General features: G+C 67.0%; 55 protein-coding genes and 1 pseudogene (2 of these 56 only partly in view). 41 read left to right on the forward strand and 15 right to left on the reverse strand.

Features of this window, described 5'->3' with window-relative positions; genetic code table 11:
* Window positions 1-1,182, reverse strand: partial view of an acyltransferase family protein gene (locus CEX87_RS08205; RefSeq protein WP_198957179.1) — the 5' portion only. Its footprint begins 996 nt before the window's first position; only the first 1,182 of its 2,178 coding nucleotides appear in the window; its start codon is at window positions 1,180-1,182; its stop codon lies off the left edge, out of view.
* 32 nt (window positions 1,183-1,214) lie between these two features.
* On the opposite strand from CEX87_RS08205, the gene CEX87_RS08210 reads away from it, so the two are divergent.
* The 4 genes from CEX87_RS08210 (at window position 1,215) to CEX87_RS08225 (ending at window position 4,956) form a co-directional block, all read left to right on the forward strand.
* A complete protein-coding gene (locus CEX87_RS08210; RefSeq protein WP_198957180.1) occupies window positions 1,215-2,501 on the forward strand; it encodes an adenosylmethionine--8-amino-7-oxononanoate transaminase in 1,287 nt (428 codons plus the stop codon).
* Window positions 2,502-2,621: 120 nt separating this feature from the next.
* Window positions 2,622-3,770, forward strand: coding sequence for an 8-amino-7-oxononanoate synthase (locus CEX87_RS08215; RefSeq protein WP_064426671.1), 1,149 nt, complete (start codon window positions 2,622-2,624; stop codon window positions 3,768-3,770).
* On the forward strand, window positions 3,767-4,432 hold the full coding sequence (gene bioD / locus CEX87_RS08220) for a dethiobiotin synthase (protein ID WP_094286670.1): 666 nt from the start codon (window positions 3,767-3,769) through the stop codon (window positions 4,430-4,432). Before CEX87_RS08215 ends, bioD begins: the two co-directional genes overlap by 4 nt.
* A gap of 2 nt (window positions 4,433-4,434) precedes the next feature.
* Window positions 4,435-4,956, forward strand: a complete 522-nt coding sequence (locus CEX87_RS08225) for a 2'-5' RNA ligase family protein (RefSeq protein WP_094286671.1) — start codon at window positions 4,435-4,437, stop codon at window positions 4,954-4,956.
* Here the strand turns inward: CEX87_RS08225 and CEX87_RS08230 are convergent.
* Window positions 4,949-5,284, reverse strand: coding sequence for an MmcQ/YjbR family DNA-binding protein (locus CEX87_RS08230; RefSeq protein WP_064419798.1), 336 nt, complete (start codon window positions 5,282-5,284; stop codon window positions 4,949-4,951). The genes CEX87_RS08225 and CEX87_RS08230 overlap by 8 nt on opposite strands.
* Window positions 5,285-5,307: 23 nt before the next feature.
* Here CEX87_RS08230 and CEX87_RS08235 point away from each other — a divergent pair, with 23 nt between their 5' ends.
* Entirely contained in the window at window positions 5,308-6,138 is an 831-nt protein-coding gene (locus CEX87_RS08235) for a hypothetical protein (RefSeq protein ID WP_066808977.1), read from the forward strand.
* Here the strand turns inward: CEX87_RS08235 and CEX87_RS08240 are convergent.
* Window positions 6,135-6,713 (reverse strand): TetR/AcrR family transcriptional regulator C-terminal domain-containing protein, encoded by a 579-nt coding sequence (locus CEX87_RS08240; RefSeq protein ID WP_064419796.1) that lies wholly within the window; start codon window positions 6,711-6,713, stop codon window positions 6,135-6,137. The two genes, CEX87_RS08235 and CEX87_RS08240, sit on opposite strands and share 4 nt — an antisense overlap.
* Before the next feature lie 47 nt (window positions 6,714-6,760).
* Between CEX87_RS08240 and bioB the strand changes: the two genes are divergently transcribed.
* From bioB to CEX87_RS08255, 3 genes are read left to right on the forward strand one after another with little or no spacing between them, the layout of a single operon-like run.
* The gene (gene bioB, locus CEX87_RS08245; protein WP_064395548.1) at window positions 6,761-7,756 is read left to right on the forward strand and encodes a biotin synthase BioB; all 996 of its coding nucleotides are present in this window, start codon (window positions 6,761-6,763) and stop codon (window positions 7,754-7,756) included.
* Between the two features lie 24 nt (window positions 7,757-7,780).
* A complete protein-coding gene (gene bsaP, locus CEX87_RS08250) occupies window positions 7,781-7,972 on the forward strand; it encodes a biotin synthase auxiliary protein BsaP (RefSeq protein WP_064395549.1) in 192 nt (63 codons plus the stop codon).
* Complete coding sequence (locus tag CEX87_RS08255) at window positions 7,969-8,625, forward strand: DUF2567 domain-containing protein (RefSeq protein ID WP_064419795.1); 657 nt, start codon at window positions 7,969-7,971, stop codon at window positions 8,623-8,625. The genes bsaP and CEX87_RS08255 overlap by 4 nt, the downstream gene beginning before the upstream one ends.
* On the opposite strand, the gene CEX87_RS08260 is transcribed toward CEX87_RS08255, so the two are convergent.
* On the reverse strand, window positions 8,582-9,919 hold the full coding sequence (locus CEX87_RS08260) for a lipase family protein (protein ID WP_094286672.1): 1,338 nt from the start codon (window positions 9,917-9,919) through the stop codon (window positions 8,582-8,584). The genes CEX87_RS08255 and CEX87_RS08260 overlap by 44 nt on opposite strands.
* A gap of 42 nt (window positions 9,920-9,961) precedes the next feature.
* Window positions 9,962-10,666, reverse strand: coding sequence for an NUDIX hydrolase (locus tag CEX87_RS08265; RefSeq protein WP_064395552.1), 705 nt, complete (start codon window positions 10,664-10,666; stop codon window positions 9,962-9,964).
* Window positions 10,667-10,713: 47 nt separating this feature from the next.
* Between CEX87_RS08265 and nadA the strand changes: the two genes are divergently transcribed.
* From nadA to CEX87_RS08285, 4 genes are read left to right on the forward strand one after another with little or no spacing between them, the layout of a single operon-like run.
* Entirely contained in the window at window positions 10,714-11,757 is a 1,044-nt protein-coding gene (nadA, locus tag CEX87_RS08270) for a quinolinate synthase NadA (RefSeq protein ID WP_094286673.1), read from the forward strand.
* A complete protein-coding gene (locus CEX87_RS08275) occupies window positions 11,754-13,319 on the forward strand; it encodes an L-aspartate oxidase (RefSeq protein ID WP_094286674.1) in 1,566 nt (521 codons plus the stop codon). Before nadA ends, CEX87_RS08275 begins: the two co-directional genes overlap by 4 nt.
* Window positions 13,319-14,176, forward strand: a complete 858-nt coding sequence (gene nadC, locus CEX87_RS08280; RefSeq protein ID WP_094286770.1) for a carboxylating nicotinate-nucleotide diphosphorylase — start codon at window positions 13,319-13,321, stop codon at window positions 14,174-14,176. Before CEX87_RS08275 ends, nadC begins: the two co-directional genes overlap by 1 nt.
* 22 nt (window positions 14,177-14,198) lie before the next feature.
* A complete protein-coding gene (locus CEX87_RS08285; RefSeq protein WP_233151315.1) occupies window positions 14,199-14,681 on the forward strand; it encodes a hypothetical protein in 483 nt (160 codons plus the stop codon).
* 1 nt (window position 14,682) lies between these two features.
* Here the strand turns inward: CEX87_RS08285 and CEX87_RS08290 are convergent, their stop codons facing one another.
* The gene (locus tag CEX87_RS08290; protein ID WP_094286675.1) at window positions 14,683-15,249 is read right to left on the reverse strand and encodes a TetR/AcrR family transcriptional regulator; all 567 of its coding nucleotides are present in this window, start codon (window positions 15,247-15,249) and stop codon (window positions 14,683-14,685) included.
* A 64-nt stretch (window positions 15,250-15,313) separates the two neighbouring features.
* On the opposite strand from CEX87_RS08290, the gene CEX87_RS08295 reads away from it, so the two are divergent.
* Entirely contained in the window at window positions 15,314-16,339 is a 1,026-nt protein-coding gene (locus CEX87_RS08295; protein WP_094286676.1) for a zinc-dependent alcohol dehydrogenase, read from the forward strand.
* 1 nt (window position 16,340) lies between these two features.
* On the opposite strand, the gene CEX87_RS08300 is transcribed toward CEX87_RS08295, so the two are convergent.
* Both CEX87_RS08300 and CEX87_RS27825 read right to left on the reverse strand, forming a co-directional pair.
* Window positions 16,341-16,751: a nitroreductase family deazaflavin-dependent oxidoreductase gene (locus tag CEX87_RS08300; RefSeq protein WP_094286774.1), complete on the reverse strand. Its 411-nt coding sequence runs from the start codon at window positions 16,749-16,751 to the stop codon at window positions 16,341-16,343.
* Window positions 16,752-16,836: 85 nt separating this feature from the next.
* Complete coding sequence (locus CEX87_RS27825) at window positions 16,837-18,039, reverse strand: PGRS repeat-containing protein (RefSeq protein ID WP_269845532.1); 1,203 nt, start codon at window positions 18,037-18,039, stop codon at window positions 16,837-16,839.
* 752 nt (window positions 18,040-18,791) lie between these two features.
* On the opposite strand from CEX87_RS27825, the gene CEX87_RS08310 reads away from it, so the two are divergent.
* From CEX87_RS08310 to hisI, 9 genes are all read left to right on the forward strand, one after another.
* A complete protein-coding gene (locus CEX87_RS08310; protein WP_094286776.1) occupies window positions 18,792-19,307 on the forward strand; it encodes a hypothetical protein in 516 nt (171 codons plus the stop codon).
* A gap of 99 nt (window positions 19,308-19,406) precedes the next feature.
* The gene (hisD, locus tag CEX87_RS08315; RefSeq protein ID WP_198957184.1) at window positions 19,407-20,720 is read left to right on the forward strand and encodes a histidinol dehydrogenase; all 1,314 of its coding nucleotides are present in this window, start codon (window positions 19,407-19,409) and stop codon (window positions 20,718-20,720) included.
* Window positions 20,717-21,847, forward strand: a complete 1,131-nt coding sequence (locus tag CEX87_RS08320; RefSeq protein ID WP_094286681.1) for a histidinol-phosphate transaminase — start codon at window positions 20,717-20,719, stop codon at window positions 21,845-21,847. Before hisD ends, CEX87_RS08320 begins: the two co-directional genes overlap by 4 nt.
* Window positions 21,826-22,458, forward strand: a complete 633-nt coding sequence (gene hisB, locus CEX87_RS08325; RefSeq protein ID WP_197506185.1) for an imidazoleglycerol-phosphate dehydratase HisB — start codon at window positions 21,826-21,828, stop codon at window positions 22,456-22,458. Before CEX87_RS08320 ends, hisB begins: the two co-directional genes overlap by 22 nt.
* Entirely contained in the window at window positions 22,455-23,075 is a 621-nt protein-coding gene (hisH, locus tag CEX87_RS08330) for an imidazole glycerol phosphate synthase subunit HisH (RefSeq protein WP_064428504.1), read from the forward strand. The genes hisB and hisH overlap by 4 nt, the downstream gene beginning before the upstream one ends.
* A gap of 50 nt (window positions 23,076-23,125) precedes the next feature.
* A complete protein-coding gene (gene priA / locus CEX87_RS08335; protein ID WP_197506187.1) occupies window positions 23,126-23,854 on the forward strand; it encodes a bifunctional 1-(5-phosphoribosyl)-5-((5-phosphoribosylamino)methylideneamino)imidazole-4-carboxamide isomerase/phosphoribosylanthranilate isomerase PriA in 729 nt (242 codons plus the stop codon).
* A complete protein-coding gene (locus tag CEX87_RS08340) occupies window positions 23,854-24,669 on the forward strand; it encodes an inositol monophosphatase family protein (protein ID WP_068201618.1) in 816 nt (271 codons plus the stop codon). The genes priA and CEX87_RS08340 overlap by 1 nt, the downstream gene beginning before the upstream one ends.
* The gene (gene hisF, locus CEX87_RS08345; RefSeq protein WP_068201620.1) at window positions 24,669-25,451 is read left to right on the forward strand and encodes an imidazole glycerol phosphate synthase subunit HisF; all 783 of its coding nucleotides are present in this window, start codon (window positions 24,669-24,671) and stop codon (window positions 25,449-25,451) included. The genes CEX87_RS08340 and hisF overlap by 1 nt, the downstream gene beginning before the upstream one ends.
* Window positions 25,448-25,798, forward strand: coding sequence for a phosphoribosyl-AMP cyclohydrolase (gene hisI / locus CEX87_RS08350; RefSeq protein WP_068201622.1), 351 nt, complete (start codon window positions 25,448-25,450; stop codon window positions 25,796-25,798). The genes hisF and hisI overlap by 4 nt, the downstream gene beginning before the upstream one ends.
* Window positions 25,799-25,816: 18 nt before the next feature.
* Here the strand turns inward: hisI and CEX87_RS08355 are convergent, their stop codons facing one another.
* Window positions 25,817-26,281, reverse strand: coding sequence for a peroxiredoxin (locus tag CEX87_RS08355; RefSeq protein WP_064426731.1), 465 nt, complete (start codon window positions 26,279-26,281; stop codon window positions 25,817-25,819).
* 158 nt (window positions 26,282-26,439) lie between these two features.
* Here CEX87_RS08355 and CEX87_RS08360 point away from each other — a divergent pair.
* The 15 genes and pseudogenes from CEX87_RS08360 to CEX87_RS08430 all read left to right on the forward strand — a co-directional run bounded on the left by CEX87_RS08360 (window position 26,440) and on the right by CEX87_RS08430 (window position 47,419).
* Window positions 26,440-27,159: pseudogene (locus tag CEX87_RS08360) on the forward strand (phytanoyl-CoA dioxygenase family protein).
* A gap of 3 nt (window positions 27,160-27,162) precedes the next feature.
* Entirely contained in the window at window positions 27,163-28,689 is a 1,527-nt protein-coding gene (locus CEX87_RS08365; protein WP_068201627.1) for an anthranilate synthase component I, read from the forward strand.
* Window positions 28,686-29,276: a TIGR02234 family membrane protein gene (locus CEX87_RS08370; protein ID WP_068201628.1), complete on the forward strand. Its 591-nt coding sequence runs from the start codon at window positions 28,686-28,688 to the stop codon at window positions 29,274-29,276. Before CEX87_RS08365 ends, CEX87_RS08370 begins: the two co-directional genes overlap by 4 nt.
* A gap of 77 nt (window positions 29,277-29,353) precedes the next feature.
* The gene (gene trpC, locus CEX87_RS08375) at window positions 29,354-30,172 is read left to right on the forward strand and encodes an indole-3-glycerol phosphate synthase TrpC (protein ID WP_064395570.1); all 819 of its coding nucleotides are present in this window, start codon (window positions 29,354-29,356) and stop codon (window positions 30,170-30,172) included.
* Window positions 30,173-30,175: 3 nt separating this feature from the next.
* Entirely contained in the window at window positions 30,176-31,435 is a 1,260-nt protein-coding gene (trpB, locus tag CEX87_RS08380; RefSeq protein WP_064395571.1) for a tryptophan synthase subunit beta, read from the forward strand.
* On the forward strand, window positions 31,432-32,220 hold the full coding sequence (gene trpA / locus CEX87_RS08385) for a tryptophan synthase subunit alpha (protein ID WP_064428507.1): 789 nt from the start codon (window positions 31,432-31,434) through the stop codon (window positions 32,218-32,220). The genes trpB and trpA overlap by 4 nt, the downstream gene beginning before the upstream one ends.
* Complete coding sequence (gene lgt, locus CEX87_RS08390; protein ID WP_094286683.1) at window positions 32,217-35,084, forward strand: prolipoprotein diacylglyceryl transferase; 2,868 nt, start codon at window positions 32,217-32,219, stop codon at window positions 35,082-35,084. Before trpA ends, lgt begins: the two co-directional genes overlap by 4 nt.
* Window positions 35,085-35,319: 235 nt before the next feature.
* Window positions 35,320-36,543, forward strand: coding sequence for an ISL3 family transposase (locus CEX87_RS08395; RefSeq protein ID WP_120301812.1), 1,224 nt, complete (start codon window positions 35,320-35,322; stop codon window positions 36,541-36,543).
* 12 nt (window positions 36,544-36,555) lie between these two features.
* Window positions 36,556-37,980, forward strand: coding sequence for an HNH endonuclease signature motif containing protein (locus CEX87_RS08400; RefSeq protein WP_094286685.1), 1,425 nt, complete (start codon window positions 36,556-36,558; stop codon window positions 37,978-37,980).
* Between the two features lie 196 nt (window positions 37,981-38,176).
* Window positions 38,177-38,590 (forward strand): NINE protein, encoded by a 414-nt coding sequence (locus CEX87_RS08405; protein WP_064395648.1) that lies wholly within the window; start codon window positions 38,177-38,179, stop codon window positions 38,588-38,590.
* Window positions 38,580-38,990: a DUF2752 domain-containing protein gene (locus CEX87_RS08410; RefSeq protein ID WP_064395575.1), complete on the forward strand. Its 411-nt coding sequence runs from the start codon at window positions 38,580-38,582 to the stop codon at window positions 38,988-38,990. Before CEX87_RS08405 ends, CEX87_RS08410 begins: the two co-directional genes overlap by 11 nt.
* Before the next feature lie 84 nt (window positions 38,991-39,074).
* A complete protein-coding gene (gene gltB, locus CEX87_RS08415; protein WP_094286687.1) occupies window positions 39,075-43,616 on the forward strand; it encodes a glutamate synthase large subunit in 4,542 nt (1,513 codons plus the stop codon).
* Window positions 43,609-45,117, forward strand: a complete 1,509-nt coding sequence (locus CEX87_RS08420) for a glutamate synthase subunit beta (RefSeq protein ID WP_094286689.1) — start codon at window positions 43,609-43,611, stop codon at window positions 45,115-45,117. Before gltB ends, CEX87_RS08420 begins: the two co-directional genes overlap by 8 nt.
* A gap of 26 nt (window positions 45,118-45,143) precedes the next feature.
* Window positions 45,144-46,562, forward strand: a complete 1,419-nt coding sequence (pyk, locus tag CEX87_RS08425; RefSeq protein ID WP_064395578.1) for a pyruvate kinase — start codon at window positions 45,144-45,146, stop codon at window positions 46,560-46,562.
* Entirely contained in the window at window positions 46,559-47,419 is an 861-nt protein-coding gene (locus CEX87_RS08430; RefSeq protein WP_094286691.1) for an acyl-CoA thioesterase II, read from the forward strand. The genes pyk and CEX87_RS08430 overlap by 4 nt, the downstream gene beginning before the upstream one ends.
* On the opposite strand, the gene CEX87_RS08435 is transcribed toward CEX87_RS08430, so the two are convergent.
* From CEX87_RS08435 to CEX87_RS08460, 6 genes are all read right to left on the reverse strand, one after another.
* On the reverse strand, window positions 47,420-47,977 hold the full coding sequence (locus tag CEX87_RS08435) for a DUF4190 domain-containing protein (RefSeq protein WP_064395580.1): 558 nt from the start codon (window positions 47,975-47,977) through the stop codon (window positions 47,420-47,422).
* The gene (locus CEX87_RS08440; RefSeq protein WP_068192426.1) at window positions 47,974-49,464 is read right to left on the reverse strand and encodes an ATP-binding cassette domain-containing protein; all 1,491 of its coding nucleotides are present in this window, start codon (window positions 49,462-49,464) and stop codon (window positions 47,974-47,976) included. The genes CEX87_RS08435 and CEX87_RS08440 overlap by 4 nt, the downstream gene beginning before the upstream one ends.
* Window positions 49,457-51,007, reverse strand: a complete 1,551-nt coding sequence (cydD, locus tag CEX87_RS08445) for a thiol reductant ABC exporter subunit CydD (protein WP_197505910.1) — start codon at window positions 51,005-51,007, stop codon at window positions 49,457-49,459. Before cydD ends, CEX87_RS08440 begins: the two co-directional genes overlap by 8 nt.
* 23 nt (window positions 51,008-51,030) lie before the next feature.
* Entirely contained in the window at window positions 51,031-52,071 is a 1,041-nt protein-coding gene (gene cydB / locus CEX87_RS08450; protein ID WP_068192419.1) for a cytochrome d ubiquinol oxidase subunit II, read from the reverse strand.
* A 14-nt stretch (window positions 52,072-52,085) separates the two neighbouring features.
* Window positions 52,086-53,540: a cytochrome ubiquinol oxidase subunit I gene (locus tag CEX87_RS08455; protein WP_064419769.1), complete on the reverse strand. Its 1,455-nt coding sequence runs from the start codon at window positions 53,538-53,540 to the stop codon at window positions 52,086-52,088.
* Between the two features lie 62 nt (window positions 53,541-53,602).
* On the reverse strand, window positions 53,603-54,205 hold the full coding sequence (locus CEX87_RS08460) for an HdeD family acid-resistance protein (RefSeq protein WP_068192417.1): 603 nt from the start codon (window positions 54,203-54,205) through the stop codon (window positions 53,603-53,605).
* Window positions 54,206-54,461: 256 nt separating this feature from the next.
* Here CEX87_RS08460 and CEX87_RS08465 point away from each other — a divergent pair, with 256 nt between their 5' ends.
* The 4 genes in view from CEX87_RS08465 to macS are tightly spaced (at most 11 nt apart) and all read left to right on the forward strand, a layout consistent with a single transcriptional unit that may run on beyond the window.
* Entirely contained in the window at window positions 54,462-55,307 is an 846-nt protein-coding gene (locus CEX87_RS08465) for an ABC transporter substrate-binding protein (RefSeq protein WP_066808949.1), read from the forward strand.
* A gap of 11 nt (window positions 55,308-55,318) precedes the next feature.
* Complete coding sequence (locus CEX87_RS08470) at window positions 55,319-56,251, forward strand: amino acid ABC transporter permease (RefSeq protein ID WP_066850227.1); 933 nt, start codon at window positions 55,319-55,321, stop codon at window positions 56,249-56,251.
* A gap of 5 nt (window positions 56,252-56,256) precedes the next feature.
* Entirely contained in the window at window positions 56,257-57,009 is a 753-nt protein-coding gene (locus CEX87_RS08475) for an amino acid ABC transporter ATP-binding protein (protein ID WP_064395649.1), read from the forward strand.
* A gap of 4 nt (window positions 57,010-57,013) precedes the next feature.
* Window positions 57,014-57,671, forward strand: partial view of a MacS family sensor histidine kinase gene (macS, locus tag CEX87_RS08480; protein ID WP_197505905.1) — the 5' portion only. The gene runs 470 nt beyond the window's last position; 658 of the gene's 1,128 nt are visible here — the first part of the coding sequence; the start codon lies at window positions 57,014-57,016; the stop codon falls past the right edge of the window.

The following is a 57,671-nucleotide window of genomic DNA, read 5'->3' on the forward strand; positions in this document are numbered from 1 at the left end:
GGCGGTGCGCTGGGCCGAGGAACTTCGGTAGCGCAGCGGGTTCTCGACGTACTTGGTGGTCAGCCACGCCAGCACCCCGGACAACAGCAGAACCACCGCCCCTTCGAGGAAGGTGGCGCGACTGTGCCCGGTGTAGGACAGCCAGAAGATCAGCAGCGGCCAGTGCCAGAGATACAGCGAGTACGCCATCGCGCCCAGCGATACGAAGGGCGCCGTGGCCAGCAGCCGGTTGGGCAGCGGCATCCGTCCTGCGGTGTGCGGGTCGGCGACCCGGTTCGCCGCGGACAGGATGAACAGGACGGTGGCGCCGACGGGGACCAGCGCCCACGGCCCGGGGAACTCCTTGACGCCGTCGATCAGTGCGCCGCACGACAGGATCGCCGCCAGCGCCACCACCGCGGCCGTCGTCCGCAGCCACATCGGCATCCGCAGATGTGTCACGAGCGCACCGACCAGCGCACCGAGCAGCAGCTCCCACGCCCTGGCGAAGCTGTTGTAGTACGCGGTGGCTTGGTCGGCGTTGTGGGCGTGGACGGCGTAGACGAACGACGCGATGGTCAGCGCGCTGAGCAGCACGACGAACGCCACCCGGGTGTATCGGCCGAAGACCCGGCGAAACAGCAAGGCGGACAGGAAGATTATGGCCAGGAATGCGATATAGAACTGGCCCTGCACCGACATCGACCAGATGTGCTGCAGCGGGCTGACCGCCTCACCCGCGCGCAGGTAGTTCGACGCGGAGTTGGCCAGTTCCCAGTTCTGGAAGTAGCCGAGGCTCGCCAGGCTCTGGTCGGCGAAGGTCTCCCAGCGCGTCTGCGGCTGGATCAGGACGGTCAGCACGGCCGACGCCGCGAGCACGACGACCAGGGCGGGCAGCAGCCGCCGGATCAGCCGTGTCACCTCCGCACGCGGCCGCAGCGACACGCCCGGGGTCATCGCCGAGCGCAGCAACCGGCCGCCGAAGAAGAAGCCGGACAGCGCCAGAAACACGTCCACACCGCCGGACACCCGGCCGAACCACACGTGGAACACCGCGACGAGCGCGATCGCGATACCGCGCAAACCGTCGAGGTCATGCCGGTAGGCCGCTGAGGAGCGGCTGCCGGTCGAGGCTTTCGCGGCGCGCAACGGACGTCCCGGATAGCTGACGGGCGCCGACCGGGGAGGGGCGAGGGTCATCATGGTCGACCGATAATCTACCGAAGGTGCCAGCCATGACGCCCGCCGAGATCGGTGCGATCGACGCCGCCCACGTCTGGCATCCCTACAGCACGATCGGCGCGGAAGCCTTGGCTCCCGTTGTCGCGGTCGGTGCGCGCGGCGCTTGGCTCAGCCTCCATCACGACGGGCGCGAGGTGCGGGTTCTCGACGCGATGGCGTCGTGGTGGACCGCGATCCACGGCCATGGTCATCCGGTGCTCGATGCGGCGATCACCGAGCAACTCGCCACCATGAATCACGTCATGTTCGGCGGGCTCACGCACGAACCGGCCGCACGGCTCGCGCAGTTACTGGTGGAAATCACTCCCGACGGCCTGGACACCGTGTTCTTCAGCGACTCGGGGTCGGTGTCGGTCGAGGTGGCCGTGAAGATGGCGCTGCAGTACTGGCGCAGCCGGGGTAGAGGTTCCAAGCATCGCCTGATGACGTGGCGCGGCGGGTACCACGGCGACACCTTCACCCCGATGAGCGTGTGCGACCCGGACGGCGGGATGCACCAGCTGTGGACGGACGTGTTGGTCGCCCAGGAGTTCGCACCGGCGGTGCCGCGCGATTACGACGCCGGCTACGTCCAGGCGTTCGAGAAGCAGTTGGTCGAACACGCCGACGAATTGGCCGCGGTGATCGTCGAACCCGTCGTGCAGGGCGCGGGCGGGATGCGATTCCACGACCCCCGCTACCTCGCCGAGCTGCGCGACATCTGCTCCCGGCACGAGGTGCTGCTGATCTTCGACGAGATCGCGACCGGCTTCGGCCGCACCGGTGAACTGTTCGCGGCCGACCATGCGGGCGTGAGCCCCGACATCATGTGCGTCGGCAAGGCCCTCACCGGCGGCTACATCACACTGGCGGCGACGCTCTGCACACGGGAGGTCGCCCACACGATCAGCTCCAACGAGCCGGGCGCCCTAATGCACGGGCCCACGTTCATGGCCAACGCGCTGGCATGCGCGGTCGCGGTCGCCGCGGTCGAGCTGCTACTCGACCAGGACTGGCGCACACGGGTCAGCGAGATCGAGGCGGGACTGCGCTCGGGGCTGGCGCCCGCGTCATCGCTGCCCGCTGTGGCCGATGTGCGGGTGCTCGGCGCGATCGGCGTCATCGAGATGGACTGTCCCGTCGACCTGACGGTGGCGACGCCCGCGGCGCTGGAGCACGGCTTGTGGCTGCGCCCGTTCCGCAACCTCATCTATGCGATGCCGCCCTACATCTGCACGTCCGAGGAGATCGGGCAGATCACCGCGGGGATGGTTGCGGTTGCCCGGGCGCTAAGCGGTTGATCGCACGCACCCGGTGAGTGCAGGTAACCCGTTAAAGGCATCAGCGCAGGACCCGCATTTGTGGAGCCACACGCGGGTGCCCTAACCTGAACGCTGTTCAAGTCCTATGCGAGGAGCACGGTGACGCGCGCAGGTCTCTCACCGCTGGCGTGGCTCGACGATGTCGAAAGGCAGCGGCGCGCCGCGGGGCTGCGGCGATCCCTGCGTGCGCGGCCACCCGTCAGCACCGAGCTCGACCTGGCCTCCAACGACTATCTGGGCCTGTCGCAGCATCCCGCGGTGATCGACGGCGGGGTGGCCGCATTGCGGACCTGGGGCGCGGGTTCCACCGGATCGCGCCTTGTCACCGGAAACACCGAACTGCACGAAGGTTTCGAAAAGGCGCTGGCCGGATTCGTCGGTGCCGAGGCTGCGCTGGTGTTCTCGTCGGGCTACACCGCCAACCTCGGCGCGGTCGTCGCATTGTCGGGTGCGGGGTCGCTGCTGGTGTCCGACGCGTTGACACACGCCTCGTTGGTCGACGCGTGCCGGTTGTCGCGGGCGCGGGTCGTCGTCACGCCACACCGCGACGTCGCCGCGGTGGAGGCGGCGGTGGCGGCGCGCCGCGAGGAGCGCGCGGTGGTACTGACGGATTCCGTCTTCTCCGCGGACGGGGACCTCGCACCGTTGCGCGCCCTGCACGACGTCTGCCGTCGCCACGGCGCACTGTTGATCGTTGACGAGGCGCACGGTCTCGGCGTCCGCGGCACGGGCGGACGCGGCCTGTTGCACGAAGTCGGCCTGGCCGGTGCGCCCGACATCGTGATGACGACGACGCTGTCCAAGGCGCTGGGCAGCCAAGGCGGTGTGGTGCTGGGTCCGACGGCTGTGCGTGACCACCTGATCGACGCGGCGCGGCCGTTCATCTTCGACACCGGGCTGGCGCCGGCCGCCGTCGGTGCGGCGTGGGCTGCGCTCGACATCCTGGTCGCCGAGCCGTGGCGCGCACGGGCCGTGATCGACCGCGCCGCGGAGCTCGCGTCGATCTGCTCGGTGTCGGACCTTCCCGAATCGGCTGTCGTATCAGTGGTTCTCGGCGACGCAGACGTAGCCTTCGGCGCCGCGGTGGCATGCCTGGACCACGGTGTGCGCGTGGGGTGCTTCCGGCCGCCGACGGTGCCGGCAGGCACGTCGCGGCTGCGACTGACCGCGCGGGCGTCGCTGACCGACGACGAGATGCGGTTGGCGGCCGAGGTGCTCGCCGATGTGCTGGCGACCGCGCGCCGGTGAGCACGCTCCTCGTCACGGGCACCGACACCGGCGTCGGAAAGACGATCGCCACCGCAGCTCTGGCATGCCAGGCTCGGTTCGCGGGCATCGACGTCGCGGTGTGCAAACCCGTACAGACCGGCAGCCCCCACGACGACGACCTCGCCGACGTCGGGCGGCTCTCGGGTGTGACCCGGCTGCATGGCGGATGGCGATACCCGGAACCGCTCGCGCCCGCCGCTGCCGCGCGCCGAGCGGGTATGACGCTGCCGACCCGCCCCGAACTGGTCGAGTCGGTGCGGGCCGCGGCCGCGTCGCTGACGCTGGTGGAGGGGGCCGGCGGGCTGCTTGTCGAGATCGGAGCGGGGACCACGCTGCGCGACCTCGCGGCCGACCTGGGTGCACCGGTATTGGTGGTCGTCGGGGCCGGGCTCGGCACGCTCAACCACACCGCGCTGACACTGGAAGCGCTTGCACACGAGGGTGTTCCGTGTGCCGGCCTGGTGATCGGCGCGTGGCCGACGTCGCCGGGGGTCGCCGAGCAGGGCAACCGCGCCGCGCTGACAGAACTGGCTCCCGTGCGGGGGATCCTGCCTGCGGGTTCCGGCGCGCTGACCGCGTCGCAGTTCGAGCGCATGAGCGCCGATACCTTCGATTCCGCGTGGGTCAAGAGTTTGGTCTAGACATGGTGCATTCGGTCGAGCTGGTCTTCGACCCGGACACGGACGCGAAGATCCGCGGTGTCTGGGATGACCTGACACGCGCCGGGATCCGCAGTCAGGCGAACAACACGTCGCCGAGCAATCGGCCACATGTCACGGTGACCGTCGCCGAGAGCCTCGACGAGGTGGCCAACACCGCGCTACGTCCGGTGCTGAAGCGACTGCCGCTGGACTGCACCATCGGGGCGCCGATGCTGTTCGGCGGTCGTGTCTTCACGCTGGTGCGGCTGGTGGTGCCCTCCGAAGAACTGCTGGCGTTGCATCGCCGAGTGCATGCGCTGTGCCTGCCGCACATGCCCAACGGCGTACTGGGCCATGCGGATCCGGGGCAGTGGACACCGCATGTGACGTTGGCGCGTCGCGTCGCACCCGACAAGCTGCCCGCCGCGCTGACGATCAAGTCGGTGGGGCGCGACCTGCGGGGCACGCTGACCGGGCTGCGTCACTGGGACGGTGACAAGCGGATCGAGTATCCGATCAACTGACCGTTGCGCCAACGCTTTTCGGCACACACATCCGCCAACCGTCGATCACCAGTTCGCGTAGTTCACCGTGGTCGATCGCGTCGAGCTTGACCAGTATCCAGTTGAACCGCATCTCCGACTTGCGCGGCAGCGCGAACTTCTCGGGCTCGGCGGCCACCATCGCGGCCCGCTCCTCCTTGGGAAAGGCGACGCCCATCACCGTCTCGTCGCGCGAAAACGCGACGTAGACGAGGCGCCCCACCCGGAACCTGATGCTGTCGCGGACCACGGCCTCGTACGACCGCGGCAAGGTCGCGGTGATACGTCGCACATCGTCGACGGTGATCACGTACGCAACGCTAGTCGAGCGCTATGAGATCGCTGCTGATCTGCCATTTCGCGACGATCGGTCCGGTAACTTACGCCTCGGTGGCCAAGCAATCGGAGCAGGATGCCGGGATGTCGGGCTGGAGTCCGGGACGGCAGCATTGGTGGACGACGACGGCGATCGCGATCATCGGCGCCATCGTCGGTGGCACCTCGCTGATCATGAATTTCTTCTACCAGCCCAGTCCGCCTCCGACCACGATCGAGTCGGCCCATTCGGAGTTCATGAAGTTGAGTTACTCCGACCGGATCGATCGGTGCGTGCCCTACATCTCCGAGCATGCCGACGCCTGGCGCGACAAGTGGCGCGCCGCGCTCGACGACTCCGGCACCTCCCGTCAGAAAGCGCCCGTACCGTTTGCGGTTCTCGACGACGCGAACGCCACGGGTCAGGCGATCGTCAACACCTATCTGACCGTGGTCGACTACGCCGAGAAGTCGGCGCCGACCGACGAAGGCGAAAATCTGCTCTCGTGCGTGTACGCCCCGGTTCTCAAAATGGATCCGGCCAACACTTATCCGGATGTGGAATCCCTTGTCGGAAGCGGTAATGAAGCACCCAAAGCCGACAACGTCGTCGTACATGAGAGCCCGCTCTACGAACAAGGTGAATTCGCCGGTGTGACGGCCGAGGGTCGCCCGAACAAGATCGTCGAGGTGATCATTCGGCCCGGGCCCAGCGAAACACACCGCCAGCTCGGCTTCGCGATGGTCAGTGGGCACGACCAGGGGGTGCAAATGTGGGCCCTCACCGCATCCATCGACGCCGGAGATCCTCGGTGGATGAACGACGTCGAGAATTACCGCGGCTTCTAGGCCGGTTGCTCTTGTCTGCCGCGGATACCGCTGATGAGCAGACCCACCCCGAAGCGGAACCGGGCGGACGCATCCTCGGTGAGCACCGACTGGTCGCCGGGCAGGTCGGCGCCGGCGGCGTCCCACTGCAGCCGCGACTGCTCGTCGACGGTGAAACCCAGCACGTAGTACACGACGGTGCGGGCGGCCAACTCCGCATGGCCGACAGGCACCCCGGCGTCGCAGGCGGCCTCGGTGAGCCGGTCGACGATCCGCGCCATCGCGGTCGACTGCCCGGCCGAGAAGCTGGCCGACACCAACTCGGCGCCGTCGGTATGCGACAACAGGGCATCGCGCAGCGCCACGCAGATACTCGACACCCGGTCGCGCCAGCCTCCCGCGGCGTCGTTGACGGGCTCGAGGATTCGGTCGGCAACCGCACCCAGCAGCTCCTGCTTGCTGGTGAAGTGCCAGTACAGCGCGCCGGGGGAGACCTCGAGCTCGCGCGCGAGCCGCCGCATGGTCAGGTCGGCCAGACCGTAGCTGTCCAACAGCGCCGCCGCCGCGGCCACCACGTCGCGTTTGTGAAGCTGCACGGCCGTACCCTAACCTGAACACCGTTCAAGTGGCGAGAGGTGGATTGGTGAGCGACATTCTGGCAGTGGCCCGTGAGCAGGTGCTCGAGCGCGGTGAAGGCCTGAACCAGGACCAGACGCTGCAAGTGCTGCAATTGCCCGATGATCGCCTCGACGACCTGCTCGCGTTGGCACACGAGGTGCGCATGGCCTGGTGCGGCCCCGATGTGGAGGTCGAGGGCATCATCAGCCTCAAGACTGGCGGCTGCCCCGAGGACTGCCACTTCTGTTCGCAGTCAGGGCTTTTCGCCTCACCGGTCCGCAGCGCATGGCTGGATGTGCCGAGCCTCGTGGAGGCGGCCAAGCAGACCGCGAAGACCGGGGCGACGGAGTTCTGCATCGTAGCCGCGGTGCGCGGGCCCGACGAGCGGCTGCTGGCACAGGTCGCCGCGGGTATCGAGGCGATCCGCAACGAGGTCGACATCCAGATCGCCTGCTCGCTGGGCATGTTGACCAAGGAGCAGGTCGAGCGGCTCTCCGAGATGGGCGTGCACCGCTACAACCACAACCTGGAGACCGCGCGGTCGTTCTTCACCAACGTCGTCACCACGCACACCTGGGAAGAGCGCTGGGACACGCTGCAGATGGTTCGCGAGGCCGGCATGGAGGTGTGCTGTGGCGGCATTCTCGGCATGGGCGAAACCCTCGAACAGCGCGCCGAATTCGCCGCCAACCTGGCTGAACTCGATCCGCACGAGGTGCCGCTGAACTTCCTCAACCCCCGGCCGGGCACCCCGTTCGGCGACCTCGACGTGCTACCTGCCGCCGATGCGCTGCGGGCCGTGGCGGCTTTCCGCCTTGCGCTGCCCCGCACCATGCTGCGCTTCGCAGGCGGCCGGGAGATCACCCTCGGCGACCTCGGCGCCAAGAAGGGCATCCTCGGCGGGATCAACGCCGTCATCGTGGGCAACTACCTGACCACGCTGGGCCGGCCCGCCGAGTCCGACCTCGAACTGCTCGACGATCTGCAGATGCCGATCAAGGCGCTAAATGCCAGCCTCTGAGGCCGGCCGGTAGAACGTAGAAGTATGGCGTTCAACGTCTATACCGGCGAGCCCGACGGCACCGCTGTGCCGACCGCGGCCCAGTTGGGTCTGGAGCCGCCCCGGTTCTGCGCCGAATGCGGCAGGCGGATGATCGTCCAGGTGCGCCCCGACGGCTGGTCGGCTAAGTGCTCACGACACGGGCTGACCGATTCCAAAGATCTGGAGCAGCGATGAACGACGTTGCCCCGCCGCGGTTCTCACGTACCCGTGCGGCGCTGATGGTCGTCGTGGCACTGGCGGCGGCCGGTGCCCTGGTCGGCGCGCTGTGGGCGTTTCTGGCGCCGCCTGTCCACGGTGTCGTAGCGCTGACACGCGACGGTGATCGCGTCCGCGCACACCTGGGCAACGAAAGCGACCACTTCTTCGTCGCGGCCTTCCTGCTGGTCGGCTTGCTCTGCGTCGTGGGGGCCGTCGCCGCGGCGGCCGTGTGGCAGTGGCGCGCGCACCGGGGACCGGTGATGACCGCGGCACTGGCGGCGGGATGCATGCTGGCCGCGGTTGTGGCCGCCGGTGTGGGGGCGCTCCTGGTGCGCCTGCGCTACGGGACTATCGACATGGCCGCCGCACCGGTGACACCCGAGAACCGCGTGCACTACGTCGTGGAGGCGCCGCCGGTCTTCTTCGGGCCCTCCCCGATACAGGCGGTGCTAACCATACTTTTTCCCGCCGCGGTGGCCGCGCTCGTCTACTCGCTGGCCGCGGTGTCCACCGCGCGCGACGATCTGGGTGCCTGGCCGCCTGTCGAGGTGCCTGCGTTCGTGCCTCCGCCGACCGCGGCGGACGTCACAGCGGAGAGCGCTCCACCTTCCGGCCCGTCATCACCTTGACCGCGATGCGGACCAGCCGCGTCATTCCGACATAGGTCATCGGGTTCAGCAGCGTCGGCCACGTCGTGCGGACCAGATGCTCCGACAACGGCTTACCGTCGAACCGGTCGATCAGCCAGCGCAGCGCCATCGGCGACGACATCGGGTGCAGCAACATGTGTTCGCTGAACATGTCGCGGTGATAGGTCACCGATGCACCGCCACTGCGGTAGATCTCGGTGAGCTCGTCGATGTCGTCGACCGAGACGATCTTGTCGTGGACGGCCTGCACGATCAGCACGGGCGGGGTGGGCACCGCGGTGCCCAGCTTGATGCTGTCGAAGACGTGCTTGACCTCGGGCATATCGAGGATCTCGTTCAGCGGCCGGTCGACCAGCTTGCCCATGTCCATGCCCGCGAACCGCAGCACAGCCTGGGCGGTGGTCATGTCCTGGATGCGCATCAACATCGCCTTGCCGGCGTCGGTGGCGTGCTCCTGGATGACCCGGTCCAAGTCCGGATAGACGTGGCTCAGCGCGGCCACCACCATCGCGGGCAGCCCCGAGTACAGGCTGCCGTTGAGCCGCCGGTAGGCGTGTCCGAGGTCCCCGACGGGCGAGCCGAGCACGGCGCCGACGATATTGAGCTCAGGGGCGTACTGGCTGTGCATTTCGGCCGCCCATGCCGACGCCAGCCCGCCGCCTGAGTAACCCCACAGCCCGATCGGCGCCGATTCGTCGAGCCCGAGCCGTTCGCAGCTCACAGCCGCACGTAGGCCGTCGAGAATGCGGTATCCCGGCTCGTACGGCGTTCCCCACAGTCCGTGCGCGCCCTCGTGGTCGGGCACCGAAACGGCCCACCCTTCGGCGAGCGCGGCGGCGATCAGCAGGAACTCCAGCTGCGCGAGCGCCCCGGGAGCCAGCGCCTTGCGGCGCAGCGCGTAGGACGGGAAGCAGCGCGAGGACACCGCGTCGATCGCGCACTGGTAGGAGATCACGGGTATGACGTCGCGGTTCGTCCGCTCGGCGGGCACGATCACCGTGGTCACGGTGGCTTCCGCCGCACCATTCATGTCGGTGGTGCGGTACAGCAGCTGCGTCGCGGTGAACTTCTGCGGAATCAGGCCGAAAAAGGCCAGCTCGACATCACGGCTGCGCAGCACCGTGCCCGGTTCGGCGTGCTGAAAGCCGCTCGGCGGTTCATAGAACGGGTCCTCGTCGGGACGCAGCGGCCGGGAGCCGCGCGCCAGGTCCTCGTGGGGTATGTGCCCGATCCACTCGGCACCTGATGCTGGCGCGGCATTGCCCAGAGACATTCGGCCATTCTTACTTAAGGAACCGTTAAGAATCCAGTCGACTCACCCGGGCGGGCGCAGTGCGGCGAACTCGTCGGTCACGCGGTAGCGCGACTCAGTGAAGCGGTACAGCGCCGCCGGGCGGCCACCGCTGCGACCGGACCGCGCCGTCGTGCCTGTGCGGGTGATGACTTTGCGGCGTTCGAGCACGCGTTGCAGATTGGTGGCGTCGACGTGGTGGCCGAGAGCGGCGCTGTAGATATCCCTCAATGCCGATATCGCGAATTCCGTTGGTGCCAGGGCGAATCCGATGTTGGTGTAGGAGAGTTTGGCGACGAGCCTGGTGCGCGCGTGTTCGACCATGGTGCCGTGGTCGAACGCCATCGGCGGCAGATCGTTGACCGGATGCCAGCGCGTGTCCGGCGGCAATTCCGGAACGGCGGGGGAGGGCACCAGCCCGAGGAAGGTCGACGCGATCGTCCGATCGCCGGGGACTCGACGGGGGTCGGAGAACACCGCGAGCTGCTCGAGGTGGGCAAGCTCACGTAGGTCAACTTTCTCGGCCAATTGACGGCGCACCGAGCTGGTCAGGTCCTCGTCGTCGCCGAGACGCCCGCCGGGAAGGGACCATTTTCCGCGTTGCGGATCGAGTGCGCGCTGCCATAACAGCACGTGAAGTGCTGGTTTCCGGTCGGTGTCCCCGTGAGTGAGTTCCCGAACCTGGAACACGGCGGCGAGCACCTCGTGGGCGGTGCTACTATGTGCCATGTTTTCGATTATAAGTCGAAAACTCGATTTGGACGAAGGAGGCGGCCATGACGGTGCTGGACCGGATGCCCGCAGACAACCTCTCGAGCCGCATCGTCGACGGTCCCACCGGTTTCTCCGGGGTCGACGGCGACGAGGAATGGGCCGCCGAGGTTCGTCGCCTTGCCGATCTGCGGGGCGCGACGTTGTTGGCGCACAACTATCAGTTGCCCGCCATCCAGGACGTCGCCGATCACGTCGGTGACTCGCTGGCGCTGTCTCGGATCGCCTCCGAGGTGCCCGAGGACACCATCGTGTTCTGCGGCGTGCACTTCATGGCCGAGACGGCCAAGATCCTGTCGCCGGACAAAACGGTGCTCATCCCGGACCAGCGAGCCGGCTGTTCGCTCGCCGATTCCATCACCGCCGACGAACTGCGCGCGTGGAAGGCCGAGCATCCCGGCGCGGTCGTGGTGTCCTACGTCAACACCACCGCGGCGGTGAAGGCCGAGACCGACATCTGCTGCACGTCGTCGAATGCCGTCGAGGTGGTGGCGTCGATTCCCGAAGACCGCGAGGTGCTGTTCTGCCCGGACCAGTTCCTCGGTGCGCATGTCCGTCGCGTCACGGGGCGTAAGAACCTGCACGTGTGGGCGGGCGAGTGTCATGTGCACGCCGGGATCAACGGCGACGAGCTCGCCGACCAGGCCCGCTCTCACCCGGACGCCGAGCTGTTCGTGCATCCCGAATGCGGTTGCGCGACATCGGCTCTGTACCTCGCCGGCGAGGGCGCCTTTCCGGAGGACCGCGTCAAGATCCTGTCGACGGGCGGCATGCTGGACGCCGCGCGCGAGACTGGCGCACAGCAGGTGCTGGTCGCCACGGAGGTGGGGATGCTGCACCAGTTGCGCCGCGCCGCACCGGGTGTGGACTTCATGGCTGTCAACGACCGAGCGTCCTGCCGGTTCATGAAGATGATCACCCCCGCGGCGCTGCTGCGCTGCCTGGTGGAGGGCAAGGACGAGGTGCACGTCGATCCCGAGACCGCGCGGCTGGCCCGGGCCAGCGTGCAACGCATGATCGCGATCGGCCAGCCCGGCGGCGGAGAATGACGCGCCCGGCGGCTTGCGGCGCCGGCAGGTGGGCCGGCCATTGGCAGCAGCGCGCCGACGTCGTGGTCATTGGGACCGGTGTGGCCGGCCTGGTGGCTGCCCTCGCCGCACAGCGCGCTGGCCGAAAGGTCGTGGTGCTCAGCAAGACCGGGGACACCGCGACGTTCTACGCCCAGGGCGGGATCGCCGTTGTGCTGCCCGACGCTCTGCGCGAGGACGGCGACTCGATCGAGGCGCACATCGCCGACACGCTTGCTGCGGGCGCGGGACTGTGTGATCCCGACGCCGTGCGCTCGATCGTGGCCGACGGGTACCGCGCGGTCGCCGAATTGGTCGAACACGGTGCACAATTCGATGAGTCGACGCCGGGGACATGGTCACTGACCCGTGAGGGTGGGCATTCCCGACGCCGGATCATCCACGCCGGCGGCGACGCGACCGGCGCCGAGGTGCAGCGAACCCTCAACGTTGCCGCGGCGACACTGGACGTCCGACCCAACCACGTCGCGGTGGAAATCCTGCACGACGCCGGCGCCGTCACCGGTGTGCTGGTGCTCAACGACGACGGGTTTGGCGTGGTGCACGCACCGTCGGTGATCCTCGCGACCGGGGGACTGGGCCACCTGTACTCGGCGACAACCAATCCCGATGGGTCGACGGCAGACGGTGTCGCGCTGGCCATATGGGCCGGAGTTCCGGTCAGCGACATCGAGTTCATCCAGTTCCACCCGACCATGCTGTTCGATGGCCACAACGCGGGCAGGCGTCCGCTGATCACCGAGGCGGTTCGCGGTGAGGGCGCGATACTCGTTGACTCACAAGGTTGTTCGGTGACCGAAGGGGTGCACCCGATGGGCGACCTGGCGCCACGAGACGTGGTGGCCGCGGCGATCAACGCCCGCATGGAACAGACGGGCGCACCGTGCGTATTCCTGGATGCCCGACGGATCGACAACTTCGAGAAACGATTCCCGACGGTGACCGCGGCGTGCCGCGCGGCGGGCATCGATCCGACGCTCGAGGCGATTCCCGTGCTGCCCGGCGCCCACTACAGCTGTGGTGGTGTAGCCACCGATGTGCACGGACGCACCGAGCTTGCGGGGTTGTTCGCAGCCGGCGAGGTGGCGCGCACGGGGATGCACGGTGCCAACAGGCTGGCGTCGAACAGCCTGCTCGAGGGGCTGGTCATCGGTGGTCGGGCCGGAAAGGCCGCCGTCGCATATGCTTTGGCTGCCGGGCCTGTGACGGCGAGGCCTCCGGAGGCGGTCGTGCGGCGTGCGCTGCCCCGTGCCGATCTGCAGCGGGCGATGACCAAGAATGCCGGGGTGGTCCGCGACGCCGATGGCCTGCGCATCCTGGCCAAGGAACTCGATACCGCGCCACCCCGGGTGATCGGCTCGCGCGCCGACTTCGAGGACGCCGCGCTGACTACTGCTGCGGTGGCGGTCGCCGCGGGTGCGTTGGCCCGGACTGAATCTCGGGGCTGCCATCATCGCCGCGACCACCCCGGCACCGACCCCGTCGAGGCACGCGCGCTGGTTCCAGCAGGAGCGTGCTGCTGATGGAGCTGACCGCCGACGAGCTCACCGAGGCTCGCAGCGTCATCGCTCGTGCGCTCGAAGAGGATCTGCGGTACGGGCCCGATGTCACCACGTTGGCAACGGTGCCCGCCGACGCCAGGACCACAGCGTCCATGGTGGTCCGCGAGGCCGGTGTGATCGCGGGTGTGGACATCGCACTTCTCGCGTTCGACGAGGTGATCGGTCCTGACAACTACCTGGTCAAACATCGCGTCGCAGACGGTGCCCGGCTCGAACCGGGCGGCGTCGTGGTCACCGTCGAAGCCCCCACCCGGGGGCTGTTGACCACTGAGCGCACCACGCTGAACCTGGTTTGTCACCTGTCGGGCATCGCAACCGCGACCGCGGCGTGGGTCGAGGCCGTCTCTGGGAGTGCGGCGAAGATCCGCGACACCCGTAAGACGTTGCCGGGCTTGCGCGCACTGCAGAAGTACGCGGTGCGCGTCGGCGGAGGGGTCAACCACCGCATGGGGCTCGGGGATGCGGCGCTGATCAAGGACAACCACGTTGCGGCGGCGGGGACGGTGGTGGCGGCGCTGCGGGCCGTGCGCGAGGCCGCGCCGGACGTCGAGTGCGAGGTCGAGGTCGACTCGCTCGAGCAGCTCGACGAGGTGCTGGTCGAAAACGTCGAACTCGTGCTGTTGGACAACTTCCCGGTGTGGCAGACGCAGATCGCGGTGCAGCGCCGCGACTCTCGCTCGCCTGCAACGAAACTGGAGTCGTCCGGCGGGCTGTCCCTGGAGACCGCCGCGGAATATGCGGGCACCGGCGTCGACTATCTCGCGGTCGGCGCGCTGACGCACTCGGTGCGGGTGCTCGATATCGGACTCGATATCTGATCCGGCCGATAGCATCGGTCGCGTGGAAGAGGATTCGTCGCGGCGCCTCACGTTGTTGGTCGTCGTCAGCTTGGTTGTAGCCGTCGTCGCTTTGGCGCTCGCCGGATGGACACTTTACAAGACCAGCCCGTCTGAGCCTGAATATGATTCGACTCAGGTCGCCGACGCCAAGACCAAGATCTGCAGCGCCGCCGACGTCGTGCGCAAAGGGATCACGCTCAACACGAACATGCAGCCCGAAGGCGGCCCACAGGACGTCACCGGGGCGCAGGCGGTGGCTGCCAATGCGCGGATCTCGTTGTACGACGGGGGTCAGTACCTGATGGACCGGCTCGATCCGGCGACCCCGGTGGTGCTCGCGGAGAAGGTCGAACAGTTCGCGAACAGTCTGATGGACATCGGTGCCAATGCTACGGCCGGAGTGCCCAATGATGATCCAGCGCAAGCGAAGCGGCTGTCCGACGCCGACGCGCAGAACAAGAGCATCACCGAGCTCTGCAAGTAGTTCACCGGCTCAACAGCGTCCTGGCGGCGACTTTTGCGGAGTCGAGGGCGGCGGTGTCACCCGCGATCCGGGCGAGTATCAGGGCACCCTCGATGAGTGCTATCAACGCCAGCGCGGTCTGCTCGGCGTCGTCCTGTGCCCACCCGTCGCCGTGCAGCCGGTCCGCGATGACCCGGCGCCAGCCGGCGAATGTTGTTGCCGATGCCTGCCGAACCAGTGCGCTGGCGTCGACCGACTCGGTGGCGATCGGTTCGATCGGGCAGCCGTCGCGTGGATCGGAGGTCAGTCCCAAGGCCATCAGGTCGATCCAGCCGTCGATGAGGTCGGGTACGGGGGAGCCGGCGGCCAGCAGATCCCGTAGTCGCTGCTCGATGTCGGCGCCGACGCGCTCCACCACGGCGGCCGCCAACTGCTGCTTGCCCTCGGGGAAGTGGTGGTACAGGGAGCCCGCTTTGACGTCGGCGAGCTCGAGGATCTGGTTGACGCCGGTCGCTGCGTAGCCCTGCCTGCGGAACAGAAGTGCCGCGGTGTCGATCAGGGCGGTGCGGCTGCGGTCCGGACGAGGCATGCCTTGACTTTACTAGAAAGATCGCTCAAGAATAATTGAGCGATCACTAAAGAAAGGGCCGACCATGCAACAGCTGATGCTCGAAGACGCCGGCAAGTACGCGTGGCGTGAAGGATTCGATCCACGACTCGCCGGTCCGCGACAGGCACTCGTCAGGCCGATCGCCGTGGCGTGTTGTGACCTCGACGTGGCGGTGGTGCAGGGTCGGCTCCCAATGCCGCCCGGTCATGCCGTGGGACATGAGGGAGTAGCCGAGGTGGTCGCGATCGGGGACGACGTCCGCAGCGTCGCGGTCGGTGACCGTGTCGTCGTGCCGTTCCAGATCAGCTGCGGTGAGTGCAGTGCGTGTCTGCGCGGCGCGACCGGATCGTGTGCGTCCTTGCCGCTGATGGCGACGTACGGAATGGCGCCGCTTTCGGGTCTCGACGGCGGCGGTTTCATGGCGGACCTGGTGCTGGTGCCCTATGCCGACGCGATGCTGGTGCCGTTGCCCGATGGCGCCGATCCCGTGGCCGTCGCTTCGATGTCGGACAACATCCCCGATGGTTGGCGCGGCGTGGGGCCGTATCGCGAGGAGCTTGCTCTGCTTACACCGGCCGACCGCAGGGTGCTGGTCGTCGGGCAGCTGTCGATCGGCTTGTACGCGGCGGCGACGGCAGCCGCGGCGGGTGTGCACGTCGACTACGTCGACACCGACCCGCACCGGCTCGCTATGGCCGAGAAACTGGGCGCGACCGTGCACGACCGCGAGAAGCCGGACAAGAGCGCCGAACCGTATCCGGTGACGGTGCATACGTCGGCGGACCCGGCGCTGTTGGCCGCGTCTCTGCGGGCGACCTGGCCGGACGGAGTGTGCACGGATACCGGCATCTACTACCAGGGCGCGGTGGAGATGCCGCTGCTGTCGATGTACACGCGCGGCGTGCGCTTCGTCACCGGGCGGGTCAACTCTCGCGCCGTACTACCTGAAGTATTGGAACTGCTTGCCGGACAGGATCTTTCGCCTGCCGTCGAACGTGTGGTGTCGTGGGAGGAGGCTCCGGAGGCGTGGCCGAAGATGACGGGCAAGACGGTGTTCAGCCGGTTGTAGCTCAGGCGATATCGGCGACGAAGATGCCCATCTTCTTGGCTTGGAGGCGGGCCATGAACGGAAGCCCGTCCGCGTCACCGCCGGCAGGCACGATCCGCGGATTGACGATGTGGACGGTGCGCGAGCCGAAGAGGACGTCGGCCTCGTCGGCGGCGAGCACGTTCTTCACCCAGTCGGTCTTTCCGTGGCCCAGCGCGACCGCGATCGTGTTGTCCTTGCGGAAGGGAGTGATGACGGTTTCGTAGGTCTTGCCGGATTTCCGGCCGCGATGCCGGATCTTCGCGAGACCGGGAATGAACCGCGAGACCCGCTTGACCATCGGGTTCATGTACTTGATCTGCAGGCGCTCGACCGCGGGCGGATACACCATGGGCACGCCCGGCGCGTTGTTGGGATGATCCTTGGCGGACATGTTTTCGGACATTACGTGACGATGCCCGCCCCCAGATAGGGGACGGGCATCGCCTTTGGTAATGCGGCTTCAGCCGATTCGGTGACTAGGGGCTGTCGTCGCCGTCAGCACCGGGGCTGCCGTCGCTGCCACCCAAACTTCCGCCGGAGCCGGGGTTCCCGCCGGTGCCACCGCTATCGGGGTCGGCTACGCCGCCGTCGGCGTTTCCGCCAGCACCGCCGTCACCACCGTTGGACAGCACGGTCCCCCCGTCGCCTCCGCTGCCGCCGTTTCCGGCGGAAGTGGTGCCAGTGCCGCCCTCGGTGGCCGTTGCATCGCCACCGACGCCACCATTACGGCCGTTGCCGAAAATGACACCACTGTTGCCAGCGTTCCCGCCGTCGGCGCCGTCAGCCCTGCCCGTGTCGGTATCGGCGTCACCGGCGTCGCCGCCCGCACCGCCACTACCGATGTAGTCCGCGTCGCCGCCGTCGCCGCCCGTACCCGATTCGGCAACGCCGGTCGGGCTGTCGGCGTCGCCGCCCTCGCCGCCGTCGCCGCCCCCCGTACCGCCGGTGCCGCCGTCGCCTGCGTCGCCGCCGGTGGCATCGTTGCCTCCGACAGCCGTTGCGTCGCCGCCGTCGCCACCGTCACCGCCGACGCCGACGTAGCCGCCCGTGCCACCCTGGCCGCCCTGGCCGCCCTCGGCGTTGTTGTCGGCGTCAAGGATGCCGCCGTCGAGGTCAAGGACGACCCCCCCGGGATTGTCGTCGTTGCCGCCGTTACCGCCGCCGCCGCCGCTGCCGAACGCGCCGCCGTTGCCACCGTCACCGCCGTCCTCCGCGGCCCTGGTCTGAATCGATGTCCCTGTAACCGGGTCCGTGACGTAAGCCGCGTCGCGCCCATTGCCGCCCTTACCACCGTTACCGAAGAAGCCAGCGTTCCCGCCGTTGCCGGGTCTGGTGACGGGAAGAAGGTCCAAATCGGTCGGGCTGTAACCGTCACCGCCGCTACCGAACAGCCAGCCGCCGTCTTTGCCATCAGGGGACAGGGCCGTGCCGTCCGCACCATTGCCGATCGCCCCAAACGTGAACGCCATGACCAGCGGGTTGTCGAGGAAGGGATCGAATGCGTTGATGAAGGGCGCTGGATCGAACGCACCGTTCCTACTGAAATCGGCACCCTCGCCAATGCCCAGGCCGAGGAAGTCCGTCGGTAAGAAATTGCACGGTATTAGTGAGCAGGCGTCGGCTTCGTCCTGCGCTTGCGCCGTACCGATCGAGCCGTAGCCGATGAACGCCACTGTCATCGCCCCGCCCAGCATTGCGCCGCCGACAGCGCGTCGCGCGACCGTACCTCGCTCTGTTGTTGCTGCGCGGTGCTTACCGGCAGCTAATTTCCTGGACATACGTACCCCTTCTGTCGAACCTGGATCGGCCGATCCAGTTACCCCAACGCCTCTGACGTCCGTTCGCGAAGCAAGTGGCCGAGTGGCTGGACCTCGTGTTCACTCGCGTCGTCAGCTAATCGATGATATCGATCACAGACATATTGGCACCTAGTTCTCAGTTTGCCTAGCAACTTTTGAAAATCGCGTAAAAAAGGTCAAATCAACTGCCCGGTCAATTCTGTGGACCTTGCACAATCTCCGAGCGGAAGCATTTGCGGCCGCAACGATCCTTCGTAATCGGCGGGCAACGGCAGCAATCATGATATTGATGCCGACGTTGATTCGGTTGCTGCATACAAGCACTAAATACCCTGTATACGCTGGGCTGTATGCCTTAGTGAGTTAATGTAAAGACAGTCCCCCGCGGGCGCTGCGAGCGTCAGTTGGCGGGTGGCGCTGCGCGTTTATCCATTTTGCGAAGACGCATCGGACAGAGGAATTCAAGATCGGGTTTCCGGGTCCCGCAGCTAACTTTGGCCTTTGGCTGTTTGAGTTAGCAAAAGTCTTGTGGGCAACGTTCTGCGAATTGATCTTGTTCTGGACACGCCGATTGACGACTGATTTCGAACTTTGCTGCACGGAGAGTGGAACTCGTCGATACGATCGGCCGCATGTCTGAGGCATCGCAGTCTTCACGGGGGTCCATCGTTTCCGTTCTGGCGCTGGTCGTGGCTCTTGTCGCGTTAGGCGTCGCGGTCTGGGTGTTGGTCAAGGAGCCGGCGTCGACGACCCAGGACAGCGGTTCAGCCGAACCCGCGTCGGTCTTTACCGGTACAACAACCGATGACCCGAAGGCCGCCTCCTGCCAGGCGTTCGACCTCGTTCGGCGAGGTGTTCAGCTCAACACCAACCTGCAACCCCCTGGTGGCCCGCAGGACGCGACGGGAACTTTGGCGGTGGGTGCAAATGCTCGCTTGTCGTTATACGAGGGCGGGGCGTATCTGCTGGCCCGACTGCAGCCGGATACGCCATCGGAGCTAGCTGATGCGATCCGCTCGTTCGGCAACCAGCTCATGGACATCGGGGCGCGCTCGATTGCCGGCATCCCGAACGCCGACCCTGACCAAGCCGCCCGGCTGAAAAATGCCGACGCCACCAGCGGCAAAATCGCCGGTCTGTGCAAATGAGCGGCCACCTCACCTAACCCGAGGCGCTGCGGTTCGCCGCGGTGATATCGATTTGGCCTGTTCTGGGACAATGGCTGTGTGAGCCCACCGTCATCCCCGATCGCCCGCATTGATCTGCGGGGCGCGCAGCTGTCCGCCGCTCAGCTGCGGTCCGCTCTGCCGCGCGGCGGCGTGGACGTCGACACGGTGGTGCCGAAGGTCCGCCCGATCGTCGACGCGGTCGCGGCACGCGGCGCCGATGCGGCACTGGAATACGGCGAATCGTTCGACGGTGTGCGACCCGCGCAGGTTCGAGTGCCTACGGCTCAGGTGAAGGCCGCCCTGGCTGAGCTGCCCTCAGATGTCCGCGCCGCGCTCGAGATCGCCATCGAACGTGCCCGTGCGGTCCACGCCGACCAGCGCCGTACCGATACGACGACGACGCTTGCGCCGGGCGCCACGGTCACCGAGCGCTGGGTACCGGTCGAGCGTGTCGGCCTGTACGTCCCGGGCGGCAACGCGGTATACCCCTCCAGCGTCGTGATGAATGTCGTGCCCGCGCAGACCGCCGGAGTCGACTCCCTGGTGATCGCCAGCCCGCCGCAGGCGCAGTTCGGCGGCCTGCCGCACCCGACCATCCTGGCCGCCGCCGCGCTACTCGGCGTCGACGAAGTGTGGGCGGTCGGCGGAGCGCAGTCCATCGCGCTGCTGGCTTACGGCGGCACCGACACCGACGGCGCCGAACTCGCGCCCGTCGACATGATCACCGGCCCGGGCAACATCTACGTCACCGCCGCCAAGCGCATCTGCCGCTCGCAGGTCGGTATCGACGCCGAAGCCGGACCCACCGAGATCGCGATCCTGGCCGACCACACCGCCGACCCGGTCCACGTCGCCGCCGACTTGATCAGCCAGGCCGAACACGACGAGATGGCGGCCAGCGTGCTGGTCACCCCCAGCATCGAGTTGGCCGACGCGACCGACCGCGAGTTGGCCAACCAGCTCCAGACGACGGTGCACCGCGAGCGGGTGACCGCCGCGCTGGGCGGCAGGCAGTCCGCCACCGTGCTCGTCGACGATCTCGAGGCCGGCATCCGAACCGTGAACGCCTACGCCGCCGAACACCTCGAGATTCAGACCCTCGACGCGCGCGAGGTGGCCGGTCGAATCCGTTCCGCTGGCGCCATTTTCGTCGGCCCGTATGCACCGGTCAGCCTCGGTGACTACTGCGCGGGATCCAACCACGTGCTGCCCACCGCGGGGTGTGCCCGTCACTCCAGCGGGCTGTCCGTGCAGACGTTCCTGCGCGGCATCCACGTCGTCGATTACGACGAGGCCGCGCTGAAAGACGTTTCCGGCTACGTGATCACGCTCGCCCAGGCCGAGAACCTGCCCGCGCACGGCGAAGCGGTGCGGCGGAGGTTTGAAAGGTGACGCTCGGAGAGAAGGCGACGCTCGACGATCTACCGCTGCGGGCCGATCTGCGCGGTAAATCGCCGTACGGCGCACCCCAATTGGACGTCCCGGTGCGGTTGAACACCAATGAGAACCCGCATCCGCCGACCCAGGCCCTGATCGACGATGTGACGGCGTCCGTCGCCGCGGTCGCGGGGGAGCTGCATCGGTACCCGGACCGCGATGCGGTGGCGCTGCGCACCGATCTGGCTGCTTACCTCTCGGCGCAGACCCGAACTCCGCTGACCGTTGAAAACCTCTGGGCGGCAAACGGTTCCAACGAAATCCTGCAGCAACTCCTGCAGGCCTTCGGCGGGCCGGGCCGCAGCGCGATCGGATTCGTGCCCTCCTACTCGATGCACCCGATCATCTCCGACGGCACGCAGACCCAGTGGCTGGTGGCCAACCGGGCCGATGACTTCAGCCTCGACATCGACGTGGCGGTGCACGCGGTCAAGCGGCACACCCCCGACATCGTGTTCATTGCGAGTCCGAATAATCCTTCGGGACAAAGCGTTCCGCTTGACGATCTCCGCCGGCTGCTCGACGCGATGAGCACCGGCATGATGATCGTCGACGAAGCGTACGGCGAGTTCTCGTCACAGCCCAGCGCGGTGCGTCTGATCGACGAGTATCCAACCCGGCTCGTGGTCACCCGCACGATGAGCAAGGCGTTCGCGTTCGCCGGCGGTCGACTCGGGTATCTGATCGCCGCACCCGCGGTGATCGACGCGATGCTGCTCGTCCGCCTGCCGTATCACCTGTCGTCGGTGACGCAGGCCGCCGCCCGCGCCGCGCTGCGCCACGCCGACGACACCCTCGGCAGCGTCGCCACTCTCATCGCCGAACGCAACCGCGTCACAGAAGCCCTGTCGGAGATGGGTTTCCGAGTGATCGACAGCGATGCCAACTTCGTGCTGTTCGGCGAGTTCGCCGACGCCCCCGCCACCTGGCAGCGCTACCTGGACGCGGGCATCCTCGTCCGCGACGTCGGCATCCCCGGCTATCTGCGCGCCACCACCGGTCTGGCCGAGGAGAACGACGCGCTGCTGGCCGCCAGCGCGCGCCTGGCCGAGACCGAACTATCCCCAGTAGGAGCACCGTGAACGAACCCCGCCGCGCGACGATCGAGCGTAAGACCAAAGAGTCCGACATCGTCGTCGAACTGAACCTGGACGGCACCGGGCAGGTGCACGTCGACACCGGTGTGCCGTTCTTCGACCACATGCTGACCGCCCTTGGCAGTCACGCGAGTTTCGACCTGACCGTGCGGGCCAAGGGTGACGTCGAGATCGAAGGCCACCACACCATCGAGGACACCGCGATCGTGCTGGGGCAGGCCCTCGGGCAGGCGCTGGGCGACAAGAAGGGTATCCGCCGGTTCGGCGACGCGTGGATCCCGATGGACGAGACCCTCGCGCACGCCGCCGTCGATGTATCGGGCCGGGCGTACTGCGTGCACACCGGCGAACCGGATCACATGCTGCACTTCACGATCGCCGGTTCCTCGGCGCCGTACCACACCGTGGTCAACCGGCACGTGTTCGAGTCGGTGGCGATGAATGCGCGCATTGCGCTGCACGTGCGCACGATCTACGGACGCGACCCCCACCACATCACCGAGGCGCAGTACAAGGCCGTCGCACGCGCGCTGCGCCAAGCTGTCGAGTACGACCCGCGGGTGACCGGTGTGCCGTCGACGAAAGGCACTCTGTGACAACCAAAGTCGTGATACTGGACTACGGTTCGGGCAACCTTCGGTCCGCTCAACGCGCTTTGGAGCGCGTCGGTGCCGACGTCACGGTGACATCCGACGCCGACGCCGCGATGAACGCCGACGGCCTCGTGGTGCCCGGCGTCGGCGCCTTCGAGGCGTGCATGGCCGGCCTGCGCAAGATCGACGGCCCGAAGCTGATCGCCGACCGGGTGGCGGCCGGGCGCCCCGTGCTCGGCGTCTGTGTCGGTATGCAGATTTTGTTCTCCCGCGGCGTGGAGTTCGGGGTCGAGACCACCGGCTGCGGCCAATGGCCCGGTGCGGTGGTGCGACTCGACGCGCCGGTGATCCCGCACATGGGCTGGAACGTGGTCGACGCGCCCGCAGCCAGCACATTGTTCGCCGGAATGGAGGCGGACACCCGCTTCTATTTCGTGCACTCGTACGCCGCCCAGCAGTGGGAGGGCGACCCGGCCGCGAAACTGACATGGGCCACGCACCACGTGCCGTTCCTGGCCGCCGTCGAGGACGGGCCACTGTCGGCCACGCAGTTCCACCCGGAGAAGAGCGGCGACGCCGGTGCCGCGTTACTCGCCAACTGGGTGAAGGCATTAGGTTGACCACCGATGAGCGCTCGCGCGAAGAGGAGACCACCACGGTGCCGAAACGTTTGATTCTTCTGCCCGCCGTCGATGTGGTCGCGGGCCGCGCTGTGCGTCTGGTGCAGGGCCAGGCCGGCAGTGAGACCGAATACGGCTCCGCGCTGGAGGCCGCGCTGACGTGGCAGCGTGACGGCGCGGAGTGGATTCACCTCGTCGATCTCGACGCCGCGTTCGGCCGGGGCAGCAACCGAGAACTGTTGGCCGAGGTGGTCGGCAAGCTCGACGTGGCGGTCGAGTTGTCCGGCGGCATCCGCGACGACGAGTCACTGTCGGCGGCGCTCGCCACCGGCTGTGCGCGGGTGAACCTCGGCACCGCGGCGCTGGAGAACCCGCAGTGGTGCGCGAAGGTCGTCGCCGAACACGGCGAGAAGGTCGCGGTCGGTCTGGACGTGAAGATCGTCGATGGAGACCACCGCCTCCGCGGGCGCGGATGGGAGACCGACGGCGGAGACCTCTGGGAGGTCCTGGAACGCCTTGACCGAGAAGGCTGTTCGCGCTTCGTCGTCACCGACGTCACCAAGGACGGCACGCTCAAGGGGCCCAACCTCGAACTGCTGTCGCAGGTTACCGACCGCACCGACGCGCCGGTGATCGCGTCCGGGGGCGTGTCGAGCCTCGACGACCTGCAGGCGATCGCCACGCTGACCGACCGAGGAGTCGAGGGGGCGATCGTCGGAAAAGCGTTGTACGCCCGTCGATTCACCCTGCCTGAGGCCCTGGCCGCGGTGGAGCGGTAATGGCCCTGGATGCGGCCGACCTCGACGCTCTGGTCGCCGAGGCCGCGCAGATCCTCGACGATGCAGCCGTCCCGTTCATCGACGGCCACCGCGCAGATTCCGCGGTGCAGAAGAAGGGCGACGACTTCGCCACCGAGGTGGACCTGGCCATCGAACGACAGGTCGTCGAGGCGTTGACCGCCAGAACCGGGATCGAGGTGCACGGCGAGGAATTCGGCGGCGCGGATCTCAAGTCGCCGCTGGTGTGGGTGCTCGATCCGATCGACGGCACCTTCAACTACGCCGCCGGTTCGCCGATGGCGGCGATCCTGTTGGGCCTGGTGCGGGATGGGGAGCCGGTGGCCGGACTCACCTGGGTGCCCTTCACCCAGGAGCGGTTCACCGCCGTGGTCGGAGGGCCTTTGCGCAGCAACGGCGTCGAGTTGCCGATGCTGAACCGGGCAGCGCTGTCCGACTCGATGGTCGGAGTCAGCACGTTCAGCGTCGACTCCCGCGGCAGGGTGCCGGGACGCTACCGACTCGCCGTCATCGAGAGCCTCAGCCGCAAGTGCTCACGCATGCGCATGCACGGGGCCACCGGCATCGACCTGGCCTACACGGCAGCCGCAATCCTCGGCGGTGCAATCAGTTTCGGTGGCCACGTGTGGGACCACGCCGCGGGAGTGGCGTTGATCCGCGCGGTGGGTGGTGTCGTGACCGACCTCGCAGGCAACGACTGGACCGTGGACTGCCCATCTGCCCTCGCCGGCGGCCCCGGTGTGCACGAAGAACTGCTCGATCTGCTTCGTTCGGTCGGCGATCCCAAGGACTTCTGATGGACGGCAAGGAGCTGGCCGTGCGGGTCATCCCGTGCCTGGATGTCGACGACGGCCGTGTGGTCAAAGGTGTCAACTTCGCAAACCTGCGTGACGCAGGCGATCCCGTCGAGTTGGCGGCGGCCTACGACGCCGAGGGCGCCGACGAACTGACCTTCCTCGACGTGACGGCGTCGTCCTCGGGGCGGGCGACCATGCTCGAGGTGGTCAAACGCACCGCCGAGCAGGTGTTCATCCCGTTGACGGTCGGCGGCGGGGTGCGGTCGGTGGCCGACGTGGACGTGCTGCTGCGCGCGGGGGCGGACAAGGTCGCGGTCAACACCGCGGCCATCGCTCGCCCGGAACTCCTCGCCGAATTGTCGCGGCAGTTCGGGTCACAGTGCATCGTGCTGTCGGTCGACGCCCGCACGGTGCCGCAGGATCAAGAGCCGACGCCGTCGGGGTGGGAGGTCACCACCCACGGCGGGCGCCGGGGGACCGGCTTCGACGCTGTCGAATGGGCAACGCGGGGGGCCGAACTCGGCGTCGGCGAGATCCTGCTGAACTCGATGGACTTCGACGGCACCAAGGCCGGTTTCGATCTGCCGATGATCGAGGCGGTTCGCGGAGCCGTCAACGTGCCGGTGATCGCCAGCGGCGGCGCGGGGGCACCCGAGCATTTCGCACCCGCCATCGCCTCGGGGGCGGATGCGGTGCTGGCCGCCAGCGTGTTCCATTTCCGAGAGCTCACCATCGCAGAGGTGAAAGCGGCGATGGCGGCCGAAGGGATAACCGTGCGATGACGCTCGATGCAGACATCGCGTCGCGACTCAAGCGCGACGCCAACGGATTGATCACCGCCGTCGTCCAGGAGCGCGGTACCGGGCAGGTGCTGATGGTGGCCTGGATGGACGATCTCGCGCTGGCCCGCACACTGAAAACCCGCCGCGGGACTTACTATTCGCGCTCTCGGCAACAGCACTGGGTCAAGGGCGAGACGTCGGGCCACACCCAATACGTCCACTCGGTGCGGCTCGACTGCGACGGCGACACCGTGCTGCTGGAGGTCGATCAGGTCGGCGGCGCCTGTCACACGGGCGATCACACCTGCTTCGACGCGGATGTGTTGCTCACACCGGAGAACGGCTGACGAGTTCGACCACCGGTGTCATGCCGACTGGCGCTGGCGCAGCACCTCGAGAGCCTTGTCGGCGTGGCTGTCCATGCTGATCTCCGATGCGATCACGGCCAGGATCGTGCGGTCGGTGTCGATCACGAAGGTGGTCCGCTTGACAGGCATGAACTTGCCGAGCAGACCCCGCTTCACGCCGAATCGCGTTGCGACGGCGCCGTCGGCATCCGACAGCAGCGGGTAGTCGAACCGCTCCTTGTCGGCGAACCTCGCCTGCTTGTCGACCGCGTCGGTGCTGATTCCGACGCGCTTGGCACCGACGGCGGCGAACTCCGCGGCCAGATCGCGGAAGTGACAGGCCTCCTTGGTGCATCCCGGAGTCATCGCGGCGGGATAGAAGAACAACACAATCGGGCCGTCGGCGAGCAACTCGCTGAGGCTTCGCACTGTGCCCGTCTGGTCCGGCAATTCGAACTCGGCAACTCGGTCACCCTTTTTCATGGTGGTCACGCTACGCCGCGAGTGATCGCGCGACCGCGCCGCGCGACCACCAGACCGACATTTTGGCTGGTTTCGGGCAGTCGGATCGACCATTGCGTCGGTTTCGGCCACCGAAAATCGTTGGTGCGGGACGCGGTTACCGTGAGAACCTCGCCTCGATGGTGGATCTCGACGCCTTCTGTACCGACGGCTATCTGAAGATCGACGGGGCCGCTCCGCGCGGCGTCGCCGATGCGGCGCGAACGGCGCTGTGGCAGCAACTCGGTTTGTCGCCGGACGAGCCCGAGAAATGGCTCAAGCCCGTCTACTGGGCCAGCGACATGACGGGCGCGGGACCGTTCGGCGAACTGATGGCGAGCCCGAAACTGGCTGCGGCGTTGGATCGCATCTGCGGTCCCGGCGGTTGGTCGCCGCGCGGCGCGCTGGGCAACATCCCCGTGCGTTTCCCGGTATCTCGGGCCGACGACGACCGCGGATGGCACATCGACGCGAACACGCCCCAAGCCGACGGGGCATGGGTGGTCACCGGACGACCGCAGACCGTGCTGTTGCTCGCCGTGCTGTCCGATGTGGGCCCGGATGACGCACCGACGCGGATCAGGGCGGGCTCGCACCGCGACGTGGCCCAGGTGCTCGGTCCCGAACCCGTCGCACTCGCCGAGATGGGCCGGCTCGTCGACGAAGCGAGCGCGGCTCGTCCCGTGGTGGACGCCACAGGTTAGCCCGGCGACATGTACGTGCTGCACCCGTTCACCGTGCACGCCGCCGACGAGCATCGCGGCAAGACGCCGCGGTTCATGGCGCAGTCGCCGATCCTGCTGACCCGCCCGCTCACGCCCGCGTCGTCGTCGGCACTGGGGTGCGTCTGGGACACTTGACCCGTGCAGACCACGGCCGACCTCGCGATCACCACCTCGCGGGAGGACTTCCGCGCGCTGGCCGCTGAGCATCGCGTGGTGCCGGTGACCCGCAAGGTCCTCGCCGACAGCGAGACCCCGCTGTCGGCGTACCGCAAACTGGCCGCCAACCGGCCGGGAACGTTCCTGCTGGAATCGGCGGAGAACGGCCGTTCGTGGTCGCGCTGGTCGTTCATCGGGGCCGGTGCGCCATCGGCGCTCACCGTTCGTAACGGTGAGGCCGTGTGGTTGGGCGCGACGCCACAGGACGCGCCGCAGGGCGGTGACCCGCTGCAGGCGCTGCGCGCGACGCTGGAGCTCCTCAAGACCGAACCGGTGCCGGGCTTGCCGCCGCTGTCGAGCGGGCTCGTCGGCTTCTTCGCCTACGACATGGTCCGGCGCCTGGAGAAGCTTCCCTCGCTGGCCGTCGACGATCTCGGCCTTCCGGACATGCTGCTGCTGTTGGCCACCGACATCGCGGCGGTCGACCACCACGAGGGCACGATCACGCTGATCGCCAACGCGGTCAACTGGAACGGCACCGACGAGCGGGTGGACTGGGCCTACGACGACGCGGTGGCCCGCCTCGACGTGATGACCGCCGCGCTCGGTGAGCACCTGCCGTCGGCGGTCGCGACGTTCAGCCGCCCCGAGCCGTTGCACCGCGCTCAGCGCACGCTCGAGGAGTACGAGGCCATCGTCGAGAAGCTGGTGCGCGACATCGAGGCCGGCGAGGCGTTTCAGGTCGTGCCGTCGCAACGGTTCGAGATGGAAACCGAGGCCGATCCGCTTGACGTGTACCGGATGCTGCGGGTGACCAACCCCAGCCCGTACATGTATCTGCTCAACGTGCCGAATGCCGCTGGTGGACCGGACTTCTCGGTCGTCGGCTCCAGCCCGGAGGCGTTGGTGACGGTCAAGGACGGGCGGGCGACCACACATCCGATCGCTGGTACGCGCTGGCGCGGCGCGACCGAAGAGGAGGACCTGTTGCTCGAGAAAGAGCTGCAGGCCGACGAGAAGGAACGCGCCGAGCATCTGATGCTCGTCGATCTGGGCCGCAACGATCTGGGCCGGGTCTGCCGGCCCGGCACCGTACGCGTCGAGGACTACAGCCACATCGAGCGCTACAGCCACGTCATGCACCTGGTGTCGACGGTGACGGGCTTGCTGGCCGACGGCAAGACCGCACTGGACGCGGTGACCGCCTGTTTCCCGGCAGGCACGCTTTCGGGCGCTCCGAAGGTCCGGGCGATGGAGCTGATCGAGGAGGTCGAGAAGACGCGTCGTGGCCTGTACGGCGGGGTGCTGGGATATCTCGACTTCGCGGGCAACGCCGACTTCGCGATCGCCATCCGCACCGCCCTGATGCGCGACGGCACCGCGTACGTGCAGGCGGGCGGTGGAGTCGTCGCGGATTCCAACGGTCCCTACGAGTACACCGAGGCGGCGAACAAGGCCCGCGCTGTGCTCAATGCCATCGCCGCCGCTGAGACGCTGACCGAGCCATGATCAGGGTCGCCCAACTCGGTCTCGTGCTCGCGGCGGCAGGGCTGTGGGTGGCGTCGCGGATGACCTGGGTCGAGGTGACCTCGTTCGACGGCCTCGGCGAGCCGAAGACGGTCGCCCTGTCCGGCAGCACCTGGTCGACCGCCCTGATCCCGCTGGCGGTGCTCCTGCTGGCCGCCGCGGTCGCCGCCTTGGCGGTGCGGGGATGGCCGCTGCGGCTGCTGGCTCTGCTCGTTGCCGCGGCCAGCGCCGGGACCGCGTATCTGGCCATCAGCCTGTGGGTCATTCGGGATGTAGCGGTACGCGCCTCGCACATCGCGGAGGCGCCGGTTGCGGATCTGGTCGGTACCCAGCGGCACTACACGGGAGCAGTGATCACTGTGGTCGCCGCGGTGGTTGCGCTGGCCTGCGCGGTGTTGTTGATGCGGTCTGCGGCCCGTGAGTGCTCCGGCGCGGCCCGCTACTCGCGACGCGCCCCGCAACCCGACGAACCCGCAGGCGAGATGTCCGAACGCGCGATCTGGGACGCCCTCGACGCGGGTTCCGATCCAACGCAGGATGCGACGAATCCGGACAACAAGGGCCGGTGATCGGCGGTGTTGTGTTGGCGGCTACCCTTCGTGGTTGAAGATCGTTCGGTGTTTCCGGGGGAAGGGAAGCGGCACTCATGAGTTCGGCGACGGTACTCGACTCGATCATCGAGGGAGTCCGAGCCGACGTCGCCGCCCGCGAGGCCCTCATCCCGCTCGCCGACATCAAAGCCAAGGCCAAGGACGCGCCGCCCCCGCTGGACGTGATGGCCGCGCTGCGCGCCCCGGGGATCGCGGTGATCGCCGAGGTGAAGCGCGCGAGCCCCTCGCGCGGCGAGCTGGCCCCCATCGGGGATCCGGCCGAACTCGCGAGTGCCTACGAAAGCGGTGGTGCGCGCATCATCAGCGTGCTCACCGAACAGCGTCGCTTCAACGGATCGCTCGAGGACCTGGACGCGGTGCGCGCCGCGGTATCAATTCCGGTGCTGCGCAAGGATTTCATCGTTCGGCCCTACCAGATCCACGAGGCGCGCGCCCACGGCGCGGACATGCTGTTGCTCATCGTCGCGGCGTTGGAGCAGCCGGTGCTGGAGTCGTTGTTGGAGCGCACGGAATCGCTGGGCATGACCGCTCTGGTCGAGGTGCACACCGAGGAGGAGGCCGACCGCGCGCTGTCGGCCGGCGCCGCGGTAATCGGCGTCAACGCACGCGATCTCAAGACGTTGAAGGTCGACCGGGATTGCTTCGCGCGGATCGCTCCGGGATTGCCGACCGACGTCATCCGCGTCGCAGAGTCCGGGGTCCGCGGCACCGCTGATCTGCTGGCGTACGCCGGTGCGGGCGCTGACGCTGTGCTCGTCGGCGAGGGCCTGGTCACCAGTGGTGACCCCCGCAGCGCCGTCGCCGATCTGGTCACCGCAGGCACCCATCCGTCGTGCCCGAAACCAGCGCGTTGAGAAGTGGCCGATCTCGCCGGGCCTGAGCTGCCCCGTTCCAGCGCGGCCGTAGCCGAGCCAACCGCTCACGACCCCGACGAGCGTGGCCACTTCGGCGTCTACGGCGGAAGATTCGTCGCCGAGGCGCTGATGGCCGTCATCGAAGAGGTCACCACGGCTTACGAGAAGGCGCGTGGAGACCAGACCTTCCTCGACGAGTTGGATCGGCTGCAGCGGCACTACAGCGGACGTCCCTCGCCGTTGTACGAAGCCGAACGGTTGTCCGAGCACGCCGGCGGTGCGCGGATCTTTCTGAAGCGAGAAGACCTCAACCACACCGGATCCCACAAAATCAACAACGTCCTCGGCCAGGCCCTGTTGGCCAGGCAGATGGGCAAGAACCGGGTGATCGCCGAAACCGGCGCTGGGCAGCACGGCGTGGCGACGGCGACGGCGTGCGCGCTGCTCGGCCTGGAGTGCGTCATCTACATGGGTGCCGTCGACACTGCGCGCCAGGCGTTGAACGTCGCGCGGATGCGTCTTCTGGGTGCGACGGTGGTGTCGGTCGAGGCGGGCTCGAAGACGCTGAAGGACGCGATCAACGAAGCGTTCCGCGACTGGGTGACCAACGCCGACAACACCTATTACTGCTTCGGCACAGCCGCCGGACCGCATCCGTTCCCTACGATGGTGCGCGACTTTCAGCGGGTGATCGGGCTCGAGGCGCGCGCCCAGATCCAGGCTCAGGCAGGCCGGCTGCCCGATGCGGTGACGGCCTGTGTCGGCGGCGGATCCAACGCGATCGGGATCTTCCACGCGTTCATCGACGACCCCAACGTGCGGCTGGTGGGTTATGAAGCCGCCGGTGACGGCGTCGAAACCGGACGGCACGCAGCGACTTTCACCGGGGGGTCACCGGGCGCGTTCCAAGGCTCGTTCTCGTACCTGCTGCAGGACGAAGACGGTCAGACCATCGAATCACATTCCATTTCAGCGGGTTTGGATTATCCAGGGGTTGGGCCGGAGCACGCGTTCCTCAAGGACATCGGCCGCGCAGAGTATCGGCCGATCACCGACACCGAGGCAATGGACGCGTTCTCGTTGCTGTGCCGCACGGAGGGGATCATTCCTGCGATCGAGTCGGCGCACGGACTCGCGGGTGCTTTGCAGTTGGGGCAAGAGCTCGGGCCCGGAACAATCGTGCTGGTGAATCTGTCCGGACGTGGCGACAAGGACGTCGAGACTGCGGCGAAGTGGTTCGGCTTGCTGGACGGTGCGCCGTGAGTCGGCTGGCACCGTTGTTCGACACGTGCCGAAATGAGGCGCGCAGCGCGCTGATCGGTTACCTGCCGACCGGATTTCCCGATGTGCCCGGCTCGATCTCGGCGATGACGGCACTGGTCGAAAACGGGTGCGACCTCGTGGAGGTCGGCATCGCGTACTCCGATCCCGGTATGGATGGCCCGACGATCGCGGCCGCTACCGAGGCAGCGCTGCGCGGGGGAGTGCGGGTGCGAGACTCGCTGGCCGCGGTCGAGGCGATCACCAATGCCGGCGGCAGGGCCGTGGTGATGACGTACTGGAACCTCGTGCTGCGGTGGGGCATCGATGCATTCGCTCGAGATCTCGCGTCGGCAGGCGGACTCGGAATGATCACCCCCGATCTGATTCCCGACGAAGCCGACGAATGGCTCGCGGCCTCGGAGACCTACGATTTGGACCGGATCTTCTTGGTGGCGCCGTCGTCCACACCAGAACGGCTGACGATGACGGTGCAGGCATCACGCGGATTCGTCTACGCCGCATCGACGATGGGAGTGACCGGTGCGCGTGACGCAGTGTCGACGGCCGCGCCCGAACTGGTTCGCCGAGTGAAGGCCGTCTCGGATATCCCTGTGGGCGTGGGCCTCGGGGTCCGGTCGGGGACCCAGGCAGCCGAGATCGGCGCCTACGCCGACGGAGTGATCGTGGGATCGGCGTTGGTGTCGGCGTTGCAGAACGGCGTCGAGGCGGTGGGAACGCTGACAGCCGAACTCGCCGACGGCGTCAGGCGAAGGGTTACTGCGTGACGACGACTGTCTTGGCCGCCATCCCCAGCCCGGCTCAGGGCGTCTGGCAGCTCGGCCCCGTGCCGATCCGGGCGTATGCGGTCTGCATCATCGTCGGCATCGTGGCGGCGCTGATCATCGGTGACCGGCGCTGGGAAGCACGCGGCGGGGAGCGTGGTGTCATCTACGACATCGCATTGTGGGCCGTACCGTTCGGGCTGATCGGCGGTCGGCTCTACCACGTGGCGACCGACTGGTGGCGCTACTTCGGGGACAACGGTGCCGGGCTGGCCGGCGTATTCCGAATCTGGGACGGCGGTCTCGGAATCTGGGGAGCTGTCGCGTTCGGCGCCGTCGGCGCGTGGATCGCCTGCCGGCGCAGAGGCATTCCGCTGCCGGCGTTCGCCGATGCGGTTGCGCCGGGAGTCATCCTGGCGCAAGGGATCGGCCGCCTCGGCAACTACTTCAACCAGGAGCTGTGGGGCGCCGAAACGACGCTGCCCTGGGCGCTGAAGATCTACGAGCGCCGGGATTCATCCGGCATGATCGACAATCTCAACGGCGTGTCGACCGGTGAAGTGGTCCACCTCGTCCACCCCACTTTTCTCTACGAACTGCTCTGGAATCTGCTGGTTTTCGCGGTTCTCATCTACGTCGACCGCCGTTTCAAGTTCGGGCACGGCCGCCTGTTCGCGTTGTATGTCGCTTGCTATTGCGTGGGCCGCTTCTGGATCGAGCTGTTGAGGGTCGACGATGCGACGCTGATCGAGGGCGTCCGGATCAACTCCTTCACGGCGACTTTCGTGTTCATCGGCGCAGTCGTCTACATCATGGCCGCGCCGAAGGGCCGCGAAGATCCCGCAAGCCTGCGGGGCGAGCCACAGCCGGAACGCACGACCGTCGAGGAGCTGACCGAGGAACTGGCCGCTGTGGCCTCGCGAACAGGGGTGGTGGCAGCTGCCAAGGCTGCGGCCGCCGACGAAGACGAGACATCGAAAGCAACCTCGGAAGCGGTGAAGGCCGAATCGCTCACGGCAGATGTTCCGGAGGGCGAGGAGATCCCGGCCGAGGACGTGTCGGCCGAGGAGCTCGGCGCGGACGTGGCAGGTGTGCCGGCGGACGACGTGGAAGAGGCCGAGGAGTTCGCAGCAGAGGGCGACGAGGAATCGGCAGAAGAGCCCGAGACTGAGATCGAGGCGGTCGCAGAAGCCGAAGCTCTCGCTGAAGAAGTGGACGAGACGCCTGCGGAGGAAATTCTGGAGGCGGAGGAGTTCGCCGAGGCCGGTGAAGCGACCGACACCGGCGGTGTCGGTGCGGTCGAGGGTGAGGAGGCCAGCGACGCGCTGGTCGACGCCGCCGAGGTCCACGAATCCGCGGTCGAGGGCCAGGCAGCGGCTGACGAACTGGCAGACGAGGCGTCACAGACGACTGTGGTGCCACCGGCGAAAACGCGGCGCAGGCTGCGGTTCTGGTCGAAGCGCGGGCGGAAGGACGTCGCGGAGGAGCCCAGTCGACCTGCCGACGTAAGCAGTGCGGCGGTAGCGGATGCGCCCGCCGATGCGGAATCCGTCGCTGAGGCCGAGGCGTTGGCTGAGGATGTGGACCAGGCGCCGGCGGAGGAGATTCTCGAGGCGGAGGAGTTCGCCGAGGCCGGTGAAGCCGGTGACGCCGGTGGCGTGGGCGCGGTCGAGGGTGAGGAGGCCAGCGACGCGCTGGTCGACGCCGCGGAGGCCCACGAGTCGGCGGTCGAGGGTGAGGTAGTCGCCGAAAAGTTGGCGGACGAGGCCGAGGCTGAAGCGGCTGACAAGGTTGAAGCTGACGAAGCCGACGAAGGGACGGACGAGACCGAGACCGACGAGGCTGACGCCGACGCAGCCGTCGTTGCTGGTGAACCCGCCGATGCCGATGGTGTCGGTGCGGTTGAGGGCGAGGAGGCAAGCGACACGCTCGCAGACGCCGCCGAGGCGCACGAGTCGGCGGTCGAGGGTGAGGCAGTCGCCGAAGAGCTGGCGGACGAGGCTGAGGTTAAGGCTGAAGCTGACGAGGACGCAGCTGAGGTCGACGAGACCGAAGACCAGGCGTCAAACCGGGCTGACGCCGACGAAGTCGACGAAGGGGCGGACGAGGCCGAAGCCGAGACCGAGACCGACGAGGCTGACGCCGACGCAGCCGTCGTTGCTGGTGAACCCGCCGATGCCGGTGGTGTCGGTGCGGTTGAGGGCGAGGAGGCAAGCGACGCGCTCGCAGACGCCGCCGAGGCGCACGAGTCGGCGGTCGAGGGTGAGGCAGTCGCCGAAGAGCTGGCGGACGAGGCTGAGGCTGAGGCTGAGGCTGAAGCCGACGAGGACGCAGCTGAGGCCGACGAGACCGAAGACGACGCATCAAACCGGGCTGACGCCGACGAAGCCGACGAAGGGGCGGACGAGGCCGAAGCCGAGTCTGCGACTGATGCCGGTGAACCCGCTGACACCAGTGGCGTCGGTGCGGTCGAAGGTGAGGAAGCCGGCGACGCACTCGCAGACGCACCTGAGGCACACGAGTCGGCCGTCGAGGCCGAGACTGTTTCGGGCGAGTTGGCAGACGCGGCCGAGGCTGAAGCTGACGAGACCGACGCAACCGGCGAGGCCGACGCCAAAGAGTCGGCCGACACGGAAGCGACGGAAGATGTTGCGGTAAACGAAGAATCACCCGACAACAATGCTGATGACGTCAGTAGTGTGGGCGCGGTCGAAGGCGAGGAGGCCAGCGACGCGCTCGTAGACGCTCCTGAGGCGCACGAGGCCGCCGTCGAGGGTAAAACCGCAGCCGAAGAGCTCGCAAGCAAATCCGAGGACTCGGACGGCGGACGAGTGCGTAAGTGGCTGCGCCGCCGCCGGAGAAGTTAGACCTTTCCCAGGGTTTTCCCAGCCCGACCGTCGAATGTGTTGTCCTGTCGGTGGGTCCGAGTAGTGTCGAACTCATGTGGCGCTCCACGTGTTTTCGTGGGCGCTTTCGTGCTGATCAGAGCTGATTTTTGTTGCGGTGCAGGGTTGTCGGTGCTGCGGGAGTGAAATGCGGGACGCGCACGTGGTGTGGCTCTAGTTTCGGGGTTACCACACCAACCGATCCCGGAGGCACCACGTGCGCGTCAGTACTGCATTTAACCGTCTGCTGCAGATCCCCGGGGCGTGGGTGACCGATGTCGTCATTGACGACCGCGACGTCGAAGTCACGCTGCGGCCGCGGGCCCGGCTGCTGACTTGCCCGTGCGGGATGTTGGCCACCGCGGTCTATGACCGGCGACGGCGCCGCTGGCGACACCTCGACCTGGGCCGATGTCGGCTATGGCTGGTTTATGAGATCCGCAGGCTGGACTGCCCGGAGTGCGGGATCCGTACCGAGGTGCTGCCCTGGGCGCGCCCGGGTGCCCGGCATACCCGCGACTTCGAGGACACCGTGCTGTGGCTGGCTCAACGCACCGACCGCACTTCAGTGGCCACCCTGATGCGCTGCGCCTGGGAAACGGTGACCGCGATCATCAACCGCGGGGTGGCTGAACTGCTCGACGCCCGCCGGCTCGACACCCTCTATCGGATCGGGGTTGACGAAGTGTGCTACCGCCACCCGCACCGCTATCTGACCATCGTCGGTGATCACGACACCGGCACCGTCATCGACATTCAGCCCGGCCGCAGCGAGGCATCGCTGGCGAATTTCTATCAATCCCAACCGGATTCGATCACTTCATCCATCGAGGTGGTCAGCATGGACGTCTCCAAGGCCTACACCGGCGCCACCCGCACCCATGCCCCGCAGGCCACCATCTGTTATGACCCGTTCCACATCATGCAATGGGTCAACCGCGCACTAGACCGGGTCTATGCCCAAGCAGCCACCGGACCCGGCCGGGCTTCGATGAGCACCCCAGACTGGAAGGCCACTCGCTGGGCATTGCGCACCGGAGAAAACAAACTCACCGAGCAAAAACGCGCCCTGGTCAACCAGATCGCGCGAACCAACCGACACATCGGCCGGGCCTGGACACTCAAAGAACAACTGCGCGACGTCTACCGCATCAACCACCCACCCGGCGGCGCTCGCCAGCGCTTGCGCCGGTGGATCACTGCTGCCAAACGCAGCCGCATCAACGGCTTCGTTCATCTGGCTAAGCGGCTCGAGGTCTACTTCGAAGAAGTCATCGCCGCGATCGAACTGGGCATCTCCAACGCCCTCATCGAAGGCATCAACGCCAAAATCCGACTCATCAACGCTCGCGGCTACGGCCACCACTCCGCCCAAACACTGAGCTCAATGATCTACCTCTGCCTCGGCGGATTACACCCTCAGCTACCCACGAGAACGTGAGGAGCCGCACTCATGTTCGAGGACGCTTCCAGCGGCGATCTAATCACCCTTATGGGTGAGGAGGCTCGCGAGGAGGCTGCGGCGATGGGCCGCCGACTGGCACTCGTCGCCGAACTCTACGCGCGGCGCGTAACCGAACATATCGAAGCCAAGATGTTCTTAACCGATGTCGCTGTCGTCGTAGCGGCAGAGATATCGCCGGTTCAGAACATCAGTCATGCCCGCGCGCTCAGCCAAGTACATGCGGTGAACACGTTGCGCGAACGGCTTCCCCGGGTAGCAGAAGTGTTTCGACGCGGGTGGATCGATTACCGGGTGGTGGCCACCATCATGTCTCGCACCGAGAACGTCGAGCCCGACATCATGCCCGCACTCGATGAGGCGTTGGCTGCCAGGGCCGAGAAGTGGATGAAACTGTCTGGTCCCAAACTGATTGACCGCGTGGATATGTTCGTAGCACGCTTCGATCCGGAAGCAGTGCGGGTCCCGCGCCGAGCCGAGGACAATCGCCACATCAACGTCGAGCCGGGATGTCCGGGGATGGCTTGGATCGGGGGCAATCTGCGGGCGACCGATGGTGCGGCACTGGACAACCGACTGAATGCCCTGGCCGCCACGGTGTGCGAAAACGATCCCCGAACCCAGCAGCAGCGCCGCGCCGATGCATGTGGACCGCTGGCTCGCGGGGAATCCACACTGCCCTGTGAATGTGGGCTCGACGACTGCCCCGCAGCCACAGAACGCGCGGCCGCAACGACGGCCATCATCCACTTGCTTGCCGAGCAGGCCACCCTCGAGGGAGGCAGTGACAAGCCCGGTTACCTGAAGGGCTTCGGGGTGCTGCCCGCCGAGTCGATTCGTAAGACGGCCAAGACCGCGCAATTGAAGCCGTTGACCGTGCCCACCAATGCCGATAGCGGGTACCGGCCCAACGTGGCGCTGCGCGACTTCCTGCAGTGGCGAGATCTGACCTGCCGATGGCCGGGCTGCGACAAACCGGTGCACCAGTCCGACGTCGACCACACCACTCCTTGGCCCCAGGGTCCGACGCATCCGTCGAACACCAAGCACTACTGCCGAACTCACCATCTGATCAAGACGTTCTTCTGTGGGCCAGGTGGCTGGACCGATCGACAACTCCCCGACGGCACAATCGAATTGATCGGGCCCACGGGACACGTGTGGCGCAGCGAACCCCATGGCGCAAGCATGTTTCCGGCGCTCGGGCAGTCGACGGGCGAGCTTGAGATTCCCGCCGATGCCGCGCCCGACACGGCCGTTCGAACCTTGATGATGCCCCGACGCAAACAGGCACGCGAAGACGACCGTCGCGATCGCATAAAAGCCGAACGTCGCCAGCGCGCCGAGCTGATTGCCGAAGAAGAACGGCAGCGGCAAGCCTGGCTGGCCGCCAACTACCAACCGCCACCGTTCTGACACGCGCGGCATCGGCACCCGCGAAGTCCTTACGCGGTCGCTCCAGCGAATCAGATTGAGCGACAATCTCTTGACCCTTGTCAGCTACGACCGCGGGCTTCGTCGAGCGTCCGCAAACGTCGGGGCAATGCCGTGAGGCCAGTGCGCACGGAATTCTTGCTGACTGGCACCACCCCTGTCTGGCATGCTGGGTGCCATGACGGAGCCGCAGTTCGGTGGTAGTGAGCATGGCAGCACGCCCCCGCAAGAGCCGAATTACCAGCCGCAATATCCGCCCCCGCCAGGCAGCGAGTACGGGCCGCCGCCGGGGGGTTACCCAGCGGCATACGGCGATCCATTGGCGCCCTACGGCCGTCACCCTATTACGGGCGAACCCTATTCCGACAAGTCCAAACTCATCGCGGGTCTGCTTCAGCTGCTTGGCCTCTTCGGCCTGGTCGGCATCGGCCGCATCTACCTCGGCTACACCGGGCTGGGTGTAGCGCAGTTGGTCGTCGGCCTGATCACATGCGGTATCGGCGCCATTATCTGGGGCATCATCGACGCCATCATGCTGCTCACCGACAAAGTCCGCGATCCTCAGGGGCGCCCGCTGCGCGATGGCACCTAGCGTCGGCACGAGCCGCAAGCGGCTGTACGGCGCACTCGGTGCAGGCGCCGTCCTGACCGGCGCCCTGGCCTACATCGGCATCGCCGATCCGCATCGCCCGGGTTTCATCTTTCCGGCCTGCCCGTTCAAGACACTCACCGGTCTGGACTGTCCCGCCTGTGGTGGTCTGCGCATGACGCACGATCTGCTGCACGGCGATCTCGCTGCGGCCGTGGTGGACAACCTCTATCTGCTCGTTGGCCTTCCCCTTTTGCTGACGTGGCTGCTGGTCCGATGGCGTCAGAGCAAACCGTTGATGAACACCCCGATGATCGTCGTGATTGTCGTCTCAGCCCTGACCTGGACAGTGGTACGCAATCTTTCCGGATTCCCGCTGGTCCCCACGGTTCTCGACGGGTGAGCTCATAGCCGCGCTGTTACAATTGGCTGCGGGCCGGTGCAGTCCCGGACATGAATACTTCCGGACTGCGAAGGTGCCCCCTCGATGCTCTTTTCGGCATTTCCCGAACCTCAAGGTCTCTACGACCCGGCCAATGAAGCGGATTCCTGCGGTGTCGCCATGGTCGTCGACATCCAGGGCCGACGCTCGCACTCCATCGTCGCCGACGGGCTGACCGCCCTAGAGCATCTCGACCACCGCGGCGCCGCCGGCGCCGAGTCCAACAGCGGTGACGGTGCGGGCATCCTGATCCAACTGCCCGTCGAGCTGCTGCGCGAGGTCGTCGACTTCGACCTTCCGGCCCCCGCGCTCGACGGGAGCAACACCTTCGCCGCAGGCATCTGTTTCATGCCACAAGAACCCGCGGCCCGCGCCGCCGCCCGCGAAAGCGTCGAAGCCATCGCCGACGACGAAGGGCTGAAGGTGCTCGGCTGGCGCCTCTTGCCGATTGACCCCCTCGGTGCGAACCTCGGCGCCACCGCGCTAGGTTGCATGCCGCACATGGAGCAACTGTTCGTCGCCTCGACCACCGAGGTCGGCGGCGTCGAACTCGACCGACGCGTCTATCCGCTCCGCAAACGGGCCGAGCGCGAAGGCGTTTACTTCCCGTCGCTGTCCAGCCGCACCATGGCGTACAAGGGTATGCTCACCACAAAGCAGCTGCCACAATATTTCTCGGATCTGCACGACGAGCGTTGCCGCAGTGCCATCGCGATCGTGCACAGCCGGTTCTCGACGAACACGTTCCCGTCGTGGCCCTTGGCTCACCCCTTCCGCTACGTCGCCCACAACGGTGAGATCAACACCGTCCGCGGCAACCGCAACCGCATGCGCGCACGGGAAGCGATGCTCGCCAGCGCCAACATCCCCGGCGATCTGTCCCGCCTGTTCCCGATCTGCACGCCGGAGGCTTCCGACTCGGCTTCCTTCGACGAAGTGCTCGAACTGCTACACCTCGGTGGCCGCAACCTGCACCACGCCGTGCTGATGATGATCCCGGAGGCCTGGGAGAACAGCACCACCATGGACGACGCCGAACGCGCCTTCTGGCAGTTCCACGCATCCTTGATGGAGCCCTGGGACGGTCCCGCCTGTGTCACCTTCACCGACGGCACACTCGTCGGTGCGGTGCTGGACCGCAACGGATTACGCCCCGGCCGGTGGTGGCGCACGATCGATGACCGCGTCATCCTCGCCAGCGAGAGCGGCGTGCTCGACGTGCCGTCAGCGCAGATCGTCGCCAAGGGTCGCCTGCAACCGGGCAAGATGTTCCTGATCGACACCGCCGCTGGGCGCATCGTCACCGACGACGAGATCAAGGCGGACCTGTCGGCGCAGGAGTCTTACGGCGAGTGGTTGCACGCCGGCCTTCTCGACATCGCCACCCTGCCCGACCGCACCCGCGTTCAGCCCAACCACGACAACGTCGTCAAGCGCCAGATCGCCTTCGGCTACACGGAAGAGGACCTGCGCGTCCTGCTCACACCCATGGCCGCCTCCGGGGCGGAGCCGCTCGGCTCCATGGGCACCGACACTCCAACCGCAGTGCTCTCACAACGATCCCGACTGCTCTACGACTATTTCGTCGAACTCTTCGCACAGGTCACCAACCCGCCGCTGGACGCCATCCGCGAAGAGATCGTCACATCAATGGCCCGCATCATGGGTCCCGAGCAGAACCTGCTCGAACCGTCCGCCGCCTCATGTCGCCAGATCGTGCTGCGCTGGCCGGTTCTCGACAACGACGAGCTCAACAAGATCGTGCACATCAACGACGACGGTGAACACCCCGGCCTGCGCACCACCGTGCTGAAGGCCCTCTACGACGTCGAGCGCGGCGGGGAAGGGCTTGCCGACGCTCTCGAGGACCTCCGCGCGAAGGCCTGCGAGGCGATCGCCAAAGGTGCACGGACGCTTGTTATCTCCGATCGGGACTCCGACCACACCCGCGCGCCGATTCCGTCGCTGCTGGCCGTCTCGGCCGTGCACCACCACCTCGTGCGTACCAAGGAGCGCACCACCGTCGCGCTGGTGGTCGAGAGCGGTGACGCCCGCGAGGTGCACCACATCGCGATACTCATCGGCTTCGGCGCCGCAGCGGTCAACCCGTACCTTGCCTTCGAGTCGATCGAAGACCTCGTCCGCGAAGGGGAACTGACCGGCATCGAACCCGCCGCCGCAGTACGCAACTACTGCAAGGCCCTCGGCAAAGGTGTCATGAAGGTGATGAGCAAGATGGGCATCTCGACCGTCGCCTCCTACACGGCCGCGCAGGCCTTCGAGGCGGTCGGCATCGACAAAGACGTCATCGACGAGTACTTCACCGGCACCCCAAGCCAGCTCGGCGGTGTCGGCCTCGACGTGATCGCCGAAGAAGTCAAACAACGCCACCGCCGGGCCTACCCGGAGAACCCGACCGAGCGTGTCCACCGACGCCTCGAGGTCGGCGGCGACTACGCGTTCCGCCGAGAAGGCGAACTGCACCTGTTCACCCCCGAAGTCGTTTTCCTGCTGCAGCATTCGACGCGCACCGGGCGCCACGACATCTTCCAGCAGTATTCCGACGAGGTGAACCGCCTCAGCCGCGAAGGCGGTACACTGCGGGGCCTTTTCGAGTTCAAGAGGGTCAGGCCGCCGGTGCCGCTCGACGAGGTGGAACCCGTCGAGGAGATCGTCAAGCGGTTCAACACCGGCGCCATGAGTTACGGGTCCATCTCGGCCGAGGCCCACGAGACGATGGCGATCGCGATGAACAACCTCGGCGGCCGTTCGAACTCCGGTGAGGGCGGCGAGGACACCGATCGTCTCTACGACCCCCAGCGTCGCAGCGCCGTCAAGCAGGTCGCCTCCGGCCGCTTCGGCGTCACCAGCGACTATCTGGTAAACGCGACGGACATCCAGATCAAGATGGCCCAAGGGGCGAAACCCGGTGAAGGGGGTCAACTCCCGGGCTTCAAGGTCTATCCCAACATCGCCAAGACGCGACATTCCACCCCAGGGGTCGGCCTCATCTCGCCGCCGCCGCATCACGACATCTACTCCATCGAGGATCTCGCGCAGCTGATCCACGACCTCAAAAACGCCAACGACCAGGCGCGTATCCACGTCAAGCTCGTCAGCAGCGTCGGCGTCGGTACCGTCGCCGCAGGCGTGTCCAAGGCCCACGCCGACGTCGTGCTGATCTCGGGTTACGACGGCGGCACCGGAGCCGCGCCCCTGACGAGCCTCAAGCACGCCGGCGTGCCGTGGGAGATCGGGCTCGCCGAGACTCAGCAGACGTTGATGCTCAACGGGTTACGCGACCGGATCACCGTTCAGTGCGACGGGGGAATGCGCACTGCGCGCGATGTCATCGTCGCCGCGCTGCTCGGCGCCGAGGAGTACGGCTTCGCCACCGCCCCGCTCATCGTGTCGGGTTGCATCATGATGCGGGTCTGCCACCTCGACACCTGCCCGGTCGGCGTCGCCACACAGAATCCCGAACTGCGCGCCCGGTTCACCGGCAAGCCCGAGTTCGTCGAGAACTTCTTCCGCTTCATCGCCGAAGATATCCGTAAGTATCTGGCGGAGCTGGGTTTCCGGACCCTCGACGAGGCCATCGGACAGGCGGAGCTGCTCGACACCGACAAGGGCGTCCAGTATTGGAAGACCCAGGGCCTGGACCTGTCACCGATCTTCGCCGTGCCCGCCGACGGGCATACGGGCCAACCCGCGCCTCGCCGCAAGGTCCGCGACCAATACCACGCACTGGACCAGGCGCTCGACCAGACGCTGATCCAGCTCGCCGAGGGCGCGCTCGAGGACGCCCATACCGTCCGGCTCGAACTGCCCATCCGCAACGTCAACCGCACCGTCGGCACGCTGCTGGGCTCCGAGGTGACCCGGCGCTACGGCGCGCAGGGCCTGCCCGACGGCACCATCCACATCACCCTGACCGGCTCGGCGGGCCAGTCGCTCGGTGCGTTCCTGCCGCCCGGCATCACCCTGGAACTCGTCGGCGACGCCAACGACTACGTCGGAAAAGGCCTGTCCGGCGGCCGGATCGTGGTGCGGCCGCCCGAGGACGTGCTCTTCCTGGCCGAGGACAACGTGATCGCGGGCAACACGCTGCTGTTCGGCGCGACGTCGGGAGAGGTGTACTTGCGCGGCCGCGCCGGCGAACGCTTCGCGGCCCGAAACTCGGGTGCGCTGACGGTCGTCGAAGGCGTCGGCGACCACGCGTGCGAGTACATGACCGGCGGCCGGGTCGTGGTGCTCGGCAAGACCGGCCGGAACATGGCCGCGGGCATGTCCGGTGGTATCGCCTTCGTCCTCGGCCTGGACCCGAGGCGGGTCAACACGGAGATGGTGGAGCTGCAGTGCCTCGACCCGGAAGATCTCGCCTGGCTGCGGGAGGTGATCTCCCGGCACGCCCAGTACACGGGCAGCAGCCTGGCGGCCTCGCTGCTGTCGGACTGGCCAAGGCGCAGTAGCCAGTTCACCAAAATCATGCCCCGCGACTACCAGCGCGTCCTGCAGGCCACTCTCACCGCCAAACGCGAGGGGCGCGACGTCGACACCGCGATCATGGAGGCCAGCCGTGGCTGATCCCACCGGATTTCTCAAGATTCCGAAGGTCGAGGCGGCCAAACGCCCTGTCGATGAACGCGTTGGGGACTGGCGCGAGGTCTACGAGCAGCAGGACCCGAACCGGCGCGCCGCCGAGGTGTCCCAGCAGGCCCGACGGTGCATGGACTGCGGAATTCCGTTCTGCCACTCCGGAACCGCGGGATGTCCACTGGGCAACCTGATCCCGGAGTGGAACGATCTTGTGCGCCGCGGCAGATGGGACGCGGCCAGTGACCGCCTGCACGCCACCAACAACTTCCCTGAGTTCACCGGCCGGTTGTGCCCGGCACCGTGCGAGGCGGCGTGCGTGCTGTCGATCTCTGAGGAGCAGACCGGCGGCAGCGTCACGATCAAGCGCATCGAGCAGACCATCGCCGACCGCGCATGGCACTCGGGCGCGGTGCAACCGCAACCGGCCGCGATCGCCTCCGGTAAGCGCGTCGCGATCGTCGGCTCCGGTCCGGCGGGACTGGCTGCGGCACAACAGCTCACCCGTGCCGGCCACGAGGTGACGGTCTACGAACGGGATGACCGCATCGGTGGGCTGATGCGCTACGGCATCCCCGAATACAAGCTCCAAAAGGCGACGCTGGATCAGCGACTGGCTCAGATGCGGGCGGAGGGAACGCGATTCGTCACCGAGACCGAGGTCGGCGTGGACGTCTCCGTCGAGCAGCTCCGCGCGCAGTACGACGCCGTCGTGCTCGCCGTCGGTGCACTGCGTGCGCGTGACTACGTGGTCGAGGGGCGCGATCTCAAAGGTGTCCACCTGGCGATGGAGCACCTCGTGCCCGCGAACAAAGAATGCGAGGGCGACGGGCCCAGCACGATCAGCGCCAACGGCAAGCACGTCGTGATCATCGGAGGCGGTGACACCGGCGCCGACTGCCTCGGCACCGCGCATCGGCAGGGCGCGCTGTCGGTGACCCAGCTCGACTACAACCCCGAACCGCCCGAAACCCGCGACGACTCGCGCACACCATGGCCTACCTGGCCGCTCGTATTGCGGACCCGGCTCTCACCGGCCCACGCCGAGGGTGGCCACCGGCGCTACGAGGTCGCCGTCCAGCGATTCGTCGGCGACGACAGCGGGAACCTCCGCGCACTGGAGATCGCCGAGGTCAAGGTCGAGCGTGACCCAGACGGCCGTCGCGTCATCACCCCGGTCGGCGAACCGATGGAAATCCCCTGCGAGCTGGCGTTGTTGGCGATCGGTTTCGACGGCGTCGAACACATGCCGCTCCTCGACGAACTGGGCCTGACACCGAACCGGCGCGGCGCGCTGCCGTGCGGATCGGACTGGCAGACCGACGCACCCGGCGTGTTCGTCTGCGGCGACGCCCACCGCGGCGCGTCGCTGATCGTCTGGGCGATCGCCGAGGGCCGCAGCGCTGCGCACGCGGTCGACATGTTCCTGATGGGGGAGTCGGATCTGCCTGCCCCGGTGATCCCAGGCGCTCTTCCGCTGGCCGTCGTCTGAATCGATAACGACTATGCTCGAGTGTCGTGAATAGACGCGGAAAGATCGTCTGCACCCTCGGTCCGGCCACCGCGACCGATGACGCCGTCCGTGCCCTGGTCACAGCGGGAATGGACGTCGCGCGGCTCAACTTCAGCCACGGCGACTATCCCGACCACGAAGCCAACTACAAGCGGGTCCGATCCGCATCCGACGCCACCGGCCGCGCGGTCGGCATTCTCGCCGACCTGCAGGGCCCCAAGATCCGGCTCGGCCGATTCAAGGACGGCCCCACCTTCTGGGCCGCCGGCGAGACGGTGCGCATCACCGTCGACGACGTCGAGGGAACGTCCGACCGCGTGTCGACCACCTACAAGCGCCTGGCGGAGGACGCCACACCGGGTGACCGGGTCCTGGTCGACGACGGCAACGTCGGCCTCGTCGTCGAGAGCATCGAGGGCAACGACCTCGTCTGCACCGTCACCGAGGGCGGTCCGGTCAGCAACAACAAGGGCATGTCGCTACCCGGGATGAACGTCTCGGCGCCGGCGCTGTCGGAAAAGGACATCGACGACCTCGAGTTCGCCCTGCGCCTCGGCGTCGACTTCGTCGCGCTGTCATTCGTCCGTTCGCCTGCCGACATCGAACTCGTGCACGAGGTGATGGACCGGGTCGGTCGCCGAGTGCCCGTCATCGCCAAGCTCGAGAAGCCAGAAGCCATCGACAATCTCGAGGCCGTGGTACTGGCATTCGACGCGATCATGGTCGCCCGCGGTGACCTCGGCGTGGAGTTGCCGCTCGAGGAAGTGCCGCTGGTGCAGAAGCGCGCAATCCAAATGGCAAGGGAGAACGCGAAACCCGTCATCGTCGCGACTCAGATGCTGGAGTCGATGATCGAGAACTCGCGGCCCACCCGAGCCGAGGCGTCCGATGTCGCGAACGCGATCCTCGACGGCACCGACGCGGTGATGCTTTCCGGTGAGACCTCCGTGGGTAAGTACCCGCTCGAAACGGTCAAGACGATGGCGCGCATCATCAAGGCGGTCGAGGAGAACTCCGTGGCCGCACCGCCGCTTACGCACGTGCCCCGGACAAAGCGCGGCGTCATCTCGTATGCCGCTCGCGATATCGGCGAGCGCCTCGACGCGAAGGCGCTGGTCGCCTACACGCAGTCGGGTGACACGGTGCGCAGGCTCGCACGGCTGCACACGCCGTTGCCGCTGCTGGCATTCACGTCGCTGCCGGAGGTGCGCAGCCAGCTCGCGCTGAGTTGGGGCACCGAGACGTTCATCGTGCCGCACATCCAGACCACCGATGGAATGATCCGCCAGGTCGACAAGTCGCTGCTCGAACTCGGTCGCTACAAGCGAGGGGACCTGGTGGTCGTCATCGCCGGCATCCCACCCGGCACAGTAGGCTCCACCAACCTGATCCATGTGCACAGAATCGGCGAGGATGACGTGTGACAGCGGATTTCGACGAACTGCTCGAGGTACTCAACCTCCGCCAGATCGCCGACGACATCTACATCGGCTCGCATCCCAGCAAGAACCCAGTGCGGACCTTCGGCGGGCAGATGATGGCCCAGTCGTTCGTGGCGGCCGGCCGCAGCTTGAAGCAGCCGACGCCGCCCAGCGCGTTGTCGGCCCACTTCATCGCGGGCGGGGACCCGGAGAAGGATCTCGAGTTCCACGTCGTGCGGCTCCGTGACGAGCGCCGCTTCGCCAACCGCCGCGTCGACGTCATGCAGGACGGCCAACTACTGACGACGGCGATGGTGTCCTTCCTTGCCGGCGGTCGCAGCCTGGAGCACGCGATCACGCCTCCTGACCTGCCCGACCCGGAGTCGGTGCCGCCGGTGGACGACCTGCTGCGCGGCTACGAGGAGGTCGTCCCGCATTTCGTCAACGCGTTGCGGCCCATCGACTGGCGCTACACCAACGATCCGAGTTGGGTGATGCGCGACAAGGGCGAGAAGCTGGCGCACAACCGGGTGTGGATGAGGGCTCTCGGCCAGATGCCCGACGATCCGGTGCTGCACGCCGCCGCGCTCGTCTACTCGTCGGACACCACCGTGCTGGACTCGATCATCACCACGCACGGCTTGTCATGGGGTTACGACCGGATCTTCGCGGTCACCACCAACCACTCGGTGTGGTTTCACCGGCCCGTGCATTTCGACCAATGGTTGCTGTACTCGACGGCCTCACCCGTGGCCGCCGATTCCCGAGGCCTGGGAACCGGCCACTTCTTCGATCGGTCCGGTCAGCCGGTCGCCACCGTGGTGCAGGAGGGGATCGTCAAGTATTTCCCGCCCCGCTGACTACGGCGTCGGCGTGATCGTCACGTCGAACTGGTCCTCAACCCGGTGTTGGAACTCCTCGGCACACTGCTGCACCGCATCCTGGTCGTTGCCCGCGCGCGATATGCAGTCGATGTAGTCGCTGCCGCCCACCTCGTTGAAACCCCAGACGGCCAGCCAGATGACGACGATGGCTTCGATGATGCTCAAGAACCCGAGCACGATGCCGGCGATGGCGATACCGCCGTTGGTGGCTTCACCGCGCTTGGCCCGGCCCCAGCCGATGAAGCCGAGAATCACGGCGACGACGCCGAGGACGATCCCGCCGAAGACCGACAGCAGCGCGATGATCGCGACAACCAGGGCCGCGATGCCGATGCCGTTCTTGGGGGCGCTCGCCGGTGGTGGATAGCCGTAACCCTGCGGCGGAGGCGGGGGATAACCGCCCGGATAGGCGCCGTACTGCGGCTGTGACGGAGGTGGCTGCGACGGCGGCGGCGGTGGCGGCGACTGCGACGGCGGCGGTGGTGTTTGGGGCGGCGTTTGCGGTGGCGTCTCGGGGTTTTCCGGCTCGCTCATGCCGAGGAGGTTACTCCGCGACCAGCGAGGATGACGGTAGGACACTCGAGGTGCTCGGGTAGATGATGTGTGGCCACGACGACCGCGCGGTCGGCAGCAAACAGCGCACCCGGAGTCAGCAGGTCGACCAGAATCCGGTGGGCGGCGGCGGCGTCGAGATGCTCGGTGGGTTCGTCGAGCAACACCGTCGGGGCCGTGGTGAGAAGAGCGCGCGCCAACAACAGCCGCCGACGCTGCCCGGCGGATACGGCGGCCGCCCCGCCGATCAGCACCGTGGACAGCCCGTCCGGCAACGCGTCGAGCCAGTCGCGCAGACCCACCCGCTGCAACGCGGCTCGAATCTCGTCGTCGTTGGCATCACCGCGCGCCACCAACATGTTGTCCCGCACTGTGGTGGCGAACAGGTGGGCGTCTTCGGCGAGAAAGACTGCGGCCGGGTCGCGCTCGGCCATGGACAGCAACAGCGTGGTCTTGCCCGATCCGCTCGGGCCCACGATCGCGAGGCGGTCGCCGGGCCCCACCGAGACCTCGGGAACGGTCGGCCGCTCGCGCGCCGAGTCGATCGGTTCGGTGATCTCGGCGAGGCGGCGCGCCGCGATACGCGATCTGGTCAACTGCACGGCGGCGGCGGGCAATGCGGCGCTCGCCTCGAACGCCGACAGCGGTAACAGCATCAGGATCGCGAGCGTCGTCGGTGCGACCGAGTCGGCGATCGCGATCGCGGCGATCACGGCGCCGAATACGCTGGCGCCGATCGCCGCGGTCGAGGCCGCGGCCGCCACCGCGGCGGGTGCCGCCGCCATGTCCGTGGCTCGTCCCCAGTCACGGTGGCGACGCTCGGCTTCGGCGAGGACCGCCTCGAGGCGTCCGCAGACCCGAAGCTCCGGAGCATGGTCGAGGGCGTGCATCACCGCCACATCACGTCCCGAATGATGTTGCGTGGCCGCATCTTCCGTCGCCTCGGCGGCGCGGGCGGCCATCGCGGGTGCGACGACGCCCGCGATCAGGAGACACAGCGCCAGGAGGACGGCCGCCTCGAGGGAGATGAGGCCGATACCGACGACGGCGGCCAGCCCGAGTACGGCGGCCACCGCGATCGGCAGCACCGCCCGCACCACGACGTCGGCGAGGTCGTCGACCGACGCGCCGATCCGGGCCACCAGTTCACCGCTGGGCATTCGCATCGCGGTGTCGGCAGGCGCTTCGGCCAGGCGGCGGTACAGGGCCTCGCGGGTGTCCGCCGCACAGCGCAGCGCGGTGTCGTGCGACGCCAGCCGCTGGCAGTACCCCAGCACACCGCGGGAGATGCCGAGCGCGCGCACCGCGACGACGGCGACCGTCAGGTGCAGCACCGGCGGCATCTGCCACGCCCTCGTGATCAACCAGGCCGAAATCGCGGCCAGCGCCAGCGCGCTGCCCAGCGACAGGACACCGAGCACCACCGCGAGCGACAGTCGCCCCAGCCGAGCCCTCAACAGTTCACGCATCGACGAACTCCCTCATGACGAGCACCCGGTCGCCGATCGCGCGCACCGCATCCCGGTGACCGACGACCAGCACCGTGGCGCCGGCGCGGGCCCGCGCGACGATCGCGTCGAGCGCACGGGCCTCCATCGCCGCATCGAGATGCGACGTCGGCTCGTCGAGCAACAGCACCGGCGCGGTCGAGCCCAGCGCCCGGGCCAGCCCCAGCCGCTGGCGCTGACCGAGTGACAGGCCCGCACCATCGCGACCGAGCACGGTCTCCAGGTCCTGGGGGAGCGTTGCGAGAACTTCGTCGAAACCCGCTGAGCGGCAGGCTTCTTCGAGTCTCGCGATGGGCCCGAACAGCTCGAGGTTGTCGCGGACGCTGCCCGGTACCAGCACCGGACGATGCGGTAACCAGGAGACCTGGTGCCACCATGACGGCAGGTCGAGGTCGCCGACATCGATACCGCTGATCGAAACCTCGCCAGGATGCAGGCCGAGGATCGTGTGAAGCAGCGTCGACTTACCGACACCGTTGGGACCGGTCAGCACCGTCACCCGGCCCGGCTCCACATCCTCGTCGAGGGCTCCGAGGTGGATGGTGGCCCCGGCCGCCGAGACGGTGCGGGTTCCCGCCGGTCGGCGCGGCAGCTTGTCGAGGAGCCGGAGTGCGGCGTCGGCCGCCGTCTTGCCGTCCTGGGCGGCGTGAAACTCCACCCCGACGCGGCGAAGCGGCCAGAACACCTCCGGTGCCAGCAGCAGCGCGGTGAGGCCCGCGGTCAGTGTCATCTCGCCGAACACCAGCCGCAACCCGATGCCGACGGCGATGAGCGCGACGCCCAAAGTGGCCAGCAGTTCGAGGACCAACGCCGACAGAAACGCCATCCGCAGGGTGGACATCGTCGAACGGCGATGCGCTGCAGCCAGTTCGGTGATGCGCCCGACAGAGCCTTCGAGTCGCCCCAACGCCCGCAACGTCGGTATGCCCGCCACCAGGTCGAGCATCCGCGACTGCAGGGTGCTCATCGCCGACAATGCGGCCACCGAGCGTTCCTTGGTCAGCAGCCCGATCAACACCATGAATATCGGAATGAGCGGCAGCGCAATCAGGACGATGAGTGCCGAGCGCCAGTCGACCACGGCGATCACCAGCACCGTGGCCGGGGTGAGGATCCCAGCGAGGAACACCGCCGGCAGGTACGCCGTGAGGAACGGTCGTAGACCGTCGAGGCCGCGAGTGATCAATGCGGCCGCGGTGTCGCGTTCGGCGGCGAGAAGTCGCGGTGGCAGCGCGGTGACCGCGCGGAGCACCTGAGCGGACAGATCGGCGATCACCTGCGTCGCGCCCGTCGACGCCAGCCTGCTCTGCAGCCAGTGTGCGACGGTGCGGATCACCCACAGCGCCACCAGAAGTGCGAGGGGGCCGGCCCAGTGGCGGAGGTGGCGCGTGGTGGGGTCGGTGATCACGCCTGCGACGACATCGGCGAGCACGACGGCCGCACCAATGGTCGCGCCGGTGATGAGCACCCCGCACAGCACCGATGCGACCAGGTAGCGACGCATCGCAGGCGAGGTCCGCCACAGGTTCATGTCCGCCGCCGCGTCAAACCCGCGGGATCGGGAATCCGCTCGGCCGAGATACGTTGCCGGAAAACCCAATACGTCCATCCCTGATACACCAGGACAAGCGGTGCGAAGATCAGCGCCGCCCAGCTCATGATCGTCAACGTGTACGGGCTGGAGGCCGCGTTGTCGATCGTCAGGCTGTAGGCGGGATCGATCGTCGACGGCATCAGGTTCGGGTAGAGCACGCCGAACAGCAAGACCACAACCGCTGCGACAGTCAGAGTGGTGTACGCGAAAGCCCAGCCTTCTTCGGTACCGCGCCACACCCGAAGGGTCGCCGCCAGCTGTGCCATACCTGCGAGGACAAGCACGAGCCATGTCCAGGCCTTGCCGTACTCCAGCTGCGTCCACAGCCCGAACGACGCCAGTACCACCGTCACCGGCAGTGCCAGCCGGCCGGCGAATCGCAGTGCGTTCTCGCGCACGGCGCCATCGGTTTTCAACGCCACGAACACCGCGCCGTGGAACAGGAACAGTCCGGCGGTGGTCAGGCCGCCAAGCAGCGTGTAGCCGTTCACGAGGTCGCCGATCGAGGTGCGCAGCTGCTTGTCGGCGTCGACGGGAAGCCCGCGCACCAGTGCCGCGAACGCGACACCCCACAGCACGGCGGGCACCCACGATCCGACGGCGATCCCGATGTCGGCCCACCGCCGCCAGCCGGGATCGTCGATCTTGCCGCGCCATTCGATCGCCACGACGCGCAGGATCATCGACAGCAGGATCGCCAGCAGCGGTAGGTACAGACCTGAGAACATCGTCGCGTACCAGTCGGGGAAGGCGGCGAACATTGCGCCGCCGGCGGTGATCAGCCAGACCTCGTTGCCGTCCCAGACGGGTCCGATGGTGTTGAGCACCGCGCGACGTGACCGTTCGGGGTCATCGTCGCCCTTGCGGCCGAACATGCCCATCAGCATGCCGACGCCGAAATCGAAGCCCTCCAGGACGAAGAAACCGAGGAACAGACCGCCCATCACCACGAACCACAGTTCGCCAAGCGCCATTGCCACCACTCCTCCTAGTACGCAAACGACAACGGCGCGACCTCGTCGCTACCGGGTGGCAGTGGCGCGGCGGGCTCGGAGTCGTGTTCCTGCGGACCTTCGATCGCGTAGCGGCGGATGAGCCAGAACCAGATGACCGCCAGCGCCGCGTACACCAGCGTGAAGGCCACGAGCGAGAGCACCACCATGCCGACCGGATGCCCGGAGACCCCGTCGGCGACGGTCAGCCGAATCATCGGATCCCCGGTCGGATTGGGCACGACCACCCACGGTTGACGGCCCATCTCGGTGAAAATCCATCCGGCGCTGTTGGCCAGAAACGGCGCGGGTAGCGCCACCAGGGCGAAGCGGGACAGCCGGCGCGACTGCGGAATCCGGCGACGACGTGTCAGCCACAGCACGGTCAAAGCGAACAGCACTGGGACGGCGAGGAATCCGATCATGGCGCGGAACGACCAGTACGTGACGAACAGGTTGGGCCGGTAGTCGCCCGGTCCGAACTTCTCGACGTACTGGTTCTGAAGGTCCTTGACGCCTTCGAGGTGGACGCCCTCGAATTCGCCTTTGGCCAGAAACGACAGCACGTACGGCACCTCGATGAGGTGCGTGACGCTGTCACAGTTGTTGTGGGTGCCGACGGTCAGAATGGAGAAGTCGGGATCGGTTGCGGTGTGGCACAACGATTCTGCCGACGCCATCTTCATCGGCTGTTGTTCGAACATCAACTTGCCCTGGACATCGCCGGTGACGACGAGGCCGAGCGTCGACGCGAGGACGACCAGGCAGCCCATGAGCGCCGCCGGCCGGTACATCGTCTGCGCCTCGGAACACTTGTCGTCTCGCGCGCGGATCATCCACCACACGCACACGCCTGCGACGAACATCCCCGCGGTCAGGAACGCCCCGAACACCGCATGCGCGAACGCGGCGATCGCGGTGTTGTTGGTGAACAGCGCGACGATGCTGGTCAACTCCGCGCGACCGGTGTCCGGGTTCAGTCGAGCGCCGACGGGATGTTGCATCCATGAGTTTGCGGCGATGATGAAGAACGCCGACAGGTTCACCGCGATGGCCACCACCCAGATGCAGGCCAGGTGCACGAGGCGGGGAAGCCGGGTCCACCCGAAGATCCACAGGCCCAGGAACGTCGACTCGAAGAAGAAGGCGGCCAGCCCCTCCATCGCCAGCGGTGCGCCGAAAACGTCGCCGACGAACCGCGAATACTCGCTCCAGTTCATGCCGAACTGGAATTCCTGAACGATGCCGGTGGCCACGCCCAGGGCGAAGTTGATCAGGAACAGCTTGCCGAAGAAGCGGGTGAGGCGGTACCACGACGAGTTCCCGGTGATCAGCCACGCGGTCTGCATGGCGGCGATCAACGGCGCCAGCCCGATGGTCAGCGGGACGAAGATGAAGTGGTAGACGGTCGTGATACCGAACTGCCACCGCGACACATCGAGCGCGTCCATCTCACCCTCTTCCGTGGCTGTGGCACCAGCCTACGACAGGGCGTAGTAGACGTCAGTGTGGGTTAGCTCACCGGCTCTTCCGACGCAGGTGGGGCGGCCGATCCGGCGTTGTCACGGTTCTTGAACGCCTTGCGGATACCGAACGCGGCCACGATCTCGAAGATGCCGATCACGACCAGCGAGATGCCGGCCACAACCGTCAGAATCGCGAGCGACTCGAACGGCAGAGCGAGCATCACCACGCCCGCGATCAGGCTGATCACGCCGACGAAGATCTCCCACGCCCGCCCGGGAAGCGTCGGGTCGCTGATCGCCGAGACCGCGGTCGCTACGCCGCGGAAAATGAAGCCGATGCCGATCCAGATCGCCAGCAGCAGAATCGACTCCTGCAGGCTACGGAAGCACAAAACCGCAAGGATCAGCGCCGCGGCGCCGGAGATGAACAGCAACACCCTGCTGCCGGCGGAAACGTGCAGGCTGAAAGCGAAGATCACTTGGGCGACGCCGGCGATCAGCAGGTATGCCCCGAAGAAGATCGCAGCGACCACGATCGTCTTGCCCGGCCACACCCAGATGAGCACGCCGAGGATCAGCGCGAGAAGTCCGGAGACCAGGGTCGTTTTCCACAGGTGCCGCAGCAGGTCGGGCGGCGCGGTGCTAGTCATGGCCGCAGTGTGGCATAGCGAAACGTCAATGATCATCGCATTTCGATATCGGTTCGACTATCAGTGGTGAGGTCGCGGCGTATGTGCCGTTGGGTTCCCCTGCCGCAGCGTGGTGTCTCCACTACTGTTCCGTTACCGGTGCTGCGCACCGATCCCACGACGCAGAAAGTAGGCATCCGTGTTAGGTGAGTGTCACAACCGTCGAAGTGGATTCTGGCGTTTCGCAGTCGTATTCGCCGCGGCCGGCGCCCTGGCGATGTCCGGCTGCGCCAGCGGCGGGGGAGGCGGCGGTGGGGATGCCACCAGTGCATCCCCGACGGCGCCGGCGGCGAAGGTCGACGAGATCGCCAATACCGTTCCAGAGGACATCAAGTCGAGCGGAGAGCTGATCGTCGGGGTCAACATCCCCTACAAACCCAACGAGTTCAAGGATCCCAGCGGCAAGATCGTGGGCTTCGACGTCGACCTGATGAACGCGATCGCGGCCACGCTCGGATTGACGCCCGAATACCGCGAGGCGGACTTCGCCAGGATCATCCCGTCGATCCAGGGAGGCACCTTCGATGTGGGGATGTCGTCGTTCACCGACACCAAGGAACGCGAGAAGTCAGTCGACTTCGTGACCTACTTCAACGCCGGGACTCTGTGGGCTCAGCGACCGGAGGCGCCGATCGACCCCAACAATGCGTGCGGCAAGAAGGTGGCGGTTCAGGCCACCACCTATCAAGACACCGACGAGCTGCCAGCGAAGAGCAGGGCGTGCATCGATGCGGGCAAGCCACCGATCGAGATCGTCAGATTCGACGGGCAGGACGCCGCCACCAACGCGGTGGTGCTCGGCCAGACCGACGCGATGTCGGCCGACTCACCGGTGACCTCGTACGCGATCAAGGAGACCAACGGCAAGCTCGAAGCGGCCGGTGAGATCTTCGATTCGGCGCCGTACGGCTGGCCCGTGCAGAAGGGATCGGCCCTCGCGCAGTCGCTGCAGAAGGCGCTCGAGCATCTGATCGAAACCGGCACCTACAAAGAGATCGCCGCCAATTGGGGCGTCGAGAACGGGATGATCGACAAGCCGGTCATCAACGGCGCCGTCTCGTAAAGGACGTTTCCATGAGCGATGTCGACACGTCGTCACCCGAGGCCCCGGCCGCCATCGATGCGGTGCCGCTGCGCCATCCGTGGCGCTGGGTGGCGGCGGTCGTCATCGTCATACTCGTCGCCCTGTTCCTCTACGGCGCGGCGACCAACGATTCCTACCGCTGGTCGACGTACTGGAAGTACCTGTTCAACGAACGGGTGCTGACGGTCGGGGTGCTCAACACGTTGCAGCTCACTGTCTATTCGATGGTGCTCGCGATCGTGTTGGGTGTGCTGCTCGCGGTGATGCGGCTGTCGCCCAACCCGGTGCTGAAAGCCGTTGCCTGGGTGTATCTGTGGATCTTCCGCGGCACCCCGGTGTATGTGCAGCTGGTGTTCTGGGGGTTGCTACCCACGATCTACCAGAACCTTCGGCTCGGGGTGCCGTTCGGGCCTTCGCTGCTTGAGGTCGACCTGCAGTCGCTGTCGATCCCCTTCCTGCTGGCGATCCTCGGGCTGGCACTGAATGAGGCCGCGTACATGGCCGAGATCATCCGCGCCGGAATCAGTTCCGTGCCCGAAGGGCAGACCGAAGCCTCGACGGCGCTGGGCATGTCGTGGGGGATGACGATGCGGCGCACCGTGCTTCCGCAGGCGATGCGGGTGATCATCCCACCGACCGGCAACGAGGTGATCAGCATGCTGAAGACCACGTCGCTGGTGACCGCGGTGCCGTTCACGCTGGACCTGTACGGCATCACGTCGCGGGAGATCGCCGCGCGCATCTTCGAACCCGTTCCGCTTCTGCTGGTCGCCGCGACGTGGTACCTGGCGATCACCAGCGTGCTGATGGTCGGCCAGTACTACCTGGAGCGCTACTACTCGCGTGGTGCGTCGCGCAAGCTGACCACCAAACAACTCGAGGCGCTGGCCAAGGCGCAGACCTTGGGGGAGGCGCACCCGTGACACCGATGGTCAAAGCCGAGGCCGTTTGTAAGAACTTCGGTGCGTTGCAGGTTCTCAAAGGGGTCACACTCGAGATCGGGCGCGGCGAAGTGCTGTGCATGGTGGGGCCGTCCGGTTCGGGCAAGTCCACATTCCTGCGGTGCATCAACCACCTCGAACAGGTCAACGCCGGGCGCCTGTACGTGGACGGAGAGCTGATCGGATACCGGCAGCGGGGCAACAAGATTCACGAGATGCCTCCGCGCGAAGCGGCCCGGCAGCGCCGCGACATCGGCATGGTGTTCCAGCACTTCAACCTGTTTCCGCACCGCACCGTGTTAGAGAACATCATCGAGGCGCCCATTCACGTCAAGCGCGTCAAGAAGGACGAGGCGGTGGCGCGTGCGCGAGACCTGCTCGACCAGGTGGGGCTGACCGCCAAGGCCGACGCCTATCCCGCCCAGCTGTCCGGAGGGCAGCAGCAGCGCGTCGCGATCGCCCGCGCTCTGGCGATGAGCCCCAAACTGATGCTGTTCGACGAGCCCACGTCGGCGCTGGACCCCGAGCTCGTGGGTGAGGTGCTCGAAGTGATGAAAAAGCTTGCCGCCGAGGGGATGACGATGGTGGTGGTGACACACGAAATGGGGTTCGCCCGCGAGGTGGCCAACCATCTGGTCTTCATGGACGGCGGCGTGGTCGTGGAGAGCGGACCGCCGCGCGACGTGCTGGCCAACCCGAAGCACGAACGCACGAAGGCGTTTCTGTCCAAGGTGTTGTAGACAGATGTCGGCCAACGCCCCGGATCCGGCCACCCCGCTGTGGCGGGCGGCCCAGGTGTTCCGATTGCTGAGTTGTCTCTACGCGCTCGGATTCCAGGTGTCGGTGAATCCGGACCTGGACCGCCCGGGTATGGCGTGGGCGCTGTTCGCGGTGTTGCTGGGGTCCAGTGCGCTGTGCGCCGTCGCCTATCTGCAGGGGTTCGGCAGACGTCCGGCGTTCGTGCTGGTCGAGATCGCGGTGGTCGTGGCGTTGATCCTGTCGACCGAGGTGGTCGCCTCGTCACAGTGGGCGTTCGACAACCAGTCGTGGCCGACGACGTTGTGGGCGACCAACGCGACCATCTCGGCGGCGATCGTGGCTGGGCCGATCGCGGGCATGTTCACCGGCGTGCTCGTGATGGTGGCCAGCACCGTCGTCAAGGGCTTCATCAACTACGACCTCGGCCGCAACGCGACGATTGTCATCGAGCTCGCGGTCGGCCTGGCGGTGGGCATGGCCGCGCAGACTGCCCGACGGGCCCATTCCGAGCTGGAGCAGGCGACCCGGCTGGCCGCGGCGCACCAGGAGCGGCAGAGGTTGTCTCGGGAGGTGCACGACGGCGCCATCCAGGTGCTCGCGCTGGTCTCGCGTCGCGGCCGCGAAATCGGGGGAGCCACAGCCG

It is taken from the genome of Mycobacterium lehmannii (assembly GCF_002245535.1).
Lineage (GTDB): Bacteria > Actinomycetota > Actinomycetes > Mycobacteriales > Mycobacteriaceae > Mycobacterium > Mycobacterium lehmannii.

Coding starts and splice junctions, on each gene's coding strand:
- CEX87_RS08400 (WP_094286685.1), top strand. CDS start 36,556: ATGTTCGAGGACGCTTCCAGCGGCGATCTAATCACCCTTATGGGTGAG.
- hisF (WP_068201620.1), top strand. CDS start 24,669: ATGGACGGCAAGGAGCTGGCCGTGCGGGTCATCCCGTGCCTGGATGTC.
- CEX87_RS08290 (WP_094286675.1), bottom strand. CDS start 15,249: ATGCCTCGTCCGGACCGCAGCCGCACCGCCCTGATCGACACCGCGGCA.
- CEX87_RS08355 (WP_064426731.1), bottom strand. CDS start 26,281: ATGAAAAAGGGTGACCGAGTTGCCGAGTTCGAATTGCCGGACCAGACG.
- CEX87_RS08210 (WP_198957180.1), top strand. CDS start 1,215: ATGACGCCCGCCGAGATCGGTGCGATCGACGCCGCCCACGTCTGGCAT.
- nadC (WP_094286770.1), top strand. CDS start 13,319: ATGGAGCTGACCGCCGACGAGCTCACCGAGGCTCGCAGCGTCATCGCT.
- CEX87_RS08475 (WP_064395649.1), top strand. CDS start 56,257: ATGGTCAAAGCCGAGGCCGTTTGTAAGAACTTCGGTGCGTTGCAGGTT.
- CEX87_RS08370 (WP_068201628.1), top strand. CDS start 28,686: ATGATCAGGGTCGCCCAACTCGGTCTCGTGCTCGCGGCGGCAGGGCTG.
- CEX87_RS08300 (WP_094286774.1), bottom strand. CDS start 16,751: ATGTCCGCCAAGGATCATCCCAACAACGCGCCGGGCGTGCCCATGGTG.
- CEX87_RS08255 (WP_064419795.1), top strand. CDS start 7,969: ATGAACGACGTTGCCCCGCCGCGGTTCTCACGTACCCGTGCGGCGCTG.
- CEX87_RS08410 (WP_064395575.1), top strand. CDS start 38,580: ATGGCACCTAGCGTCGGCACGAGCCGCAAGCGGCTGTACGGCGCACTC.
- trpC (WP_064395570.1), top strand. CDS start 29,354: ATGAGTTCGGCGACGGTACTCGACTCGATCATCGAGGGAGTCCGAGCC.
- hisI (WP_068201622.1), top strand. CDS start 25,448: ATGACGCTCGATGCAGACATCGCGTCGCGACTCAAGCGCGACGCCAAC.
- CEX87_RS08340 (WP_068201618.1), top strand. CDS start 23,854: ATGGCCCTGGATGCGGCCGACCTCGACGCTCTGGTCGCCGAGGCCGCG.
- CEX87_RS08470 (WP_066850227.1), top strand. CDS start 55,319: ATGAGCGATGTCGACACGTCGTCACCCGAGGCCCCGGCCGCCATCGAT.
- nadA (WP_094286673.1), top strand. CDS start 10,714: ATGACGGTGCTGGACCGGATGCCCGCAGACAACCTCTCGAGCCGCATC.
- CEX87_RS08460 (WP_068192417.1), bottom strand. CDS start 54,205: ATGACTAGCACCGCGCCGCCCGACCTGCTGCGGCACCTGTGGAAAACG.
- bsaP (WP_064395549.1), top strand. CDS start 7,781: ATGGCGTTCAACGTCTATACCGGCGAGCCCGACGGCACCGCTGTGCCG.
- CEX87_RS08265 (WP_064395552.1), bottom strand. CDS start 10,666: ATGGCACATAGTAGCACCGCCCACGAGGTGCTCGCCGCCGTGTTCCAG.
- CEX87_RS08275 (WP_094286674.1), top strand. CDS start 11,754: ATGACGCGCCCGGCGGCTTGCGGCGCCGGCAGGTGGGCCGGCCATTGG.
- CEX87_RS08235 (WP_066808977.1), top strand. CDS start 5,308: ATGAGATCGCTGCTGATCTGCCATTTCGCGACGATCGGTCCGGTAACT.
- CEX87_RS08310 (WP_094286776.1), top strand. CDS start 18,792: ATGTCTGAGGCATCGCAGTCTTCACGGGGGTCCATCGTTTCCGTTCTG.
- CEX87_RS08435 (WP_064395580.1), bottom strand. CDS start 47,977: ATGAGCGAGCCGGAAAACCCCGAGACGCCACCGCAAACGCCGCCCCAA.
- CEX87_RS08225 (WP_094286671.1), top strand. CDS start 4,435: ATGGTGCATTCGGTCGAGCTGGTCTTCGACCCGGACACGGACGCGAAG.
- CEX87_RS08465 (WP_066808949.1), top strand. CDS start 54,462: ATGTCCGGCTGCGCCAGCGGCGGGGGAGGCGGCGGTGGGGATGCCACC.
- CEX87_RS08260 (WP_094286672.1), bottom strand. CDS start 9,919: ATGTCTCTGGGCAATGCCGCGCCAGCATCAGGTGCCGAGTGGATCGGG.
- gltB (WP_094286687.1), top strand. CDS start 39,075: ATGCTCTTTTCGGCATTTCCCGAACCTCAAGGTCTCTACGACCCGGCC.
- CEX87_RS08455 (WP_064419769.1), bottom strand. CDS start 53,540: ATGGACGCGCTCGATGTGTCGCGGTGGCAGTTCGGTATCACGACCGTC.
- CEX87_RS08295 (WP_094286676.1), top strand. CDS start 15,314: ATGCAACAGCTGATGCTCGAAGACGCCGGCAAGTACGCGTGGCGTGAA.
- CEX87_RS08440 (WP_068192426.1), bottom strand. CDS start 49,464: ATGCGTGAACTGTTGAGGGCTCGGCTGGGGCGACTGTCGCTCGCGGTG.
- CEX87_RS08405 (WP_064395648.1), top strand. CDS start 38,177: ATGACGGAGCCGCAGTTCGGTGGTAGTGAGCATGGCAGCACGCCCCCG.
- cydB (WP_068192419.1), bottom strand. CDS start 52,071: ATGGCGCTTGGCGAACTGTGGTTCGTGGTGATGGGCGGTCTGTTCCTC.
- cydD (WP_197505910.1), bottom strand. CDS start 51,007: ATGCGTCGCTACCTGGTCGCATCGGTGCTGTGCGGGGTGCTCATCACC.
- CEX87_RS27825 (WP_269845532.1), bottom strand. CDS start 18,039: ATGACAGTGGCGTTCATCGGCTACGGCTCGATCGGTACGGCGCAAGCG.